The following is a 53,790-nucleotide window of genomic DNA, read 5'->3' on the forward strand; positions in this document are numbered from 1 at the left end:
TGATGACCAACATCCGCAACGGCGACGAGTCGACCGCGAATGTTGAGAAATGGGATCCCTCGACCTGGCCCTCCGAGGCCAAGGGCGTGGGCATGACCGAGGCGCCGCGCGGCGCGCTGGGGCACTGGATCAAGATCAAGGACGGGCGCATCGAGAACTACCAATGCGTCGTGCCGACCACGTGGAACGGCTCGCCCCGCGACACCGCCGGCAATATCGGCGCCTTCGAGGCCTCGCTGATGAACACCAAGGTCGAGCGCCCCGAGGAGCCGGTCGAGATCCTGCGCACGCTGCATAGTTTCGACCCGTGCCTCGCGTGTTCGACGCACGTGATGTCGCCAGACGGCGACGAGCTGGCAAACGTCAAGGTCCGCTGAGGAGGAGAGGATACATGAAAAAGGCACTCGCATTCTGGCTGGCCTCCGCCTCGGCGGCCTTCGCCCATGCCGGTCACGACGCGGCCCTGCCCGCCGACGGAGCGGCGCACTGGCTGCTCTCGCCGCTGCACGGGCTGGGCGTCCTGGCGCTGGCCGGCATCCTGTGGATGGTGCTGCGCGCCCGCCGCAAGGAGTGAGCCGATGGAGCAGAAAACCGTTCCGCCCCGCGACCCGGAGGCCGACCCGCTTTCGACCTCCCGTCTGACCGGAGACGCCACCGACCAGGACATCGAGTCGATCCGCCGGCGCACCTCGGTCTTCGTCTACGAATGGCCAGTGCGGCTGTGGCACTGGATCAACGCGGCGCTGATCATGATCCTGATCGGCACCGGCTGGCTGATCGCCTCGCCGCTGCCGTCGATGAACTTCGCCGAGGCGACGTTCCAGTTCGTCATGGGCTACAACCGTTTCATCCACTTCGCCGCCGGGCAGTTGCTGACCGTGGCCTTCGCGGCCCGGGTCTACTGGGCGCTGGTGGGCAACCATCATTCCAAGCAGCTGTTCTACGTTCCGGTGTGGAAGAAATCGTGGTGGAAAGAGGTCGTCCACGAACTGCGCTGGTATGCCTTCCTCGAGGACGTTCCGAAGAAATACGTGGGCCACAATCCGCTGGCGCAGGTGGCGATGTTCTTCTTCATGACCGTCGGCATCACCTTCATGCTTCTGACCGGCTGGGCGCTCTACGCCGAGGGCGCGGGGCAGGGCTCGCTGCCGGACCTGGCGATGGGCTGGCTCATCGCCTGGGTGCAGAACACTCAGGTGCTGCACTCGCTGCATCACCTCGGCATGTGGTTCATCATCATCTTCATGATGATCCATATCTACGCCGCGATCCGCGAGGATATCATGTCGCGCCAGTCGATGGTCTCTACGATGATCTCCGGTCACCGCACCTTCAAGGACGACCTGCCGGACTGAGGTTTCCGGTTTTGGACGACACGTGGAACGGGCCCTTGCAGGGCCCGTTTTTCTTTCTGGCATCCACCCTTGCGGATTGATCTTTTTATGGAAAGCATCCTTCCATAACGGAATCCGTTAGTCTCATCGAGTTCAGACTTTATGTGTTTATTTTCATAAGGATAGGTAAAGGTGACTGGCAGATGCAGAATCCCTGCCAGGCGCGGGCGGACACGATAATCTCGTTCGGGCCAGCAGGCGGAAACACGTCTTTCGCCGGGCAAGCAAGGGGAGGGGACGGCATGGCGCGCAAGGCGCTCATTCTCGGCATCGGCAACGTGCTCTGGGCGGACGAGGGATTCGGCGTGCGCTGCGTCGAGCATCTCGCGGATACGCTTTCCTTCGGAGACGACGTCAGGGTGCTCGACGGTGGCACGCAGGGGCTCTACCTGCTGCCCTTCCTCGAAGAGGCCGACCTGCTCGTGGTGTTCGACGCGGTGGACTACGGCCTCCAGCCCGGCACCATGAAGGTGGTCGAGGGCGACGAGGTGCCGCGCTTCATGGGCGCCAAGAAGATGTCGCTGCACCAGACCGGCTTCCAAGACGTGATCGCCACCGCCCAGCTGATGGATTACTGCCCCGCCGAGCTTCTGCTCGTCGGCTGCCAGCCCGAGGAGCTCGAGGATTACGGCGGCGGCTTGCGCCCGGTCGTCGCGGCGCGCATCCCCGAGGCGGTGCAGATCGCCCGCGACTGGCTGGCGGCGCGCGGCTTTCACGCCACCGATGGCCGCACCGAGACCGACGCGCTGGCCGACAGCGCCATCCGGCATCAGGCCTACGAGGCCGGTCGCCCGACCGAGGAAGAGGCCTGCCGCACCGGCGATGCCCGCTTCTTCCCGGCGGCGGAGTAGGCCCGATGTGCGTCGGCATCCCGATGAAGATCCTCTCGGTCGACGGCATCGCCGGCCACGCCACCGGCGACGAGGGCGAGGCGCTGATCGACCTGTCGCTGGTCGGCGACGTGGCGCCCGGCACCTGGGTGCTGACCCATCTCGGCCATGCCCGCGAGGTGATCTCCGAGCAGGAGGCCGAGTTGATCGCCCGGGCCCTGCGCGGCCTGCGCAGCATCATGCAAGGGGCAGGGGCGGGTGACGCCTTTGCCGATCTCGACAACCGCAGTCCCGCCCTGCCGCCGCATCTCGAAGCGGCGCGGCTGGCGGGTAAGACAACCGCCTGAACAAGACGGCCCGAGCAAACCGGCCCGCGTACACGGCCTGAGCCGCGCCCGAGGAGGACACATGTCACACCCCCTGATCGACCGGCTGGTGAGCGAGCTCGGCTGGCCCCGTCTGAGCACGATGGCCGATGTCGCGGCCTTCACCGAGGCGCCGGGCGCCCATTGCCTCTTCGTGCCGGGCGATCCCAGGCGCAATCTCGAGAGTGCCGACGTGGCGGTGATCCTGCCCGAGCTGCGCATCGCCTTCCAGCGCGCCTTCGACTGCGCCGTGGTCGATGACGCCATCGAGACCCAGCTGCGCGAGGCCACCGGGGTGCTGAAGACGCCGTCGCTGATCTTCTTCCGCGACGGGGCCTGCCTCGGCGGCATCCCCAAGGTGCGCGACTGGGACGACTACATGGCACGCATCCCGCAGATCCTGAACGCAATCCCGGCCCCGGCGGCCTGACGGAGGACACGATGGTCAACAATTTCCACATGCCGCCGGTGGGCTATGGCCCCGGCTCGCAGCCCGAGGACGAGGCCGAGCTGGAATACATGCCGCTGCCGCAGGACATGCGCACCTTCTCGGCCCATATCCCCGATGTCGAGGATACCGGCGGGCTGGCGCCGGCGATGGCGCTCTTGGCGCAGGTTGCCGAGGCCGCAGACCGGGTCGCGGCCCAGGGCGGTTCGGTGACCTTCGACCTCGTCGGGCTCGATGTGCCCAACCGCCGCCTGATCGCCGAGACCATGGGCGAGGGCGAGGTGGCGATGAAAATCCGCGGGCTGCCCTCGGTGCGGGCACAGGAATCGGTCTTTGCCGGCATCTGGGTGCTGCACGGCGCAGGGCTCGACGCCATCGAGGTCGCGAGCGTGCCCTCCGATGCCCGCGCCCGCGCCTTCGAGCCGTTCCGCCCGGGCGATGCCAACGCCCCCGGCACCGGTGTGGTCAACGCCCCCGCGCTGCTGGTCGAGCTGCAGGACAAGAGCGCCGGCTACACGGCGCGCGGCGAGCTGCACGTGGTCAACCTCACCCTGCTGCCCCACACCGAGGGCGATCTCGCCTGGCTCGACGCGCGGCTGGGCATCGGCTCCACCGACATCCTGTCGCGCGGCTATGGCAATTGCCGGGTCACGGCGACGGCGCTGCCGCATGTCTGGCGGGTGCAATTCTACAACTCGATGGACCAGCTCATCCTCGACACGTTCGAGGTTACCGACATGCCCGAGGTCGCCATCGCCGCGGCCGAGGACCTGAGCGACAGCGCCGAGCGCCTGCGTGAAGTGCTGGAGGCGATCACATGAGCTTCGAGGGCAGCTATCTCGGCGCCAATGACCGGATCTCGGATCAGGCGATCATGGAATGCAAGATCTGCTGGACGCCCTACGATCCGGCCGAGGGCGACGACACGCGGCAGGTCGAGCCCGGCACGCCGTTCCACGCCCTGCCCGAGGACTGGTCCTGCCCGAACTGCTCGGGCCCCAAGGAGCAGTTCATGGTGCTCGAAGATCCCGGCGCGGCGGACCTGCTCGAGGCTACCCGCATCCGCGAGGTCACCGACCGGTTGGTGGCGGATTTCCGGGAGGTCTACAACGCCAAGATGCGCGACGTGCCGATCGTCAACAAGGCGCTGCAGGTCGAGGCGATCGATTTCCGCAAGCACGGCGACTGGCTGCTCGGCGTGCTGGTCAGCCCGTGGTTCATGAACCTCGTGGCTCTGCCTGATGCCGGGCAGGATTGGTCCGGGCTGCGTGCCGGCGACAAGGAGGTGATCTCCTTCCCGTCCGGCGACTACGAGTTCATCCACAACAGCCGCGAGCTGACGGGGGGCTACAAGGCCTGCTCCCTGTTCTCGCCGATGCACGAATTCACCCGCCAGAAGGATGCCACCGATGTCGCCCGCGCGGTGATGGTGGCGCTGTTCCAGGAGGAGCACCGCGCCGAGACCGACCGCGCCGCCGAGATCCGTGCCTCCCGCGAGGCCGAGCTGGCCGCGGCCGAAGAGGGCGCGCAAGAGGCTGTGCAGGAGATCGGGGAGGCGGCGCTCGACGCGGCCCCCTCGCGCCGCACGGTGATCACCGGCGGTCTTTCGCACGACGTGCAGGACACGCAGGAACAGGGCGCAGGCTGATGCTGGACACGCGCCCCGCACCCCGGCTTGTCGCCCAGCCCGCCCCCGGCCTCCCGGTCGCGCGGCTGGTGCTCGGCAAGCCGGTCGACGAGGTCGAGGCGCTTCTCCCCCGCCTCTTCAACCTCTGTCGCGGGGCGCAGGCGGCGGCGGTCTCGGCCGCTCTTGGACGGGCCGATGACGGGACCGCCGCCGCCGAAATCGCGCGGGACGTGCTGCGCGACCACCTCCTCAAGCTTCACGCCAGCTGGCCGGCGCTGCTGGGCCTTGCGCCACGGGCGCTGCCCGACGACTGGCGCGCCGGGGGCCACGGGCTTCTCGCGGCGCTCTTCGGTCCTGACGCCGAAGCGCCCGCGACCCCGGCAGCGTTCGACCTCTTTCTCGCGAGCAACCGCCCTGCAGCGGTGCCGCTGGCCTGCATTGCGCAGCGCTTTGCCCCCGGCGAGGCGGTGTCCGAGGGCCTGCCCGCGCCGGATGGCCAGACGCTCTGGCGGCGCGGGGCCTGCGAGAACTCGGTCGCAGCGCGCCACCTTTCGCACCCGGTGATGCGGGCGCTCGAGGCCAGCCACGGGCGCGGCCCGCTCTGGCGCGCCGCGGCCCGGCTCTACGATATCGAGGCGGCGGCGCTCGGCCGGCTGCCGGCGCTCGAGGTCGCGAAGGGCCGGGCGCTTGTGCCGGCGGCGCGCGGGACCTATGCCATTCACATGCAAGTGGAAAACGGCCACGTCACCGGGTTCGACCGGGTCACGCCCACCGATGCGCTGCTGGCGCAGGGCGGCATTCTCGCGCGCAGCCTCGCCAGCCTGCCGGCGGAGAAATCCGGCCTCGGCGCGCTGCTGCTCGACATTCTCGACCCGTGCAGCCCGGTGCGGCTGCGGGAGGTGATCGATGCATGAGATGTCGCTCTGCGAGGGCATCCGCCGGGTTGTCGACCAGGCCGCCGCCGCGCCCGAGATCAATCGCGTCACCCGCGTGCGGCTCGAGATCGGCCGTTTCGCCGGGGTCGAGAAGCCGGCGCTGGAGTTCGCCTGGGAGGTCGTGATGCGCGGCTCCAAGGCCGAGGGCGCGGCGCTCGAGATGATCGACCTGCCGGGCCGCGCGCTCTGCTATGACTGCATGGAGACGGTGGAGATCGACCACCGGCTCGATCCCTGCCCGACCTGCGGCGGCGGAAAGCTGATGCCCGACGGGGGCGACGAGATGAGAATTAAGGATATGGAGGTCATCTGATGTGCACGGTTTGCGGCTGCAGCGGCAGCACGGTCGAAGGGCATTCGCACGATCACGGCGCGGGGCATACGCATGACCACGCGCATGATCATGCCCATGGCGATGGCCACCACCATCACCACCATGACCACGGCCATCACCATCATCACGGCGCCCATGGCGACATTCATTTCGGCACCGGCGCCGCCGGCGTGGCAGTTGGCAACATGAGCCAGGAACGGCTGATCGAGATCGAGACCGGCATCCTGTCGGAAAACGACCGCTACGCCGCGGCCAATCGCGCCCGGCTCGCGGGGCAGGGCGTCTTTGCCGTCAACCTCGTCTCCTCGCCGGGCTCGGGCAAGACCACGCTGCTCTGCGCCACCATCCGCGCGATGGGGGGCGATGTCGCGGTCATCGAGGGCGACCAGCAGACCAGCAACGATGCCGACCGCATCCGCGAGACCGGGGCGCCTGCGGTTCAGGTCAACACAGGCAAGGGCTGCCATCTCGACGGCCACATGGTCGGCCACGCGCTCGACCACCTGCATCTGCATGACGATGCGACGCTGTTCATCGAGAACGTCGGCAACCTCGTCTGCCCCGCCGCCTTCGACCTTGGCGAAGATGCCAAGGTGGCGATCCTGTCGGTCACCGAGGGCGAGGACAAGCCACTGAAATACCCCGACATGTTCACCGCGGCGCGCATCGCGCTGCTGAACAAGGTCGATCTTGCGCCGCATTGCGATGTCGATCTCGATCTTTACGAGGCCAATCTGCGCCGGGTGAACCCCACCATCGAGGTGATCCGGATCTCGGCCCGCACCGGCGAGGGGCTCGAGCAGTGGATCGGCTGGCTGCGCAGCGAGGCGGCGGCCAAGCGTCTCGCGCAGGCGGCGGAGTAACGCGGATGTCCGGCGGCACGCTTCCCACCGTTCTGGTCGTCGATGACGAGCCGTTCTCGGTCGCCTCCATGCGCATGGCGCTGGAGGACGATTTCAACGTGCTTGAGGCCACCGACGCGGAGGCGGCGTGGCGCCTGCTCGAGGAGAACTGGGTGCAGGTGGTGGTCTCGGACCAGCGCATGCCGGGGCGCACCGGGGTCGAGCTGCTCTCGGACGTGCGCGACCGCTGGCCCGAGACGGTGCGCATCATCGTCACCGGTTATACCGAGAGCTCGGACATGATCGACGCCATCAACAAGGCGGGGATCTACCAGTTCATCACCAAGCCATGGCATCCCGAGCAGTTCCTGATGGCAGTGCGCAACGCCGCGCGCCTCTTCGAGCTGAGCCGCGAGCACGAGCGCATGAGCCTCGAGATGCGCTACCTCGGCAACACCGCGACGCAGAAGATGCAGGCCCGGCGTCAGCAGGCGCAGGAGGCCGCGGGGTTCGACAAGGTGTTGCGCGGCACCGGCAGCCCTCTGAACCCGACCATCGCGCTGGCGCGGCAATATGCCAGCTTCGAGGTGCCGGTGCTGATCACCGGCGAGGCGGGCACCGGCAAGGGTGATCTGGCCCGCGCCATGCATTACGGCTCGCTGCGCGCCGACCGCCCGTTCTACAAACTCAACTGCGCCGGCATGTCCGACGAGGTGCTGGCCGCCGAGCTCTTCGGGGCCAAGCGCGGCGCGGTTCCGGGCGCGGTGCAGGCCCGCGCCGGGCTGTTGCAGAAGGCCGACCGCGGCACGCTGTTCCTCAACGGTGTCGATGCGCTCAGCCCGGCGATGCAGCTGCAGCTCCTGCACCTCGTGACCGAGGGCAGCTTTCAGCCGGTGGGCGGGCACGAGACCCTGCAAAGCGGCGCGCGGCTGCTCTTCGGCACCCATCGCGACCTGCGCGCGATGATCCAGCGCGGCCAGTTCCGCAGCGACCTGTTCTTCGAGATGGCGGTGACCGAGCTGGCGATCCCGGCGCTGCGCAGCCGCGTCCCCGACATCCCGCTGCTGGCCGAGCGCATGTTGCACGAGGCGGCCGAGCTGCACGGCAAGCCGGTGCGCGGCATCGCCCGCCCGGCGCTGGCCTTCCTCGAGAGCTATGACTGGCCGGGCAACCTGCCCGAGCTGCGCAACGAGGTGACCCGGATGCTGATCCTCGCGCAGGACATGACGCTGGGGCCGGAGCTGATCTCGCGCCACATCCTGCAGGCGGGCAATCACGGCGAGCGCGCCGAGGGGGCCGAGCTGCCGGCGAGCGGCACCGATCTGTGCACCCTGGAAGGCACGCTGAAGGAGCGCGTCGAGCTGATGGAGATGCGCATCCTCGGCGAGACGCTGACCCGGCTGAAATGGAACAAGTCGAAGGCGGCGGCAGAGCTCGGTCTCAGCCGCGTCGGGCTTCGGGCAAAGCTGGACCGCTACGGCATCGAGCCGCACGCGTCCGTATCGGAGGAGGACTGAGCCATGTGTCTGGGCATTCCCGGCCAGATCACCGAGATCACCGACCCATCCCGCCTGATGGCGATGGCCGATGTCTCCGGGGTCAAGCGAGAGGTGAGCCTCGCCCCGGTCGCCGACCGCCCGCTCGAGGCGCTGGTAGGCGAGTGGGTGCTGATCCACGTGGGCTTCGCCATGGCGGTGATCGACGAACACGAGGCCGCCGAGACGCTCGAGGCGCTGCGCGGCCTCGGCGAGGCGCAGGAGGCGCTCGAAGCGATGGAAGAGGGTGCGCGGGCCTTTGATGAGCCCGCCAAGGTGGAGGCGGCGCAATGAGATATGTCGAGGAATTCCGCGATCCCAAGGCCGCCAAGGGCGTGTTGGCGGCCATCGCCCGCGTCGCGGACGAGATCGGCGCCACCCGCGACGCGCCAGTGCGCATCATGGAGATCTGCGGCGGGCACACCCACGCGATCTTCCGCTACGGGCTCGACAAGCTGGTGCATGAGGGCATCGAGTTCATCCACGGCCCGGGCTGCCCGGTCTGCGTTCTGCCGATGAGCCGGGTGGATGAATGCGTCGAGATCGCCGAGCGTCCGGGCGTCATCTTCACCACCTTCGGCGATGCCATGCGGGTGCCGGGCTCGCGCAAGTCGCTGATGCAGGCCAAGGCCGATGGCTGCGACATCCGCATGGTCTATTCGCCGCTCGACGCGCTCGAGCTGGCGCGGCGCAACCCCGACCGCGAGGTGGTGTTCTTCGGTCTCGGCTTCGAGACCACGACCCCCTCGACCGCGCTGACCCTGCAGCAGGCGGCGCGCGAGGAGATCGGGAATTTCAGCGTGTTCTGCAACCACATCACCGTGCCGCCGCCGATCAAGGCGCTGCTCGATGATCCGCACATGCAGCTCGACGGCTTCGTCGGGCCGGGCCATGTCTCGATGGTGATCGGCATCCACCCCTATGACTTCATCGCCCGCGATTACGGCAAGCCCATCGCCGTGGCCGGGTTCGAGCCGCTCGACCTGCTGCAATCGGTGCTCATGGTGCTCGAGCAGATCCGCGACGGACGGGCGGAGGTGGAAAACCAGTATGCCCGCGTTGTGCCAGAGCATGGCAACCCGGTCTCGCTCGCCGCGATTGCCGATGTCTACGAGGAGCGCCCGTCCTTCGAGTGGCGGGGCTTGGGCGAGATCGACGCCTCCGGCCTGCGCATCCGCGAGGCCTATCGCGACTGGGATGCGGAGGAGAAATTCGGCATCGGCTACGCGGTTGGGCGGAAAAAGGTCGAGGAGCCCGAGGGCTGCGCCTGCGGCGCGGTGATGACGGGCCGGATCAAGCCGACCGCCTGCCCGCAATTCGGCCGCGGCTGCACGCCAGACATGCCTCTGGGTGCGTTGATGGTGTCGTCCGAGGGGGCTTGCGCCGCCTACTGGACCTATGGCGGCGCGCGCGTGGTGGAGCCGGCGGAATGAACATGGCCTCCAAACCCTCCCGCCTGCGTGGCGACCGCGTGACGCTGGCCCATGGCGGCGGCGGGCGTGCCATGCGCGACCTGATCGAAGAGGTCTTTACGCAGGTCTTCCAGCCCGAAAGCGGCGAGGATCAGGCCCGGCTGATGCATGACGCGCTGCAGGTCAAGGGCGCGCGGCTGGCCTTCACCACCGACAGCTACGTGGTCACCCCGGTGGAGTTCCCCGGCGGCGATATCGGTAAGCTCGCCGTCTGCGGCACGGTCAATGATCTTGCGGTGGGCGGGGCGGAGCCGCTCTGGCTCTCGGCCTCTTTCATCATCGAGGAGGGCTGCGAGATCGCGCTCCTGCGTCGGATCGTCGCCAGCATGGCGCGCGAGGCCGAGGCGGCTGGGGTGCGGATCGTCACCGGAGACACCAAGGTGGTCGAGAAGGGCTCTTGCGACACGGTGTTCATCACCACGTCGGGCGTCGGCGTGATCCCGGCGGGGCGCGATCTGGGGGCGGCGCATATCCGGCCCGGCGACGTGGCCATCGTCAACGGCGTGCTGGGCGATCACGGCGCGACCATCCTCGCGGCGCGGGGCGATCTGGCGCTCTCGGCGCCCCTGCAGTCCGACTGTCAGGCGCTCGGCCACCTGATGGCGGCGGTGGCCCAGGCCTGCCCTGACCTGCGCGCGGCGCGGGATGCCACGCGCGGCGGGCTGGCCTCGGCACTGAACGAGATGGCCGAGGCGGCGGGTGTGTCGGTGGAGCTCGACGAGGCAGCGCTGCCACTGCGCCCGGAGGTCAAGGGAATGTGCGAGATACTCGGTCTCGATCCGCTCTACCTCGCCAACGAGGGCGCGCTGGTGCTTTTCGTACCCGAGGCCGAGGCCGAGGCAGCACTGGCGGCGATGCGCTCGGTCGAGGCGGGGCGGGAGGCGGTGGTCGTCGGGCGCGCGGTGGAGAAGGGCAGCGTGCCGGTGCGGATGCGCTCGGCCTTCGGCGGCACGCGGATCGTCGACATGCTGGTCGGAGAGCAGTTGCCGCGGATCTGTTGAGGGAGCGTATCAACCGTTTTCGACATGGCTTGTCCTGCATCCGACCCATGCCTGCGCGGAACAGGGACCGCCGAGCATCGGTCATGCTGGGAGCGTCCCAATCGCTTGATGCTCTGAGCGTTGCCGGCGCGGAATCAAGGCCGAAGGCAGCCGCGCATCGGTCATGCCGAAGGCATGCCTTCGGCATGACCCGCCCCCCCCGGGGCCGGCGATTTGGCTGGGCTGGGCGCACAGCTTCGAGGTCCTTCGGACTTGGTCGGGATAAATCAAGGGATTCCAAACTGAGTTCGCCGCCCCGCGGACCGGCGATGCGCGGCGGCGTCCCGGCGTAGAGTCAATTGAGGATGCCCTAGCAGGCGAGTCGAGGCTGCGTCCAGCGCGCCTACCGTGCCACCACCACGGGCCGCCCCTTGTGCTGCAAGAGCTCGAACGGCGTGTCGAACACGTCGCGCAGGGTCTCTTCGGTCAGAACCGTCGCACTCTCGTCCTGCGCCACGATCCGACCGTCCTTCATCGCCACGATGTGATCCGCCCAACCGGCGGCGGCGTTGATGTCGTGCAGCACGATGACGATGCTCCGGGACCCGTCCCGCGACAGACCGTGCAGCCGCGCCATCAGGTCGCGGGCGTGGCGCGGGTCGAGGGCGTTCAGCGGCTCGTCCAGAAGCATCCACGGCGTGTCCTGCGCGTAGGTCATCGCGATGAAGGCGCGCTGGCGCTGGCCACCCGACAGCGTGTCTATGGTGCGCTCGGCCAGATCGGTCAGCGCGAAGGCCACAAGCGCGCGGTCCACGGCCTCTTCGTCATCGCGGCGCGGTCGGCCCTGATGGTGCGGCCAGCGCCCGAAGCTGACCAGTTCACGCACCCGCAGCCGGCTGACCAGCGCCGGCGATTGCTGCAGCAGTGCCACCGTCCGGGCCCGCTGCCGGTGCGGCACGGAGAACGGGTCGATGCCGTTGATGCGCACGCTGCCCGAAGAGGGCTTTTCCAGCCCCGAGAGACAGTGCAGCAGCGTCGACTTGCCGGCGCCGTTGGGGCCGATCAGCGCGGTGATGCCGCCGCTCTCGATCCGGGTCGAGACGTCGTGCAGGATCGGGGTCGGGCCGGCATGGTAGCTCAGCGAGGAAATCTCGATCATCGACGTCTCCGTTTCAGCACGAGGAAGAGGAACACCAGCCCGCCGAAGAACTCGACGATCACCGCCAGCGCCGACTGGCTGCCGAGCAGGCGTTCGAACAGGAACTGGCCGGCGACGAGGATCAGCGCACCGAGGATTGCGGCCGCTGGCAGCAGGACCGCGTGACGGTGGCTGCCGGTCACCTGCCGCGCAAGGCTGGCGGTGAGCAGGCCGAGGAAGGTGATCGGCCCGACCAGCGCGGTCGAGACCGAGACCATCGCGGCCATCAGCAGCAGCGCCGTCATCACCACGCGGTCGTGGTTGAGCCCGAGCCCGCGCGCGGTGTCGCGCCCGAGCCCGGCGACGTCGAGCGCCGGGGCCATTCGCAGCGCCACCGCCATCGCGGCGAGCAGCACCACGGCGGAGAAGGTCAGCTGCTGCGGATCGACCCGGCCGAAGCTGGCGAACATCGCCTGTTGCACGACGGCGAAATCCGACGGGTCCATCAACCGCTGCACCATGCTCGACAGTCCACGCAGCAGTACGCCGAGGATGATGCCCGTGAGGATCATCCGGGTGATGTCTCGCGCATCGCGGCGCAGCAGGAGGCCGAAGAGCGCCACCGAGGCGACGCCGAGGGCGGCGACCTCCATCAGGAAGCGCGGCCCGGCGGGGATCGCGGCGGCACCGACGCCGCCCAGCAGCAGCACCAGCAGCGTCTGCATCAGCACGAAAAGCGCGTCGAAGCCCACGAGCCCCGGGGTCAGCAGCCGGTTGCCGGCGACGGTCTGGAACAGCACTGTCGCGGCTCCGGTGGCGGCGCCGACGCAGACCAGCGCCCCGAGCTTGGCGGCGCGCAGCCCGAGGATGAAGCCCACCGGCTGGCGCAGTTGCCACGCCAGAAAGGCGCCGCAGAGCACCAGCAGGGCGAGACCGAGCCAGAGGACGCGACGCTCAGCCATGACGGCGCGCCGGGGCCGCGTGCAGCAGCCAGAGGAAGACGCCGGCGCCGAACACCGCAACGACGGTGGCGGCGGGGATCTCGAACGGGTAGCGAATGGCGCGGCCGATGATGTCGGCGGTCAGCAACAGGATGCCGCCGCCCACGGCAATCAGCGGCAGGTTGGCGCGCAGGTTGTCGCCGCGCCAGCGCGCGATCAGGTTCGGCGCCACGAGCCCGACAAAGGGAAACCCGCCCACGGTGACCAGCACCAGCGCGGTGATCACCGACACCACCACCAGTCCCAGCGCCCGGGTCTGCGCATAGTCGAGGCCGAGGCTGCGGGCCTGCGCCTCGCCGAGCCCGAGGATGGTGATGCGGTCGGCGATGACATAGAGCAGCACCGCCAGCGCCGCGATCGCCCAGAGCCATTCGTAGCGCCCGATCATAACGCCCGAGAACTCGCCGAGCTGCCAGGCGCCGAGGAACTGCATCAGGTCGGTGGCCCAGGCGATGTAGACGCAGATCGCGCCGATGATGCCGCCATAGACGATGCCCACGATGGGCAGCAGCATCGGATCCTCGCGGGGCAGCCGCGTCGCCAGCGCGAGGTAGCCCGCCATGCCGGCCAGAGCCGAGGCCGCGGCGATCAGCATCTTGCCGGCCACCGCCAGTCCGGGGGCGATCAGCGTCACGGCAAGCAGACCCAGCATCGAGGCCTCGGGCGCGCCGGTCAGCGACGGCTCGACCAGCCGGTTCTGCACCACCTGCTGGACCACCACCCCCGCCAGCGCGAGGCCGGCGCCGGCAAGCAGCGCCGCGGCGGTGCGCGGGATGCGGCTCACCATCAGCAGCCAGCCGGCGTCATCGCCGAACGAGGCCGCCCCGAGCGACAGGCTGACCAAGACGAGCGCGGCCAGCAGGGCGAAGGTGAGGGTCCAGAGGCGCAACTTGGTTCAGCTCTCGCTTGCGCCGCCGAAGGCCGAGATGATCTCGTCGAGCGTGTGCATCATCGAGCTGGCACCGCCGCCCGAGACATACATCGGCGCGGCGTCGAGATAGACGATCTGGCCTTCCTGCGCGGCGGTGCTGCGCGCCACGAGCGGGTTGTCGAGGGTCGAGGCGGCGGCCTCGCCATCGGCGCCGATGGCGGCGGCGCGGTCGATCACCAGCAGCCAGTCCGGGTCGGTCTCGGCGATGAACTCGAACGAGATCGCCTGGCCGTGGGTGTCGTCCGAGAGGCCCGGATGCGCTTCGGGCAGGTCGAGCGCGCCGTGCAGCCAGCCGAAGCGGCTGTTGGCGCCATAGGCCGAGATCTTGCCGCCATTGGTCAGGATGATGAGACCGTCGCCCTTGCCCTCGACGGCGGCACGCGCCTCCTCGATCTTGGCGTCTAGGGTCTCGGTCAGCGTTGTGGCCTCGTCCTGCTTGTCGAACAGCGTGCCGAAGGCGGCGATCCGGTCGCGCGCCTGCGCCACCATGTTCTCGCCCCAGATCGTCATGTCGATGGTGGGGGCGATCTGGCTCAGCGGCTCGCGCTGCGCCGAAGAACGCCCGCCGACCACGATCAGGTCGGGCTGCATCACCGCGAGCGCCTCGAAGTCGGGCTCGAACAGCGTGCCGACCACCTCGGCCGAGGTCTTCACCTCATCGATGCCGTCGAGGTAGAGCGGGCTGGGCAGGCCGGCAATCGGCTGTCCGAGGGATGCGATGGTGTCGATCGCGGCCGGATCGAAGACGACGACGCTTTCGGGCGCATGGGGCACTTCGGTCGAGCCCGCAGCGGTCTCGACGGTCACGTCATGGGCAAGGGCGGAGGCGGCAGACGTGCAGGCAAACAGCCCTGCAAGCAGCAGAGGACGCATGGGGAGGCTCCCGGTCGTTGATGGGCGCGTGGCGTGGCGTCAGCCGGCTTCGCAAGGATGTTGGTCTGATAACGGATTGTTCTTCCTGCCTGCAATGCGTTAACTGACATAAACAATCAACTTTTGGAGTGCAGCCATGGCTCTGCAGCAATCCGGCACGTTCCAGACGCCCAATGCCTCGAAGTACCTTCAGCAGCTCTGCAAACATTTCGAGCACAAGGTCGCGGTCGTCTTCGACGAGTCCGAAGGCCGCGCCGCGCTCCCGCCGGGGCCGGCGCTTCTGAGCGCCAGCGCCGAGGCGCTTCTGGTCGAGATCAGCGCCCGGACCGAGGCCGATCTCGAACGCGCGCGCTTCATCATCGACGACCACCTCAAGCGCTTTGCCTTCCGCGAGGGCTGCGAGGGGATGACCTGGGCCTGACCCGCTGACCGGTTCGTGACAGGCAGAAAGGGGCGGGCCTTGCGGTCCGCCCCTTTTGCGTCTGGTCTCGCCTCCGAGGATCAGAAGCGCATCTTGGCGGTCACGAGGAAGGTGCGGCCCGGCTCGGTGAGCGGGACGACGGCACCGGTCGCGTCGAGGCCATCCGAGCTGCGGCTTGCATAGGTCGCATCGAACACGTTGCGCACATCGAGGCGCAGTTCGAGCTGGTCGAAGGCAGCGGGCGTGTAGCTGGTGTAGAGGTTGAGCACCTCGTAGCCGGGCAGGTCCGGATCGGTGGCGTCGTTCTCGAACGCCACTTCGGCGGTGCCGCCGACGCGCCAGTTGTCCTGGATGTCGTAGCCGCCTTCGAGCGTCAGGATGCTGCCGACCGGGCGCCCGAGATAGTAGGACGTGGTGCCGACGGTATCGTCATCCAGTTCGACATTGGCATGGGTGTAGTTCAGCTTGGCGAAGGCGCTTTCGCCGGTATAGCTGACCGAGCCGTCGAAGCCGCGCGAGGTCAGGTCCGCCTGCGCGCCACGGTCGCCGCCCGAGGGCAGCACCGCGGTGATGTCGTTGATCTCGGTGTGGAACACCGCGCCACTGACCGCCCAGGGGCCATTTTCGTAGCGCAGGCCGATGCGGGCCGAGTTGGAGCGCGACGGGGTGAAGTCGTCATAGGTCCAGTCGTTGCGGAAGTTGACCAGCGCCGCCTCGCCAAGCGCGAAGCCGCCCCAGGTGGAGGCGATGCCGGCGTTGAGCGAGAGCGTGTCGGTCAGCACGTAGTCGAGCGCGGCATTGCCGCTGAAGCCGCCCTCCTCGAACTTCCGGCCATCGGCGCCTTCGAACCACTGGTAATCGTAGCGCGCGCCGTAGCTCACCGAGAGCCGGTCGGTCAGGTCCTGGCGGGCCTGCGCGAAGATGCCGAAATTGGTGTTGGTCTCCTCGCCCGAGGTACCCTCGGTGGCCTCGGCGCTTTCGTCGAAGAAGTCGAACCCCGCGGTCAGCGTGCCGTTGTCCAGCAGGAACTCGTTCTTGGCGGTGCCGGACAGGCTGGTGTTGATGCCCGAGTTGTTGCCCACGTCGACTTCCTGCTCGTTGTAGGTAAGCTGAAGGTCGGGCGCGAGCCAGCCCTGCGGCTGCTCGTCGGTGTAGGACAGCGTGTAGGAGCTGCGGCGGGCATACCCGTCGATGATCTCGGTGGGGCGGGCGGCGCTGGTAAGCCCGGCGAAGTCGGCCCGGATGAAGCCCCCCTGCGAGGCACGCGGACCGGTGTCTTCGGTCTCGGAGGCCGAGAAGGCCAGCCGCTTGCCGGTCTCGGTGGTGTAGGCGAGCTTGAGCATGTAGTCGGACAGCTCCGCCGCGGTGCCGTCGATGGTGTCGCCGTCGCCGTCCTTGTACTCGTCGCCCTCCTGATGCGTGGTGCTCAGCAGCCACTCGAAGCCGCCCTGCGCGCCGAACAGCGTCGCGGTGCCGCGCAGGCCGGAACCGTTGCTGCCGCCGGTCACGGTGGCGAGGCCGCCGAAGTTGTCACCGGGCTCGAGCAGGTCGCGGGCATCCTTGGTGGTGTAGGCGAGCACGCCGCCAAGACCGCCGGGGCCGGCATCCGCCGGGGCGAGGCCTTCGCTGACCTCGACCGACTTGAGCAGCGACGGGTCGAGCAGCACGTTGCCGGTGTGGTGGAACGCGCCCTTGTTCTGGCGCGCGCCGTCGATGGTGACCGAGAGCAGCGACTCCTCGATGCCGTTCACCATGACCTTCTGGGCCATCGCGGCGCCGCCGCTGACGGTGACCGAGGATTCGCCGGCGAAGACGTCTTTCACCGTGGCCGGGTTGCGGCTCTCGATCTCTTCCTCGGTGATCTGGGTGTTGCCGAGCAGGCTCTGCGCCGCGGCGCCTTCGATCCGAAGCGTGCCGAGAAACAGCGAGTCGGCGTCCTGAGCCGAGGCGGTTCCGGCGCAGAATGCCGTGGTCAGGAGCAGCAGCCCCTTGCTTTTGCTAAACATTGTTGGGTCCCTCACGTAACAGGCGCAGCCGTCGCTGGATTGCACGGGCGAGGGACCCCCGCGCTGTCTGGCTGGCCATATTGCTGAGCGGAAGTAATTGACCGTTTTTGTCGGATCAATCTCCGGGGCGCGCGCACAGCGTGTCGGGCACGACGTTGTGCTCTTTTTGTCTCGCTAGCGCGCCAGCGCGAGCAGGCCCGTCACGTCGAGATGGGCTTCCATGTGATCGGCCAGCCCGTCGAGCACGGCCTCGACCGTGCTGTCGTAGCGGCCGGCGCTCTGCACCCCGAAACCGTCGAGCCATGCGGCGCGGAAGGCATCGTCGCGGAACATGCCGTGCAGGTAGCTGCCCGCGATACGGCCATCGGGGGTCGCCGCGCCCTCCGGCTCTCCCGCGACATGGGCGAAGGGGCGGGCGCGGTCTGGGCCGTCGCTGCGGCCGATATGGATCTCGTAGCCTCGGAATGCCCGGCCTGTCGCCGCATGGGTGGCGCGGGTCTCGGTAAGGCGCTTGTCGCCGGTCATCACCGTGTCGATCTCGAGCAGGCCGAGGCCCGGCGTGGTGCCGGGCGGCCCCTCGATGCCGTCGGGATCGGCGACGCTGCGGCCCAGCATCTGGTAGCCGCCGCAGATCCCCAGCACATGCCCGCCGCGTCGCACATGCGCGGCAAGGTCCACGTCCCAGCCCTGCGCGCGCAGGAAGGCGAGGTCGCCGCGGGTCGACTTGCTGCCGGGCAGGATCACCAGATCCGCGTCGCCGGGGATGGCGCGTCCGGGTCCCAGCATGGTGAGCCGCACGCCGGTCTCCTGCGCCAGCGGGTCGAGATCGTCGAAATTGGCGATCCGTGACAGCGCGAGGCAGACCACGTGCAACCCCTTGGTGCGGCGCGGGGTGTGGATGTCGACCGCGTCTTCGGCGGGCAGCTTCCACGCGTCCGGAAACCAAGGCAGGGTGCCGAAACCGGGCCAGCCGGTGTGGGCCTCGATCATCCGGTAGCCATCGTCGAAGAGCCGGAGGTCGCCACGGAAGCGGTTGATCAGGAAGCCTTTCACCATCGCCGCGTCGCCCGGGTCGAGCACCGCCTGCGTGCCGACGATCTGCGCGATGACGCCGCCCCGATCAATGTCGCCAGCGAGCACCACCGGCACTTGCGCGGCGCAGGCAAAGCCCATGTTGGCGATGTCGCGCGGGCGGAGATTGATCTCGGCCGGGCTGCCCGCGCCCTCGACGATCACCAGATCGTGCCGGGCGCTGAGCCGGGCGAAACTGTCGAGCACCGCGTCGAGAAGGCGGGGCTTCAGCGTGCCATAGTCGCGCGCCTCGCTGGTCGCGACCCGCTTGCCCTGCACCACCACCTGCGCGCCGGTGTCGGTCTGGGGCTTCAGCAAAACCGGATTCATGTCGCTGTGCGGCGCCAGCCCGCAGGCCAGCGCCTGCAGCGCCTGGGCGCGGCCGATCTCGCCGCCATCGGCGGTCACGGCGGCGTTGTTCGACATGTTCTGAGGCTTGAACGGCGCCACGTCGATGCCGCGCTTTCGGGCGGCGCGGCAGAGCCCCGCGACCAGCAGCGACTTGCCCACGTTGGAGCCGGTTCCCTGGATCATCAGCGCGGTCATCGACGAGGGTCCGGCTCAGGCGTCGGGCTTGCGGCGGGCGCGGATCAGCGTGTGCTGGCTGACGATCTCGTAGCCCAGCCGCGCCACCAACTCGGCGCGCAGGCGGTTGATCTCGTCGCTGGTGATCTCGATCACCTCGCCGGTGTCGATATCCACCAAGTGGTCGTGATCGGCGGAGGGCATGACCTCGAAGCGCGCCGGCTCGTTCTCGAAGCTCAGGCGCTGGATCAGGCCGGCCTCCTCGAGCGCCGAGAGCGTGCGGTAGACCGTGGCGAAGGAGACGGAGCCGTCGATCTCGCGGGCGCGGGTAAAGACCTCGTCGGCATTGGGATGGTCCTGCGCCTGCATCAGGATCGACAGCACGCGCAGGCGCTGCTGCGTCACGCGCAGCCCCGCGGCGCGCAGCGCCTCGGCGAAGTCGGTTGTTTCCGCAGTCATGCGACCTGTCCGTTGCCCTGAATGGCCCTCTTGGTATCGTCGCCGCGCGGGGCTTGCAAGAAAAGGCCGGGGCCGTGCGGTGATTCGCGGTCTCAGCCCGTGGCCAGGGCCGCCCCGGACGGGCCGGGCGTGCGGCATTGGCATAAAATCGCATGTCGCAAAGCTGCGTCGATGCGCCGGTTTCGAGCCCGTGCCGCGACCCGCGATTTCCTTCAGGAAACGCCTGTTTCGCATGGGCGGCGGCGGTTTCCCGGGCGGCGCATTCGGCGCTGAAGCCGGGGCCGCCGCCATGAAATCTCACGCAATCGGCAGAAAGATTCGCTTGCTTTGTCGGATCTGGGGGCGTAGCTCCAGCGGCGGGACACCCCTCCCCAACGAGGGGCATCTATCTGGAAGGTTAGGCAGATATGGCTACCAAGCACCCGTCCACGCGGCCGGCAAACCCGCGTTTTTCTTCTGGCCCCTGTGCCAAGATCCCCCAGTATTCCCTGGATATGCTCGCCGACGCTCCGCTCGGCCGCTCGCACCGTGCCAAGGTCGGCAAGGACAAGCTGAAAGCGGCCATCGAGGGCACCCGCGAGATCCTGGGCATCCCCGCAGACTACAAGATCGGCATCGTGCCGGCCTCCGACACCGGCGCCGTTGAAATGGCGATGTGGTCGATGCTCGGCGCCCGCAAGGCCACCATGGTGGCGTGGGAAAGCTTCGGCGCGGGCTGGGTCACCGACGTGGTCAAGCAGCTCAAGATCGACGCCGACGTGAAGACCGCCGAGTATGGCGAGATCGTCGACTTCGCCGAGATCGACTTCGACACCGACGTCGTCTTCACCTGGAACGGCACCACCTCCGGCGTGCGCGTGCCGAACGGCGACGCGATCCCCGCCGATCGCGAGGGCCTGACGATCTGCGACGCCACCTCGGCGGCCTTCGCGCAGGACCTGCCCTGGGACAAGCTCGACGTGACCACCTTCTCCTGGCAGAAGGTGATGGGCGGCGAAGCGGCTCATGGCATGCTGATCCTCAGCCCGCGCGCCGTCGAGCGTCTGGAAAGCTACACCCCCGCCTGGCCGCTGCCGAAGATCTTCCGCCTGACCAAGGGCGGCAAGCTGATCGACGGCATCTTCACCGGCGCGACGATCAACACGCCCTCCATGCTGGCGGTCGAGGACTACCTCGTGGCGCTCGAGTGGGCCCGCAAGGTTGGTGGCCTGCCGGAGCTGATGAAGCGCGCCGACACCAACGCCAAGGTGCTTTGGGATTTCTGCGACCGCAACGACTGGATTGCCAACCTGGCAGAGGACCCGGCGACGCGCTCGAACACCAGCGTGTGCCTCAAGTTCACCGATGACCGCATCCAGGACGGCGCGGCCTTCGCCAAGGCGGTGGCCAAGAAGCTCGAGGATTACAACGCCGCCTACGATGTCGGCGCGTATCGCGATGCGCCTGCCGGCCTCCGCGTGTGGTGCGGTGCCACCGTCGAGGCGTCGGATGTCGAGGCGCTGACCCTCTGGCTCAAGTGGGCTTTCGAGGACGTGCTCGAAGCGCAGACCGCGACCGCGTGATCCGCAAGGGTGGGCGATGCGCCCACCCGACCCCCAAAAGAATACCTGAATGACAGTGCGGAGCGGGCCCGAGCGTCCACCGCTTTCTCTCATCATATCCAAAGGACAAGCCCAATGGCCCCCAAGGTTCTCGTTTCCGACAAGCTTTCCGAAACCGCCGTCCAGATCTTCCGCGACCGCGGCATCGACGTTGATTTCATGCCCGATCTCGGCAAGGACAAGGACAAGCTCGCCGAGGTGATCGGCCAGTATGACGGCCTCGCCATTCGCTCGGCCACCAAGGTGACCCCGACCATCCTCGAGCACGCCACCAACCTCAAGGTCGTGGGCCGCGCCGGCATCGGCACCGACAATGTCGACAAGGACGCCGCGTCCAAGAAGGGCGTGATCGTGATGAACACGCCGTTCGGCAACATGATCACCACCGCCGAGCACGCCATCGCGATGATGTTCGCCGTGGCCCGCCAGATCCCCGCTGCCGACGCCTCGACCCAGGCTGGCAAGTGGGAGAAATCCAAGTTCATGGGCACCGAGCTTACCGCCAAGACCCTCGGCGTGATCGGCGCCGGCAATATCGGCGGCATCGTCTGCGACCGCGCCCGCGGCCTGAAGATGAAGGTCGTGGCCTACGATCCGTTCCTGTCGGAAGAGAAGGCCGCCCAGATGCAGGTCGAGAAGGTCGAGCTCGATGAGCTGCTGCGCCGCGCCGACTTCATCACCCTGCACGTGCCGCTGACCGATGGCACCCGCAACATCCTCTCGAAGGAGAACCTCGAGAAGACCAAGAAGGGCGTGCGCATCATCAACTGTGCCCGCGGCGGTCTCGTCGACGAAGCCGCTCTGGCCGAGCTGATCAAGTCGGGCCACGTGGCCGGCGCCGCCTTCGACGTGTTCGCCGAGGAACCGGCCAAGGAGAACCCGCTCTTCGGTCTGCCGAACGTGGTCTGCACGCCGCACCTCGGAGCCTCGACCACCGAGGCGCAGGAGAACGTCGCCCTGCAGGTGGCCGAGCAGATGTCGGACTACCTGCTCACCGGCGCCGTCAGCAACGCGCTCAACATGCCCTCGGTGACTGCCGAGGAAGCCAAGGTCATGGGCCCGTGGATCAAGGTGGCCGAGCATCTCGGTGGCTTCATCGGCCAGATGACCGAAGAGGCGGTGAAGGCGATCAACATCACCTATGACGGCGAGGCCGCCACGATGAACCTCGAGGCGCTGAACTGCGCGCTGATCGCGGGCATCATGAAGGCCAGCAGCCCCGAGGTGAACATGGTCTCCGCGCCGGTCATCGCCAAGGAGCGCGGCATTCAGATCGCCACCACCCGTCAGGAACAGTCCGGCGTGTTCGAGGGCTACATCAAGGTCGCCGTGACCACCGAGAAGCGCGAGCGCTCGATTGCCGGCACCGTGTTCTCGGACGGCAAGCCGCGCTTCATCCAGATCAAGGGCATCAACATCGATGCCGAGGTCGGCGAGCACATGCTCTACACCACCAACGAGGACGTGCCGGGCATCATCGGCAAGCTCGGCACCATGCTGGGCGAGCACAAGGTCAACCTCGCCAACTTCACCCTCGGCCGTTCGGCGCAGGGCGGCGAGGCGATCGCCATCGCCTATCTTGACGAGGCCATGGACGCGTCGGTGGTCGATGCGCTCAAGGCGACCGGCCTGTTCCGCCAGGTGAAGCCGCTCGAGTTCGACGTGGTCTGATCCCCGGATTGCCAAGGGAACCATCGCGACGCCGCCCCTCGGGGCGGCGTTTTGCGTTATGGGGCAGCGGGGGGCGGCCGCGAACGGCGCTAACATTTTCCGGAGGCCCGGTTGCGCTGCGCTGCGGCAGACGGCATCTAGATGGGGACGAAAAGGACTGACATCATGCAACCCATCTTCGCGATCGGCGACATTCACGGCCAGATCGATGAGCTTATCAAGGCGCTGGAACTGACCCTCAAGGACGAGGCCGCCGGCGCGCCCATCGTGTTTCTCGGAGATTTCGTTGATCGTGGCCCGGACAGCCGGGGCGTGATCGACTTCCTCATGGAGGGGCAGGCCGAGGGCCAGCCCTGGACCTGCATCATGGGCAACCATGACCGTTTCCTGTTGCGCTATCTCGAGAACCCCGCCTACCAGGATCCGCAGGTCAGCCGGCCGCTGCTCTATACCGATCCGCCGATCGGTGGCGACAAGACGCTGGCCTCCTACGGGGTCGACATGGACGAGCGCCGCAAGGCCGAGGAGATTCATGCCGACGCGCTCGAGGCGGTTCCGCAGGCGCATCGCGACTGGATCGCCGCGCTGCCGCGGATGCACGAGACCGAGGAGCAGATCTTTGTCCATGCCGGCCTGCGCCCGGGCGTGGCGCTCGACGAGCAGGTCGAGGACGACCTGCTCTGGATCCGCAAGCCGTTCCTCGAGCACACGGGCGATTTCGGCCGGCTCGTGGTGCACGGCCATACCGCGCTCGACCTGCCGCAGCTCTATCCGAACCGGCTCAACATGGATGGCGGTGCGGGCTATGGTCGCCCGCTCTACCCGGCGGCGCTACTGGGCCGCGACGCCTTCCTTCTCGGTCCCTTCGGGCGCGTCCGGCTTTAGGGCGCACCACGCGTCATACTGCGACAGGAACACCCGGCCCGAGAGATCGTGCAGGAAGTGCGAGCGTTGCAGCCGGTCCATCACCGGACCCTTCACCTCGGTGAGGTGCAGGGTGATGTTCTGCTCGGCGAGGCGGCGGTTCAGCTCCTCCAGCGTCTCTAGCGCGCTGTGGTCGACCTCGTTCACGGCGGGGAACATCAGCACCACGTGGTCGAGCTTTTCGCATTCCGCCACCCGCTCGAGCACGTAGTCTTCGAGGAAACGGGCGTTGACGAAGTAGAGGCTCTCGTCCACGCGCAGGGTCAGCACGCCAGGCAGGGTCTCGACCTTGTGGCGCAACACGTTGCGGAAGTGCTGCGTGCCCGGCACCAGCCCGACCTCGGCCACGTGCGGCTTCGAGGTCTTGTAGAGGTGCAGGAAGATCGACAGCAGCACCCCCGCCGAGACGCCGACCTCGACGCCGACCAGCAGGGTCAGCACGATGGTGGCGGTGACGGCGGTAAAGTCGACCTTGGAATAGCCCCAGGTCTTCTTCAGGATCGAGAAGTCGACAAGGCTCAGCACGGCGACGATGATGGTGGCGGCCAGCGTCGCCTTGGGCAGGAAGAACAGCAGCGGCGTGAGCACCAGAGTCGCGATGCCGATGCCGACGGCGGTATAAGCGCCCGCGGCGGGGGTCTCGGCACCGGCGTCGAAATTCACCACCGAGCGCGAGAAGCCGCCGGTGACCGGGAAGCCGCCCGAGATCGCAGAGGCGATATTCGAGGTGCCGAGGCCGATCAGCTCCTGGTCCGGGTCGATGCGCTGGCGGCGCTTGGCGGCCAGCGTCTGGGCGACCGAGACCGACTCGACGAAGCCGATGATCGAGATCAGCACCGCGGGCAGCAGCAGCGTCTGCCACATCGAAAGGTCGAAGGACGGGGCCGAGAGCGGCGGCAAGCCGGTGGGCACCTCGCCCACCAGCCTCACACCGTGATCACCGAGGCCGAAGGCCCAGGCGACAAGCGTGGTCACAACCACCGCCGCGACCGGGCCGGCCTTGGCGAAGATGTCGGCCATGCGCGGTCCGAGGCCCGCCTTGCGCAGCAGCGGCTTCAGGCCCTTGCGGACCCAGAACAGGAAGGCGGTGGCCGAGACGCCGATCACCAGCGTGATCAGGTTGGTCTCGCCGATATGCTCGAAGATCGAGATCACCAGCTCGACCAGCGTGTGGCCGCCCGCGTCGATGCCGAAGATATGCTTGAGCTGCGAGGCGGCAATCAGCACGCCCGAGGCGGTGATGAAGCCCGCGATCACCGGGTGCGACAGGAAATTGGCAAGAAAGCCCAGCTTCAGCATGCCGAGCAGTGTCAGGAACACGCCCGAGATGAAGGCGAGCGTGATCGCTGCAAGCGCGATGTCGCCGGGCGTGGACAGCCCGAGCTGTCCGATGGCCGCCGCGGTCATCAGCGAGACCACCGCCACCGGGCCCACCGCCAGCGCCCGCGAGGTGCCGAAGATGGCATAGGCCACCAGCGGCAGGATCGAGGCGTAGAGCCCCATCTCGGCGGGCAGGCCGGCGAGCAGCGCGTAGGCCAGCGATTGCGGGATCAGCATGATCGTCACGATCACCGCCGCGACGAGATCGGAGGTCGCGGTGTCGCGGTTGTAGACCCGCGCCCAGGTCAGGATCGGGAGATAGCGGAAGAGCGTCTCGCGGGTGGGGCGGGGCATGGTCATGAAAGCTGTCCTGCGGATCGGTGGCAGAAAAGGCGCCCGGGGAGAGTCGCCCTGTTGGCGCTAGATATATTCAATAGATAGAATTTGTGAAGGGGGGAATGGAATAACAGGGTCACGGTTCCTCGATAGGAGGGAAATCGGCCCCGGATCAAGTCCAGAGCCGGAAAGGTGTTCTTTGGGCGTCCGGCGCGGCTCAGCCAGCGGTGACCTTCTCGGGCCGCGCCATCCATTCCTTGCCGCGCAGCATCGCCTTCCAGTAGACCGGCGGCAGGATCTGTTCCTTGAGGAGCCACGCGGCGCGGGTCGGCTTGGTGCCATCGAGCAGCCATTTGGGGAAGCTCGGCAGCAGCGCGCCGCCATAGCCGAACTCGGCCAGCACGATCTTGCCGCGCTCGACGGTAAGCGGGCACGAGCCGTAGCCGTTGTAGACCGCGTGAGGCGACAGCCCGTCGATATCTGCAGCGACGTTCTCGGCCACGATCGGGGCCTGCATCCGCGCGGCGGCGGCGGTCTTGGCGTTGGGCGCGTTCATCACGTCGCCAAGGCTCCAGACATTGTCGTAGCTCTTGTGGCGGAGGGTGTTCTGGTCGACATCGACCCAGCCGGCGGCATCAGCCAGCGGCGAGACGCGGATGAAGTCGGGCGCGGTCTGCGGCGGGCAGACATGCATCATGTCGAACTCCACATCGATGGTGAACGGCTCGCTGTCGGGCGTATTGACCGCGAAGGTGGCTTTCTTCGCCGGGCCATCCACCGCCACGAGGTTGTGGAAGAAGTTCAGCGAGGCGTCGTAGCGCTTCACGTAATCCATCAGCGCGGGAACGTAATCCTTCACCCCGAAGAGCACGCCGCCGGCATTCATGAACTGGATGTCGATGCGCGGCAGGATGCCGGTGCGGTACCAGTGATCGCCCGAGAGATACATCGCCTTCTGCGGCGCGCCGGCGCATTTGATCGGCATCGGCGGCTGGGTGAACAGCGCCGTGCCGCCCTTCAGCCCCTTCACCAGCTCCCAGGTATAGGGCGCAAGATCGTAGCGGTAGTTGGAGGTGACGCCGTTCTTGCCCAGCGTCTCGACCAGCCCTTCGACCTTGGCCCAGTCGAGCTTGAGGCCCGGGCACACGATCAGGCGCTGGTACTTCACCACCCGGCAGCCATCGAGGATCACCGCGTTGTTTTGCGGCTCGAAGGCGGCGACGGCGGACTTGATCCAGTGCACCCCCTTGGGGATCAGGCTGCCCATGGTGCGGGCGGTGGTCTCGGGCTCGAAAATGCCGCCGCCGACCATGGTCCAGCCGGGTTGGTAGTAGTGCACGTCGGCCGGGTCGAGCAGGGCGATCTCGAGATCGGGCTTGCGCGCCTTGAGGCTGGCCGAGACGGCAATGCCCGCGGCGCCACCGCCGACCACCACCACGTCGAAACTGGCGTCGCCGGTGTCGGTCGGGGTCTTGCCGCCGTTGACGATGCGCCGCACCACGCCAGCCATGTCGTAGCCGGCCTGCTTGGTGGCCATCAGGATGCGTGCCGGCGCCATCTGCCCGGCCTGGCTCAGCGACCACAGCGTTGCCGAGCGTGTGCCTGTGCGGCAATAGGCAAAGACCGGGCCGGGCAGCTCGCGCAGGGCACGGCCAAAGGCCTCGGCGTCGGTGTCCTGAACCTTGCCCGAGATCACCGGCAGGTAGCGTGTCTCGAGGCCCGCCGCCTTGGCTGCCGCCTCGATCTCTTCAAAGCCCGGCTGATCGGCACCTTCGCCGTCGGGGCGGTTGCAGATGATCGAGCGGTAGCCGGCCGCCGCGATCTCGGACAGGTCCGACGCCGCGATCTGCGGCGAAACCGTGAGGTCGTCGTTGATTTTGCGGAATTCCAAGGCGCGTCTCCTCCAGCACGGGAATCAGGGCAGTGGGGTCTTTTACATTCATTGTTGTGAATTTGTCATGCGTTGTCACGTCGCATGGCCTCCCGTGCTGGTGAGGGCGCCGTCCAGGCGGCTGAATAGGCGCGCGCGTGCGGCCCCAGAAACGAAAAACGCCGCCCCGAGGGGCGGCGTTTCGCGATACCGAAAGGCGTGGGCTCAGAAGCCGAGGCCTTCGTATTTCTTCTTGAACTTCGACACGCGGCCGCCGGTGTCCATGAGGCGCGAGGTGCCGCCGTTCCATGCCGGGTGCACGGTCGGGTCTACGTCGAGCGACAGGGTGTCACCTTCTTTGCCCCAGGTGGTGCGGGTCTGGTAGATGGTGCCGTCGGTCATCTTGACGTCGATGACGTGGTACTCGGGGTGGATGCCCTTTTTCATGACGTCGCTCCTTATGCGCCGGCGCCGGCGAGCGGCTTGTAGTTGGTGTCTTCCGCGATACGGGCGGATTTGCCGCGACGCGAGCGGAGGTAGTAGAGCTTGGCGCGACGGACACGGCCGCGGCGCACGACGGTGATCGACTCGATGTTGGTCGAGTACAGCGGGAACACACGCTCCACGCCTTCACCGAAGGAAATCTTGCGAACGGTGAACGAACCCGCGATGCCCGAGCCGTTCTTGCGGCTGATGCAGACGCCTTCGTAGTTCTGCACACGGGTACGGGTGCCTTCGGTCACCTTGTAGCCGACGCGCACGGTGTCGCCGGGCTTGAAGTCGGGGATATCTTTCCCCAGGGCGGCAATCTGTTCCGCCTCGAGCTGTGCGATCAGATCCATCTGACCTTCTCCTTATTCTTCACGGTTTTCCCGCGGGTGATGTCCTGAGCAGAGCTGTGCAGGCACAGATGCGTCGGCTGTTCTTTGTTTTGTGGCGGCGCTCTGCGGCAGGTCTGCCGGCAGCTCGGTCACCAATATCCAACGGCCCCGAGTCGCCCCGAAGCCGTGAATGCGCCCTGTTAAGCCGCCTTGGCCCGCAAATCAAGGGGTTTCAGTGGGGGGCGGGCCGGCTCAGCGCTTGCCTTTCGGGGCCTCGGCCAGCGCCCGTTCATGCGCCTCCCAGAGGTCAGGGCGCCGGGCCCGGGTGATCTCTTCCGACTGCTGGCGGCGCCATTTCTCGATCTCGCCGTGATGGCCCGAAAGCAGCACCGGCGGGATCTCGTGGCCCTGCCACTCGGCGGGGCGGGTATATTGCGGATGCTCGAGCAGCCCGTGCGAGAAGCTCTCCTCCTCGATCGAGTCTGCATTGCCGAGTACGCCGGGCAGCAGGCGCACGGTGGCGTCGAGCATCGCCTGCGCGGCCAGCTCCCCGCCGGTGAGCACGTAGTCTCCGAGCGAGACCTCCATGACGCCGTAATGGTCGAGCACCCGCTGGTCGAGCCCCTCGAACCGGCCGCAAATCAGCGTCACGCCCGGCGCCTGCGCCAACCGGCGCGCCATCGGCTGGTCGAAGCGTCGTCCCCGCGGGGACAGGTAGATGATCGGCGCAGCGCCCGAGATCTTGCGGCGCGCGGTCTCGAGGGCCCGGCCCATCACGTCGGGGCGCAGCACCATGCCGGCACCGCCACCGGCTGGGGTGTCGTCGACATTGCGGTGCTTGCCCTCGCCGAAATCGCGCAGGTTCACCGGGTCGAGCTGCCAGATCCCGTCCTGCAGCGCCTTGCCGGTCAGCGACAGGCCGAGCACGCCCGGAAAGGCCTCGGGGAAGAGGGTGATGACTTGTGCCGTCCAGGCGCGGGCGAGCGCCGGGCGATCGGTCATCAGCTCACGCGGCTTGAGGCTCGGGCGGATGGTTTTGCGACCATGGGATTTGGGTGTCTCGCTCATGCGCCTCCTGTAGCCGCACCGGCGGGACGGCTCAAGCGGCGTGCTGTGGCGCAATCTCGATATAGTGCTCGAGGCGCGGCGGTGCGATCATCCGGCCAGCGCGAAGATCCCAGTTGTCGCGGGGGCGCGGGGCCTCTCCGTGGGACGTGGCGAAGATATCGGTCGGGTCGGGCCAGCGCGGCTGCCCGGTCTGCTCTGCAAGCGTGTCGAGCTGGGACGAGAGCGCCGATGCCGCCCGGCTTGCTTCATCCGCATCCTTCGGCACAAATCCAAGCGCCTGCCCGGTGTAGCGCCCGGCATTCCAGCCCCGGATCACGCTGCACAGCCCGCCGAGCCACTCGGTCTCCCCGTTGCGCAGTGCGATCGTGATGCGGCCCGCCTCGGCGATGCGGCTGAGATAGAGCGCGACGCTGGCGCGCTCGCATCCCGGTTGGCGCGCACACCAGAGCGCGGCGCGGGCCTGCTCGGGGTCGGCGAGGTCATGTTCGGCAATCACCTTGTGCCATAGGTCGGGGTCGGGGGCAGTCAGTGCGCGCAGCGCGTCGACAAGCGTGTGTCCTTTGCCCGGGGCGGTCTGCTTCCAGGCCATCCTCGTGGCGCGGAAGGCGGCCCTCTGACGTTCGAAACGTTGGCGGCGTGCGTCGATCTCGAGCACCCGGTCGCGGATCGCGAGAACCACGTCGGGCTTGCGAAAGCGCTGCGCCAGCTCGCCTGCACGGCAGGGGTCGGCGGCGATCAGTTCGCGCAATTGCCACAGGGCCTGGAGTTGCCTGTCATCCAGCTGTTCGACGGTCTCTGCCCGCCAGGTGTGCAGGATGCGCCCGAACACCCTGCTACGCACCGCCGCGCGGGTTTCGGGCTCATGCAGTGCCGTGGGATCCCGCCGCCCGTCGGCTGCCCGAAGGAGGACGCCGAGCTCCTTGCGCATCGTGGCAGGGGGCGGGATGTCGCGCGGCAGGCGCCGATACGCCCGCGCCGTCAGAAGGCTGGGCGCTGCCGCCGCTGCCGCGCGCCTATCGAGGCGCGGCAGCCTTGCTGCGGACAGGCCAAGTGCCGTCACCACACCGATGCTCGAGAGGATCGTGACCTGCATCATCACCGGCAGATCGGCCCGCTGATGCAGGATCAGAAATAGCAGCGCCGACGTTGTCGCGACGCCATACCAAAGCACACGTTGAATCGCCGGGACCATGAGCGCCCCCTTTTTGTCAAAATCCAGTCTCAAATTGATTTTGATTATGGCGAATTATTGCCGTTACGGGGAAGTTTTCTTGATCTGTTTACCAATTCGTAACGATTAGGGGCTCTTGACTCTGTTTGTTTGCGATTCGACGCAGATTTTTCTTCGCGTCGCGCAGGTTTTCCTCGCTGAGCGCGCTGCGGTTGAGCGCCAAGAAGACCTCGTCGAGCCCGGAAACCGGCTGGGCATTCACCGGCGGGAGAATCGCCAGAGCGTCTCGAATCTCAGGAACTAGGGCGAAAAGGTCGAGCAGAGGCGCAAGCGGCCCCTCCCTTCGGTCTCGGCTGAGATCGAGCGATTCTGACATCACACGTGCCGGAGCCACCGCTTTGGCCACGGCCTCGACGGTCCCGGTCAGATCCGTGGCCACCTCTGGTCGGGTGGCGTAGAGGTCGAGATCATCGGTCAGCCGTGTGCTGCGCAGGTTTTGCCACCATGTCGAGCGCAGCCAAGTATCGCTGTCCCGGGTCGAGAAGAAAAATATGAGATCGAGATTGTCTCCGAAGCGGTGGCGCGCGTTCTCGGCAATCACCGACATGATCCGTGGCGCCGCGTGATAGCCGGGACGGCGGCGGCGGCCGGGCAGATGACCCGACAGATCCTCGGAGGACATCAGAATCGGGCGCGGGTCGTCGCGCTCGATCCGGCGAAAGAAACGCATGGCGTAGCGCCCCACGGCGTTCAGCGCGGCGTCGTCTTCCGGGGCGGCGCAAAACGCCCGCGTGGCCTCGGTCAGGGCGTCGAAATCCGCCTTGAGATAGACGCGCAGATGCGGCTCGAGCAGCGCCCGGTTGGCACGGAGTGTGCTTTGGACGCTGGTGGTCCCTGTCTTGTGAAATCCTGCGTGAATGACCACGCGGGTCATTCGAGCAGGCCCTCCGGCGGATCGGCGACGATGCGCCCCGAGGCCAGATCCACCGTCGGCACCGCCTCGCGGGTGAACGGCAGCAGGACGGTCTTGGACTGGCCCGGCGCCGTCAGTTCGAGCAGGTCGGTGGCGCCATGGTTGAGCACCGCCTTGACGCGGCCAAGCTCGGCGCCGCCGGTATCAAAGACCGCAAGGCCGATCAGGTCGGTGTGATAGAACTCGTCATCGGGCAGGGTGGGCAGCCTGTCGCGCGGGGCATAGAGCCCGGTGCCACGCAGGGCGTCGGCCTCTTCCTTGCTGCGCACGCCCGAGAGCCGCGCCGCGAAGCCGCCCTTCACGGGGCGGGTGATCTGCACTTCGAAGCTGCGGCTGCCATCCTCGGTGGTCAGCGGTGCATACTCGACCAAAGCCTCGGGCTCGGCGGTGAAGCTCTTGAGGCGTACCTCGCCGTTCACCCCGAAGGCGCCCGCAATCGTTCCGACACAGATGGTTTCGCTCACACTGGCCTCGCTCATGCCCGGTTTACCGCGCTACTGGATAGACCAGAGCCGCAGCGCTTGGCAATCGACGCCAACTCAGAAGTTCAGGCGGATCACCCGGATGACGCCGAAGCGCACGCTCCACTGGTCCTGGGCGCCATCGTCGACGATCGGGCTGTCGGCGGCATCGTTGAGCAGCGAGCGATAGGTCACGCCCCCCTCGAGGCCCCAGTCGCGGTTGATCTGATAGCGCGCGACGAACTCGGCCCCGGCGCCCAGCAGGCCGCCGTCGGCATCATAGGCCGGGCGGTCCGAGGTGGCCTCAGAGGCGGAGACGCCGAAATAGGTGTCTGCGACCTCGTCATTGCCCCAGTAGAGCCGGGGGCCCATGCTCAGGCGCCAGTCGCTCGTGGGTCGGGTGATGAAATCGAACCCGGCCTCGCCGACCCAGCCTTCGTGGCCGCCGAAACCGCGGCGCACATCGGCATAGGTGCGGTAGTTCTCGGCGGTGTAGCCCACGCCGATTCCCAGCTCGACCGCCGCGTCGATATCGTCCATGCCGCGCAGGCCGTCGTATTCCGAGGAGTCGCGCTCGCCGATGTAATCGAACGAGCCATGCACGTCGAAGCCGCGGAAGTCGTTCCAGGCGTCGCTGTCGCCGAAATCGAGCCCGTCCGAAAGGCGCAGGCTGTGGAAGCGGAAGCCGAGATCGGGCACAACGCTATACTCGTCCGAGCCCAGGTATTCCGGTGCCATGCCGATGCCGCCGCGCAGGCTGAAGACAAAGCCACGCTGCCGCGTGCCCTGGCTCGACAGCGCCGGGGAGGCGGTCGTGTCAGACGCGTTGTCGAGCAGCGATGTCACCTCCTGAGCGCTGACCATGGCGGGCGCGGCAAGCAGGGCAAGCGCAACAGCGGTTGCGGTGCGGAAGGTTGTCATCGGGCGGCTCCTGTCTGGGGCGATGCGATTCGTAGTCTAGCGCCTTTGAATCTGTTTCCTACTGTTGGGGAACAAAAAAAGCGCAGCGGGCCGAACCCGCTGCGCCTGTGTTGCCGAAAGGCAGACGAATTACTCGGCTGCGGCCTCTTCCGATGCCTCTGCGGCTTCGGCGGCCTTGGCGGCGCGAGCTTCGGCACGCTCCTGAGCGGCCTTGCCCGGCTTCGCCTTCTTCGGGTTGTTGCGGGCTTTCTTCTCGGCGACGCCGGCGGACTCGAGGAAGCGCGCGACGCGGTCGGTGGGCTGGGCGCCCTGGCCGAGCCAGTACTGCACGCGCTCGAGGTCCATCACCACGCGGCGCTCGTCATCCTTGGCGAGCAGCGGGTTGTAGGTGCCGAGCTTCTCGACGAAGCGGCCGTCGCGCGGCATGCGCGAGTCGGATGCGACGATGGCGTAGTGGGGGCGCTTCTTGGAACCGCCGCGGGCGAGACGAATCTTGATGGCCATTTCAGTTTCTCCTTATCGAATGGCGTTGGGTCGTGCCGGTTGAGCCGGCCTTACGATTGGTGTTGTTCGTGGTGCTTGATGACTTCCTGAATGACGAAATTCAGGAACTTCTTGGCGAAGTCGGGGTCGAGGTCGGCCTTCTCCGCCAGATCCTGCAGCCGCGCGATCTGCTTTTCCTCTCGCGCGGGGTCGGAAGGGGGCAGGTCGTGATGCGCCTTGAGGACGCCCACGGCCTGGGTGTGCTTGAACCGCTCGGCCAGCGTGAAGACGAGGATCGCATCCAGCCGGTCGATGCTTTCGCGGTGTTCCTTGAGCAGCGCCGCGGCGCGTGCCACCGGATCATGGGTCTCAGTCAATGGCCCAGCCTTTCGGTTTGAACAGGGGATCCTGGAAATTCGCGATTTCCATGTCGATGCCGTGGGCGAGCTGCGTGCCGCGCAGCGCCGCCGGGGCGGGATGGCGATAGACCGCGTCGGAGCCGTCGATCGAGGGGGCCTCGGCGTCCTTCGTTGCGCCGAGCCGTTCCGCGAGGCGGATCGAGTCGAGGTTCTTCGGGTCGATATAGCTGACCGCGGTGTCCCAGCCCTTCTCGTCGTAGAAGTGCGTGCGCACGCGATGGGTGGCTTCGAGCGCAAAGCCCTTGCCGCCCTTGTCGGGCCAGATGATCCAGGCGATCTCGCGCTCGGGCCATTTCGCCGGGCACCAGCCGCCGGCCATGCCGACGGTCTCGCCGGTGTCGCGCAGGTGGACCATCCACATGCCGAAGCCGCGGATCTCCCAGTGGCCGATCTCGGCGGCGTAGAGCATCCATGCCTCGTACGCGTTGAGCGGCCCGCCCATGAAGCGCGAGCGATACGAGGCGAAGGTGGCCTTGAAATCCGGGTAGTCCTGCGGTTCGGGCGCGCGCAGCACCAGGCGGGCAGTTTCGAGCACGGGAATGTCGTGATGCGCCATCACACGCCCTCCCGCTGCTCGGGGTGGCGGTAGACGTGGCAGGTCTGACCGAAGAGGGTGTCTTCGCCCTCGTAATGCGCGCCAAGCCGCAGCGCCAGCGCCCGCGACCGGTCGTTGGTCGGGTCGATCATGCTGATCAGCCGGGTCAGGCCGAAATGGCGGGCGGCGGCAGAGCGCGCCGCCTCGACAGCCTCGTGGGCATAGCCCTTGCCCTCGTAGGCGGCGAAGATGCCATAAGCCAGTTCCGGCTCGGGCCATTCGATATGGTGCAGCACGCCGGCATGGCCGATCATCTCGCCGCTGTCGCGCACGGTGATGTGCCAAAGGCCATAGCCACGCAGCTGCCATTGCCCGGCGCTGCGCAGGAGCATGCGCCAGACCTCGCCGCGCTCGGACGGGCCCCCGACATATTTCGAGCGCTCGTCGGCGAAGAAGCCGCAGAGCGGGTCGAGATCCTCGAAGCGCGGGGCGCGCAGCACGAGGCGGTCGGTTTCGATCACGGGCACCTTGACGCTCATCCCAGAACCTCCTCGGGTCCGGGATGGCGATAGAGCATGTCTTCGCCCATGCTGTAATTCATGTAGGTGCGCTCGTACGTGGCACCCATGCGCTCGGCCAGCGCCACCGAGCGAGTGTTGCCCGGCACGATGTTCGAGGTCAGCGTGGTCAGGCCGAGATCCTCGTAGGCGTAGCGACGCACGCGCTCGGCGGCCTCGCGGGCGATGCCGCGGCCCTCGAAACCCTCGAAGACCACCCAGCCGATTTCCGGCTCGGGCCAGCCCTCGGGGTTCCAGATGCCGGAGATGCCGGCGGGCGTGCGGGTCTCTTTCATCTCGATGGTGAAGTAGCCGTAGCCGCGCAACTGCCAGTGACCGATATTGAGCGCGAACCAGCGCCACGCGTCGCCGCGATGGTCGTAGCCGCCGAAGCCGTCGGCGCGCTCGCGGTCGAGCAGGAAGGCGATCATCGGCTCGGCATCGGCTGCTTCCGGGCCGCGCAGGATCAGGCGCTTGGTCTCGAGGCGGGGGGCGTTGGGCACGATCATGCGTAGGCCTCCGGGCTGCCATCCGCATCGGCGCGGTGACGGTAGACCACGGTCTCCGCCGGGGTCTCGCCCGCGGGCAGCGGCGCGTCCTCGTCATGCTTGGCGCCAAGCCGCTCGGCCAGCGCGATGGAACGGTCGTTGCCGGGGGTGATATAGGAGACCAGCGTCTCGAAGCCGGTTTCCCACGCCCAGTGCAACGCCGCCTGCGCCGCCTCGGCGGCATAGCCTTTGCCCTCGGCGCCCTCGAGCAGGGTCCAGCCGATCTCGGCCTCGGGGAAATGCGGCGGCTGCGACAGGCCGACCTGCCCGACGAAGCTGCCGTCCCTGGTTTCGATGCCCCAGTAGCCGAAGCCCCGCAGGTCCCACATGCCCACCTCGGACGCAATCCAGCGCCACGCTTCCTTGCGCGGAAGCGGGCCACCCATGAAGCGCGCGCGGTCGGTCTCGAACAGGTCGCAAAGCGCCTCGAGATCGGCCAGCACGTGGCCTCGCAGGGTCAGCCGCGGGGTATGGAGGACGGGGGCGGGCACGGGCTTACTTCTTCTTCCCCATGCCGCTCAGGCCGGGCGGCAGGCCACCGCCGCCACCCATGCCGGGCAGGCCGCCGGGCATCCGGCCGCCCATCGCCTTGGCCGCCTGTTCCAGCGCCTTGGGGTCCATCTGGTTCGGGTCCATGCCCTCGGGCATGCCGCCTTTGCCGAACATGCCCTTCATGGCCTGTTTCAGCATGCCGCCTTTGCCCATCTTGCCCATCTTCTTCATCATGTCGGACATCTGGCGCTGCATCTTCAGCAGCTTGTTGAGATCCGACACTTCCATGCCAGCACCCTTGGCGATGCGCTTCTTGCGCGACGCCTGCAGGAGCTGCGGGTTGGCGCGCTCCTTCTTGGTCATGGAGTTGATCAGGGCGATCTGCTGCTTGAGGATCTTGTCGTCGATCCCCGCGCCGTCCATCTGCTTGGCCATCTTGGCGGCGCCGGGCAGCATCTGCATCATGCCTTCCATGCCGCCCATCTTGATCATCTGCTCGAGCTGCATCTTCAGGTCGTTCATGTTGAACTGACCCTTGGAGAAGCGCTTCATCATGCGCTCGGCCTGCTCGGCCTCGAGCGTCTGCTGCGCCTTCTCGACCAGCGCGACGATGTCGCCCATGCCGAGGATGCGGCCCGCGACACGGTCCGGCTCGAAGGTCTCGAGCGCGTCCATCTTCTCGCCAAGGCCGACGAACTTGATCGGCTTGCCGGTGACCGCGCGCATCGAAAGCGCCGCACCGCCGCGGCCGTCGCCGTCCATCCGGGTCAGCACCACGCCGGTGATGCCGATGCGGGTGTCGAAGTTCTCGGCGGTGTGCACCGCGTCCTGGCCGGTAAGGCCGTCGACCACTAGCAGCGTCTCGCGCGGGTTGGCGACGTCGCGCACTGCCTCGACCTGCGCCATCAGCTCTTCGTCGATCGACAGGCGACCGGCGGTGTCTAGCATGTAGACATCGTAGCCGCCGAGGCCCGCCTGGGTCTTGGCGCGCTTGGCGATCGCGACCGGGTCCTCGCCCTTGACGATCGGCAGCGTGTCGACCCCGATCTGGGTGCCGAGGATGGCGAGCTGTTCCATGGCGGCGGGGCGGTTGACGTCGAGCGAGGCCATCAGGACCTTCTTGCCGTCGCGCTCCTTCAGTCGCCGGGCGAGCTTGGCTGTGGTGGTGGTCTTGCCGCCGCCTTGCAGGCCGACCATCAGGATCGGCGCGGGCGGGCTGTCGACGCGCAGCGAGCCGGGCTCGCCTTCGCCGGCGAGCACGGCGATGAGCTCGTCATGGACGATCTTGACGACTTGCTGGCCCGGCGTGACCGACTTGGTGACCGCGGCGCCGGTCGCCTTTTTCTCGACCGCCTTGATGAACTGGCGCGCCACCGGCAGCGAGACGTCGGCCTCGAGCAGGGCGACACGCACCTCGCGCAGCGCGGTGCGGACGTCGTCCTCGGACAGCGCGCCCTGTTTCGTCAGCCGGTCGAAGACGCCGCCAAGGCGCTCTGATAGATTCTCGAACATGGGGCCGCTGGCCTCCCGTCTGTTGTCCTTGTGCCCTCCCGAGATAGGGACGGCGGCGCGATGAGTCATCGGGGCAATGCAGAATGGCCCCCGTGGGCGCAACGCGCTGACGGAGGGCGATCCCGGGCAGACCCCAAGGGACCGGAGGCGCAATAAGGCTTCCGGAGTCGCCACGCGGATACGGCGCGCGGGCCTGCGAGTCAAGCTTTACGGGCTTTGCAGGTGCAGCAATCGTTGGTCCCACATGTTGCCGCGGCACACGTGATGCGCTAGCTGGACTCCGCAGCGGCATCGGCTGGCGGGAGACTGCTCCGAGGTTGGGCTTTGGCTGCGGCAGACTGCGCAAAAATAGCACAGGTGGTTATTTTGCGCGCGGAATGCTGCCGGTGCGAGAATTCAGGCTGGTCGATTCGGCCTTTTGCCGCTAAGGAAAGTACGAGAAACGCTCATTTTTGAGGTGAAGAATGAAACTGAAGTCTCTTATGACCTCCGCAGCCATCCTCGGCATGGTTGCTTCCTCCGCAGCATACGCAGCTGGCCCGACCGAAGTCGTGGTGGAAGACGATCCCTACGCGCTGGCCGCTCCGGCAAGCTCGTCGTCGGACGCAGGCACCATCGCGGCCGTCGTCGGTGGCGCCGCGCTGATCGCTCTGATCGCGTCGTCGTCGGACGGCTCGTCCAGCAGCAGCAGCAGCAGCTCGACCAGCGACTGAGCTCATTGCTGAGCACGTCGGGGTCGTACCGTCCCGTCGCAGAGAATTTGAGATGCGCCCCCGCTTGCGAGGGCGCATTTTTCTTGGGCATCGACGGTCTTTCCGGTGTCGCGGCCTTCCGCCCGGCCTGCCGGCATGCTGCCCGGAGAATCTCTTTTCCCGTCGCGTGCTTGCAACGCGGTGATGGTTCGTACCATACCGGGTTGAGTGTGATCCGAAGCGTGGACCTAGAATGACCAACTGGGATGAGATCCGCACCGCCTACCAGGTGGCGCGACTGGGAACCGTCAGCGGCGCGGCCGAGGTTCTCGGAGTTCACCACGCCACGGTGATCCGGCATATCGACGCGCTCGAGGCGCGCATGGGCGTGAAACTCTTCCAGCGCCACGCCCGCGGCTATACCCCCACCGAGGCCGGGCAGGATCTGGCCCGGGTGGCGCAGGCCACAGATGACCAGTTCCAGCAACTCGCCGGTCGCATCAAGGGGCAGGGCGAGGGGGTCTCGGGCGAACTTCTCGTCACGTCGCTGATCAACTTCTCGCCGTTGATGGTCGGGGCGCTGGAGTCCTTCCGCGAGGCTTATCCCGAAATCGTGGTGCGCTACCTGACCGGCACGCGTCTGTTCCGGCTTGAATACGGCGAGGCGCACGTGGCGCTCCGGGCGGGCTCTGCCCCGCAGGAGCCGGACAACGTGGTGCAGCCCTTCGCGCGGCAGGCGGTGGCGCTCTTCGGGGCGCGCAGCTACATTGAGCGGCGCGGCAAGCCCGACAGTGTCGAGGCGCTGCAGAGCCATGATTTCGTGGGCTATGACGATCCCGATTCCCGCGCGCCCTACGCTATCTGGATGAAGAAGAACGTCCCGTTCGACCGAGTGGTGTTCCGCGCCGAGGACGGTCGTGTGCAGCAGGAGGCGGTGCGTGCCGGCGCCGGGCTCGGCTTCATGGCCGAGCAGGAGGGCCGCGCCGACCCCGATCTGGTCCAGATCCTGCCCGCGCAGGAAGACTGGTCCTCGCCGCTGTGGCTGGTGACCCATGTCGACCTGCACCGGACCCCCAAGGTTCAGGCCTTCCTGAAACATCTCAAGGATTACGCGACGGAGCGCGACAAGGCGTGAGCCCGGCAAGTCAGGGCCACCTCGCGATGCTGAGCTTCTCGGCGCTGGTCGCGGGCTCTTTCGCCATGGGATCGCTCGCGGCGCCGCATATCGCGCCGACGGCGTTGAACGCGGTGCGCTTCGTGCTTGCGGGGCTGATCCTGTCGGGCGTGGCGGCTGCCAGCGGGAAGGTGACACGCGCCTCGCTCGAGGCGCCGTGGCGCTACCTCGTGCTTGGCGGGCTGATGATCGCGTATTTCGTGCTGATGTTCGAAGGCCTCAAGACCGCGGCCCCGGTGAGCATGTCGGCGGTCTTCACCCTGACGCCGCTGATGGCGGCGGGTTTCGGCTGGCTGCTGATGCGCCAGCGCATGACCGGGCGAATGGCTCTGGCCCTCGCGGTGGGCGCCGTCGGCGCGCTGTGGGTCATCTTCGACGGCAGCCTTCAGGCGGCGCTGCGCTTTGGTGTCGGGCGCGGCGAGGCGGTCTACTTCGTCGGCTGTGCCGCCCACGCCGTCTATGCGCCGCTCGTGCGCAAGCTGAACCGTGGTGAGCCGGCGCTGGTCTTCACGCTTTGGACCAACCTCGCGGGTACGGCAATGCTGCTGATCTGGGGGTGGCCCGCGCTGATGGCGACGGACTGGGCAGCGCTGCCGCCGATCGTCTGGATCACCATCGCCTACACTGCCATCGCCGCCACCGCGGCCACTTTCGTGCTCCTGCAGTTCGCGGCGCTGCGCCTGCCCTCGGCCAAGGTCATGGCCTATACCTACCTCACCCCGTCCTGGGTCATCCTCTGGACGCTGGTGCTGGGGCAGGGGGTGCCGCCGGCGGTGATCCTCGTTGGTGTGGCGCTGACCGTGGTGGCGCTGCTGCTGCTGCTCAAGAACGAGTGACGGTCAGACGCGGTCCTGGTCCTGGATCGCAGGCCCGGTGCCGAGCTCCTCGGCGAGGAAGCGCTCGAAGGCGTCGAGATTGACCGGCTCGACAAGCCCGAATCCCACCATCCAGACCGAGGCCTCGCGCAGCGCATCCGGCTCGAGCTTGCACCATTTCACGCGGCCACGCTTTTCCTGGCTGATCAGTCCGGCCGCGGCGAGGATGGCGAGGTGCTTGGAGACCGCCGCAAGCGACATCTCGAAGGGGTCGGCCACGTCGGTCACTGCCATGTCGTCCTCGAGCAGCATCGCGAGGATGCGGCGGCGGGTCGGGTCTGCGAGGGCGGCAAAAACGGCGGAGAGCGTGTCGGTCATGTCGCCATAAGCCGTGCCGCCGATGGCATCGTCAAGCCGGTCTCGGTCATGCTCAACCGCGCAGTTGAATAAGGAATAGTGCCTCCGTTGGCGCTAACCTGGCGCTGGGGGCTTTGATGTGAGAGAGGGTGTGAATTTAAAAACATTAGATATCAAAGTCTTAAGGTGTCTTGATCGTCTGTTCACCGGTTCTTGACTCGGGGCGCTCCGCCGCATAGCAACATCGCGAAACTCCTTTTGGACTGAACAGTGAGCGACCCCGATCCGAAGCAGCAACTCGATGCGCTGGAGGCGAAGATCGCGGCGGCCAAGGCCGCCCGGGAAAGCGACAAGGTCCATCAGGAGGAACACTATTCCCAGGCACAGCTCGCCTGGCGGATGGTCACGGAGATGGTTGCCGGTCTCGGGATCGGCTTTGGCATCGGATACGGGCTCGACGTGCTGTTTGGCACCACCCCGTTCCTCATGGTGCTGTTCACATTGCTGGGGATCGTGGCGGGTATCCGGGTGATGCTGCGCAGCGCCGCCGAAATCCAGCAGGCGCAACTGGCCAAGCAGGCCGGAGAAGACGAGAAGAGGGATCGCAATGGCGACTGAAGCAACGCACGGTGCTGAGATGGCCGGACACGGCGCAGAGAACGCCGCCGAAACGGGTGGTCTCGTCTTCCACCCGATGGACCAGTTCATCGTCAAGCCGCTGTTCGGCGACGGTGCGGTTGGCATGTTCACCATCACCAACGTCACCCTGTGGATGCTGATCGCGATCCTCGTAATCGTCGCGCTGATGGTGTTCGGCACCTCGCGCCGCGCTGTCGTTCCCTCGCGCAGCCAGTCGGTGGCCGAGCTTGCCTACGGCTTCATTCACAAGATGGTCGAGGACGTGGCCGGCAAGGACGGGCTCGTCTACTTCCCCTACATCATGACGCTGTTCATGTTCATCGTGATCGCCAACTTCCTCGGCCTGATCCCGATGAGCTTCACCACCACCTCGCACTTCGCGGTGACCGTGGTGCTGGCGCTCTGCGTGTTCCTCGGCGTGACCATCCTCGGCTTCGTCAAGAACGGCGCCTCCTTCCTGAGCCTGTTCTGGGTGTCGTCGGCGCCGATGGCGCTGCGCCCGGTCCTGGCGATCATCGAGATCATCTCGTACTTCGTGCGCCCGGTCAGCCACTCCATTCGTCTTGCCGGCAACGTCATGGCGGGCCACGCGGTTCTCAAGGTGTTCGCAGGCTTCGCTGCCGTCGCCGCGATCTCGCCGCTGACCATCGTCGCGATCACCGCGATCTACGGTCTCGAGGTTCTGGTGGCCTTCATTCAGGCCTACGTCTTCACGATCCTCACCTGCGTCTACCTCAAGGACGCACTGCATCCGCACCACTGACGTAGCGGCGGGGCCCGCGCCCCGCTCTACCCCGCAGAACACCCCTATCGATCACTTCCACACGTAAGGAGATACCACCATGGAAGGTCAACTCGCACACATCGGCGCAGGTCTCGCAGGTCTCGGCACCGGTCTCGCCGCACTTGGTGTGGGCAACGTCGCCGCGAACTTCCTCGCCGGCGCGCTGCGCAACCCCTCGGCTGCTGCTTCGCAGACCGCGACCCTGTTCATCGGCATCGCATTCGCCGAAGCACTGGGCATCTTCTCCTTCCTCGTTGCTCTGCTGCTGATGTTCGCCGTCTAATCGACGGAACGAAAATCCTTACGCGCGGGCGGTCCCGTCCCTGACGGGCCGCCCGATGTAGAGACAACGTTCCGACGGAGGACGACATGGCGACAGAACCCATCGCCGGAGAATTCGCGAGCGCCTGCGTGGACAGCCATGGCTCTGCCATCGGCATGCCCCAGCTGTGCGCTGAGTGGATCCCGAACCAGGTCTTCTGGCTTGTCATCACGCTTGTGGTGATTTTCTTCGTGCTGTCGCGCATCGCTCTGCCGCGGATCGCATCCGTCCTGGCCGAGCGCCAGGGCACGATCACGAATGACATCGCCGCCGCAGAGGAGCTGAAGCGCCAATCCGCCGACGCCGAAGCGGCGTACGACAAGGCGCTCGCGGATGCCCGTGCCGAGGCCCAGGCCATCGGTCAGCAGACCCGCGACGAGATCAAGGCGCAACTCGACGAGGCGACCCGCGAAGCGGACGCCCAGATCGCGGAAAAGACCGCCGAGTCGGAAGCGGCCATCGCCGAAATCCGTGCCTCGGCCCTCGCGAATGTCGAGATCGTCGCAAAGGACACCGCGGCAGCCATCGTGGCGGCCCTTGGTGGCAAGGCGGATCAGGCAGCCATCTCTTCGGCTGTCGACAACCGGATGAAAGGGTGAGCCGATGCGTAAGCTGATCATCACCAGCGCCCTTGGCGCAAGCCTTGCCAGCCCCGCGCTGGCGGCGTCCGGCCCGTTCTTCTCGCTGCGCAACACCGACTTCGTGGTGCTGCTCGGTTTCCTGCTCTTCCTTGCTGTCCTGGCCTACTTCAAGGTCCCGGGCATGCTGGGCAAGCTGCTGGACAAGCGCGCCGACGACATCCGCAACGAGCTCGACGAAGCGCGCGCGCTGCGTGAAGAGGCCCAGACGCTTCTTGCCTCCTACGAGCGCAAGCAGCATGAGGTCTCTGCACAGGCGGACCGCATCGTTGCGAACGCCAAGGAAGAGGCCGAGATCGCCGCCGAACAGGCCCGCAAGGACCTCAAGGATGCTATCGCACGCCGTCTCGCTGCCGCAGACGACCACATCGCTTCGGCTCAGGCATCGGCCGTGAAGGAAGTGCGCGACCGTGCCGCAATCGTGGCCGTGGCGGCTGCCCGCGATGTCATCGCGCAGCAGACCAGCGCTGCAGACAAGGACCGGATGATCGACGAGTCGATCGCCGAAGTCGGTGCCAAGCTGCACTGACCCGCAAGGTCCCCGAGAATTCCAAGAAGCCCGGCCACTGGTCGGGCTTTTTTCTGTCCCGCGGTCGGATTTGCGGCACGTGGAACACGGTCGGGGCTTGCCTTGCCGTTGCGCCATCGGCAAGACTTTGCTTGTTGGCTCCCACCAGATACGGTAGCCCGACCAGGTCCACAGCGGTACATGTGGTCATCAGGACAAGAGGGTAGCGTGGCACATATCATCGTCGTCGGGAACGAGAAGGGCGGGGCGGGCAAATCCACCGTCTCGATGCATGTGGCCACCGCGCTTGCCCGGCTGGGCTACAGGGTCGGGGCGCTCGACCTCGACCTGCGTCAGCAGACCACCGGCCGCTACTGCGACAACCGCCGCCGCTTCCTCGAGAGCGAGGGGCTCGAGCTGCCCAGCCCGCATTACATGGAGCTGCCGCAGGTCGATCCCTCCGAGCTGGCGCCCGGCGAGAACGCCTATGATCACCGGCTGAGCAAGGCGGTTTCGATGCTCGAGGCTGACAGCGATTTCATCCTGATCGACTGCCCCGGCTCGCACACCCGCCTGAGCCAGGTGGCGCACACGCTTGCCGACACGCTGATCACCCCGCTCAACGACAGCTTCATCGATTTCGACCTGCTGGCCCGCATCGACGGCGACGGCGAGAAGATCCTTGGCCCGTCGGTCTATTCCGAGATGGTCTGGAATGCCCGGCAGCTGCGCGCACAGGCCGGGCTCAAGCCGATCGACTGGATCGTCCTGCGCAACCGCCTCGGCGCCCAGCAGATGATCAACAAGATGAAGATGGAGAAAGCGCTCGAGCGTCTTTCCAAGCGCATCGGTTTCCGCATCGCGCCGGGGTTCTCCGAGCGGGTGATCTTCCGCGAACTGTTCCCGCGTGGCCTGACGCTGCTCGATCTCAAGGATATCGGCGTCAAGCAGCTCAACATCTCGAACGTGGCGGCGCGCCAAGAGCTGCGCGACCTGATGAGCACGCTCGATCTGCCCGAGGTCGAGATCCGCTTCTGAGGCGGCGCTAGCGCAGCCGCCAGGCCAGCGCCGCAACGCCGATGCCGGAGGTCAGCAGTTCGATACCGAGAAAGATCCCGAGGATGCCGCCACCGGCTTCCGGGATGGCGAAGATGATCCAGAGGCCGAGGGCCACGGAGATCGCCCCGGCCAACGCCAGCCACCCCCAGCCGCGCCGCTCGCGCAGGTGAAAGGCGAGCAGGACGCGCAGCAGCCCGACGGCGATGAAGAACCCGGCGATGATCAGCGTGAGCGAGACGATTCCGGCGAGGGGGTTGGCCAGCAGCGCGACGCCGAAGGCGAGCACAATGAAGCCCAGCAGCCCCGAGACAAGCCGGGCAGAGCCGGGCCCGTCATCCTGAAACGCGATCCACAGCTGAAGGACTCCACCAAGCAAGAGGATGCTGCCAGCGATGGCCACTGCGGTCAGCGATGCGGCAAAGGGGTTCAGGAAGGCGACGACCCCGCCGACGATGAGCAGCGCGCCGAGGACCAGCAGCCAGCGCCAGTCGGGCCCGAGCGGGCGGCGGGGTCGGGTCTCGCGTCGGGGCATGGGATCGGACATGGGGCACTCCTCTGGGCTGCAGGGAGAACCACGCTGGAGCGTCCCCGTTCCATCACCATGCCGCGACACGGGATTGCGCGAAAGGCAGGACTCGGGGTTTCTCGTGTGTCACGACAGAGGGCCGAAGGTGTCCCTCCGGCCCTGCCTGTTGTGGCCTCGGTGACTGGCCGGGTCACTCCGCCGCCACGGCGATCTCCTCGCGGCGCCCGAAGTGCTGGCGGTTGAGCCGCAGCACCAGCCAGACGGCGAGCGCCTGCGCGATCAGCGCCACGGCGGTCAGACCCCAGAAGGCGAGGCTGAACTTGTCGACCATGCCGGCGGCCACCAGCCCCTTGTTGATGAAGAACTGCAGCATCACCGACAGCGCCACCGCCGGGCAGACCAGCGCGTAGGAGCCGGGCGAGGTCTTGGGACCGAGCACGAAGTCGCGGAAATAGCCCTGCGCTCGCAGCACCGTCATCCCCAGCAGCAGGAACGCCACCTGCACCGAGAGCATCCGGGCCAGGAAGACCAGCGTCTCGCCGGCATTGCCATGTGCGTCGAAGGTGGTGTGCAGCCCGTGCGCCTGGCGCAGGAACATGATGCCGAGCACGGTCATGATCGGCACGATGATCAGCAGGGTCGGGCCGGCCTCGCGCGCGGTGCCGTAATGCAGCATCGAGCTCAGAGCGGTGATCGCGGCCATCACGGTGTAGATCATCGTGGTCACGCCGAGGAAGGTCGACAGCACCAGTGCGGTGCCGACGGTCACCGGGTTGGCGCTCATGGCGGCGGGGGCGGCGAAGCCCACGGCGACCATGGCGATGGCGAAGGCGGGCAGCAGCTGGGCAAAGGAGTTGTGCGCGGTGACATCGAAGATGCCCCCCTTCGACAGCACCCGGCCGAGAAAGCCGCCAAGCTGTCGGAAGGCCAGCACGCCGATCAGCGCGAAGGCCACCATGGCGAAGGGGAAGAGATACTCGACCACGGACCACAGGCCGGGCACGAAGACCAGCCCGAGGATGAAGCCCACGTTCACCGTCATGGCAAGCGCCAGCGGCATCGCGAGCACCGAGCTCTCGGTGTTGGACTGCTTCATCTCTTGCCATGCGGCGGTCTGTTTGAAGGCGCTGAAGCTGCGCAGGTTCCAGATCAGCGACTTGATGTTGAGCACCGCGAAGACGGCGATTCCCAGCATCGCGACCACGATCGCCACCTGTTGCGGCAGCAGCCCCCCGGCCCAGGCGGAGGCGATGTCCTCGAAGACGGGGACGGCCTGCCCGGGGTGGGGCACCCAGAACATCAGGTACATGAAGAACGAGACCGCCGTACCGCCCGCGCCCAGCGACGCGAGGAAATAGGTCGGCGAGTAGGTGTCTGCGGGGCGTGCAAGCGTGCGTGCCATGACGGCCTCCCATAAATTCGCTGTACGGAATGTATTATACATTCATAAATGGGAATGTTAAGGCGGTCAGACCCGCGACAAGTGCGCACACCGATTGCCGGGCTCATCGTGGTTAGGGGCCGGTTAACCAATCCCTGCCTATGCTGCGGGATGAGAAGGGTGCTGCTCACGGTTTTCTTGCTGACCGCCGCCTGCAACACGGGCGGGCCGGGGTTTCGCGGCGTTCCGGCGCAGCGGGTGGAGGTCGAGGGCTCGCGCTTTCTCCTGCGGGTAAACGGCGCAATGGCCGAGGCGACCCGCATCAGCCCGGAATTCCCGGCCCGGTTCGAACCGATTGCCGAGCGGGCGCAGAAGGCCGCCTTCCTTCAGACCGGCTGCGAACCGGACTGGGTCATCGGCGATCCCGCAGTGCTGGTGATGGGCCTGTCATGCGATGGCGCGCCCGCCCCGAAGAAGCCCCGCCGGGGCCGCATCTCCTGCGCGATCTTCAGCGGCTATGCCAGCGCCGGGCTCGGCGGCAGCGCAGAGCTTGAGTGTCGGGGGTACTGAGGCGCGGTGCAGGGGCGCAGAGGGAAAAAGGGCCGGATCAGCCGCGCGCGGGCTCGGCCACGGACTTCTCGTAGAAAATGCTCGAAGGGCTGTCCTCGTAGGCCCCGAAGGGCGGGCGCCGGGTAAAGCCCGAGTCCTCGTAGAGCGAAACCGCGGCGGCCAGCTTGTCGCCGGTTTCGAGCCGCAGCATCGGCAGCCCCTCGGCCAGTGCCGCGTGCTCGATATGGCACAGCAGCCGCCGGGCCACGCCGATCCCGCGCGCCACCGGCGCGACGAACATCGACTTCACCTCGCCATAGCCGTCGCGCCGGGCCAGCGCCGCACAGCCGAGCAGTTCCCCGCCCTCTTCCTCTTCGGCGCCATAGAAGGTAATGCCCTCGGCACAAAGCGCGTCGATGTCGAGATAGTGGTTCTCTTCCGGCGGAAACAACGCGTTCATCAGGGCGTGGCTTTCGCTCAGCAGGGCCCGCGCGCGCGGGTCGCGGGGCGAGATCGGTCGAATGGCTAGAGGCATGGGGCAGCTCCTCGCAGGCTCAGCGATGAAAAGCGCTAACACGCGTTTCGTCAAGAACTCGTTTTCACGGTGTGTGCGCAATATCTTGTGGATAATAAGCGGCCTTCCGCGATATGCAGCGCAAAGCGTTTGACTCGCCCCCGAGCGGACAGCGAAAATACCCGACAATCAGGAATCAGGGCAGCCAGACTTGCGATTTTCCCGCCTCAGACTCACGGGCTTCAAGAGCTTCGTCGACCCCACTGATCTCGTCATTTCCGAGGGGCTGACCGGCGTTGTCGGGCCGAATGGCTGTGGCAAGTCCAACCTGCTCGAGGCGCTACGCTGGGTGATGGGCGAAACCCGGGCCAAGGCGATGCGTGGCTCCGGCATGGAAGACGTGATCTTCGCCGGCGCCTCGTCACGCCCGGCGCGGAATTTCGCCGAAGTCTGCCTGACGATGGACAATTCCGACCGTCTGGCGCCCGCCGGTTTCAACGACAGCGACCAGCTCGAAATCGTGCGCCGCATCACCCGCGACGTGGGCTCGGCCTACAAGACCAACGGCAAGGACGTACGTGCCCGCGACGTGCAGATGCTGTTCGCGGACGCCTCCACCGGCGCCCATTCGCCGGCGCTGGTCCGGCAGGGGCAGATCTCGGAGCTGATCAACGCCAAGCCGAAGAACCGCCGCCGCATCCTCGAGGAAGCCGCCGGCATCTCGGGCCTCTACCAGCGCCGCCACGAGGCCGAGCTTAAGCTCAATGGCACCGAGGCCAACCTGCTGCGCGTCGATGACGTGATCGAACAGCTGGCCGCGCAGCTGTCGCAGCTCGAGCGGCAGGCCAAGCAGGCAGCGCGCTATCGCGCCATCGGCACCGACCTGCGCCGCGCCGAAGGGTTGCTGCTCTACCGCCGCTGGAAGGAGGCCGACGAGGCTCGGCTCAAGGCCGAGGCCGAGCATCGTGAGCGCGTCACCGCCGCGGCGCAGGCCGAGGGCACCGCCCGCGCCGCCGCCAAGCTGCGGGCCGAGCGCGAAGAAGCGCTGCCCTCCCTGCGCGAGGAAGAGGCCATCGCGGTGGCGATCCTGCAGCGCCTTGGCGTGCAGCGCGACGCGCTGGCGGATCAGGAAATGCAGGCCGCCGAGACCATCGCCGCGCTGACCCGCCGCATCGACCAGATGGCGCGCGACATGGAGCGCGAGGCCGGGCTCAACCGTGACGCGGGCGAGACCATCGAGCGGCTCGAGCAAGAGGCGCAGGACCTCGAGACCGCCGGTGCCGGCCATGATGCGCGGGTTTCCGAGGCCGCGGAAGCGGCCAGCGAGGCCTCCGCCATGCTGCAGGAGCGCGAGGCCGACCTGACGCAATACACCGAGGATGTCGCCCGGCTTGCCGCCCGCCACCAGTCGGCGCAACGTTTCCTGTCCGATGCCCGTCGCATGCTCGATCGTCACGAGGGCGAGGCCGCCCGCGCCCGCGAGGCCGTGGCCGCCGCCAAGGAGACGCTGGAAGAATCGACCGATCGCGTCAGCGAGGCTCGCGCCCATGCCGAGGAGGCGCAGGACATGGCCGAGCGCTGCGAGACCCTGCTGGCCGATGCCGACGAGGCGCGCTCTGACGCGCAGTCGCGCGAGGCCGAGGCGCGGGCCGAGCGTTCGGAGGCGGAGGGCGAGTTCAATGCCCTGCGCGCCGAGGTCACCGCGCTGGCCCGTCTGCTGGAGCGCGACACCGCCGAGGGCGGCCAGATCCTTGATCGCCTGCAGGTGCAGCAGGGCTTCGAGAAGGCGCTCGGCGCGGCTCTGGCGGACGACCTGCGGGCGCCCGAGGTCGATGCCGACGGCCCCTCCGGCTGGACCGTGCTGCCGCCCTACGATGGCGATCAGCCGTTGCCTCCCGGTATCACCGCGCTGACCAACCACGTCTCGGTGCCCGAGGTGCTCGAGCGTCGCATGAGCCAGATCGGCCTCGTGGAGGCCGATGACGGGCCGCGCCTGCAACAGCTTCTGAAACCCGGCCAGCGCCTCGTCAGCCCCGAGGGTGATCTTTGGCGCTGGGACGGCTACCGCGCCTGGGCCGAGGATGCGCCCTCGGCGGCGGCGCTGCGGCTCGAGCAGCTCAACCGGCTCGAGGAGCTCAAGCAGGAGATGGCGGCCGCCGAGGCCCGCGTCGAGGGCATGCGCACTGCCCACGAGGCGCTGGTGATGCGGCTGGCCGAGCTGACCCGCGCCGACAAGGCGGCGCGCGAGGCGCGGCGCGAGGCCGACCAGCAGCTCAACGAAAGCACCCGCGCGATGAACCGCGCCGAGGCCGACCGCAACCTCGCCGAGGGCAAGCTCGAGAGCCTCGCGATGACCGTGACCCGTCACGAGGACGAGGCCACCGGCGCGCGCAAGCAGCTGCTCGAGGCCGAACGCGCGCTTGAGGAGCTCGACGATCTCGAAACCGCCCGCGCCGAGGCCGAGGACATCAAGATGACCGTCGAGGCGGCGCGCATGACCATGATGACCAAGCGCTCGGCCCATGACGAATTGCGCCGCGAAGGCGATGCCCGCAAGGCGCGCAGCCAGCAGGTCACCAAGGACCTCTCGGGCTGGCGCCACCGGCTCGAGACCGCGCGCACCCGCTCCGACGAGCTCGAGGAGCGCAAGGCGGCGGCGGAGACGGAACTGGAGCGCGCCTCTGCGGCCCCGGCGGAGCTTGCCACAAAGCGCGAAGAGATGAGCCAGTCGATCGCCGAGGCGGAGGAGCGCAAGGCGGTGGCGGGCGACGCGCTGGCCCAGGCCGAGGCGCAGCTGCGTGAGGCCATCGGCGCCGAGCGTGACGCCGAGCGCAGCGCCTCCGAGGCGCGCGAGGCCCGTGCCCGGGCCGAGGCCCGGGTCGAGGCGGCGCGCGAGACGGTGGATGCCGCCGCCGAGCGCATCGAGGATGAGCAGGAGACCACGCCGTCGAAGCTGCTCGACCGGCTCGAGGCCAACCCGGACGAGATGCCGCCGTCGGACCAGATCGAGGCCGAGGTCAACCGGCTCAAGCGTCAGCGCGACAGCCTTGGCGCGGTGAACCTGCGCGCCGAGGAAGACGCTCGGGAGGTGCGCGAGGAGCACGACCAGCTGGTCTCCGAGAAGCAGGATCTCGAGGAGGCGATCAAGACGCTGCGCGCCGGCATCGCCTCGCTGAACCGCGAGGGGCGCGAGCGCCTGCTGACCGCCTTCGAGCAGGTGAACAGCAACTTCTCGATGCTGTTCAGGCACCTGTTCAACGGTGGCGAGGCCAATCTCGTGATGGTCGAGAGCGACGACCCGCTCGAGGCCGGGCTCGAGATCATGTGCCAGCCGCCGGGCAAGAAGCTCTCGACTCTGTCGCTGCTTTCGGGCGGCGAGCAGACGCTGACCGCGCTGGCGCTGATCTTCGCGGTGTTCCTTGCCAACCCGGCGCCGATCTGCGTGCTCGACGAGGTCGACGCGCCGCTCGACGACGCCAACGTGACCCGTTTCTGCGACCTGCTCGACGAGATGTGCCGCCGCACGGACACGCGTTTCCTGATCATCACCCACCACGCGGTGACGATGGCGCGCATGGACCGGCTGTTCGGCGTCACCATGCAGGAACAGGGCGTCTCTCAGCTGGTCTCGGTCGATCTCAAGAAGGCGGAGCGCATGGTCGCCTGACCGCGCCCTTGCCAATGATCACCTCTGCCCTACGGGACGGCCTGCCTCCGGCGGGAGTATTTTTGACGAAGAGAAGCCAGGGGCGCAGCGCTCCTGGCTTCTTTGGTTCAAAAATACCTCGGGGGTGAATTGGCGCACAGCGCCAAGAGGGGGCTGGCCCCCTCTCTTCTTTTGAAGGCGCGCCTCCGGTGCGACAGGGTGCAGCGCTTCCGTCCGCCCCTGCCACCAGGCGCTAGCCGTCGGAGATCTTGTGCCGGCGCCGTACGCTGTCCGGCCGGCCCGGAAGCGCGAGGCGGGCATCGTTGCGGGCCTGGCGCGACACCACCTTGCCCTTCGAGATCACGCAAAGCCGGTCCGGCCTGAGCCGCAGGGCCTCGATGCTGCTGCCCGCGTCGAGCACCACCAGCGAGGCGGTGTCGCCCGGTGCCAGCCCGTAGCCGTCGAGATGCATGATCTTCGCGTTCTCTTCGGTCACCATGGTGAAGCAGCGCGCCATCTCCTGCGGAGAGGTCATCTGCGCCACGTGCAGGCCCATGAAGGCCACGTCGAGCATGTCGGCGGTGCCGAGCGAATACCACGGATCGCGCACGCAATCCTGCCCCCAGCCGACGGTGATGCCCTGTGCCTGCATCTCCTTCACCCGGGTCAGGCCGCGGCGCTTGGGGAAGGTGTCGTGCCGCCCCTGCAGGGTGATGTTGATCAGCGGGTTGGGAATCGCCGCGATCTCGGCCTCGGCGATGAGTGGCAGCAGTTTCGAGACATAGTAGTTGTCCATCGAGTGCATCGAGGTCAGGTGCGAGCCCGCCACCCGCCCCTGCAGCCCGAGCCGCTGGGTCTCATAGGCCAGCGCCTCGATGTGGCGCGACATCGGGTCGTCGGTCTCGTCGCAATGCAGGTCGACCAGAAGCCCGCGCTCGGCGGCGATCTCGCAGAGCTCGCGGACCGAGGCGGCGCCATCGGCCATGGTGCGCTCGAAATGCGGGATGCCGCCCACCACGTCGACCCCCATGTCGAGCGCGCGCAGCGTGTTGGCGCGCGCCGTCGGGTCGCGGTAGAAGCCGTCCTGCGGGAAGGCCACGAGCTGCAGGTCGAGATAGGGCTTGACCACATCGCGCACATGCAGCAGCGCCTCGACCCCCTTGAGATCGTCGTCGCAGGTGTCGACATGGCTGCGCACCGCCAGGAGCCCCATGCTCACCGCCCAGTCGCAATAGGCCAGCGCCCGCTCGACCATCTCGTCGACGGTGGCGATCTGCTTGAGCTCGCCCCAGAGCGAGATGCCCTCGAGCAGCGTGCCCGAGGCGTTGATCCGCGGCGTGCCGTAGCTCAGCGTCGCATCCATGTGGAAATGCGGGTCGACGAAGGGGGGCGACACCAGATCGCCGGACGCGTCGATCACCTCGCCGGCCTGGGCGCCGGTCAGGTCGCCGATGGCGGCGATGCGGTCGCCGGTGATGCCGATGTCCTTGACGGTGCCGTCGGGCAGGGTGCCGCCGGTCACGAGAATGTCGAAGCTGGCCATTTCAGCGTTCTCCGCGGTTGAAGGGGGTCATCAGGGCGGCGGGCACCTGCGCGCGCCGCGACATCAGGATCAGCGCGAGGATCGACAGCAGGTAGGGGATCATCAGGAACACCTGATAGGGCACCACCTGCCCCATGCCGGTCTGCTGGAGCCGCACCTGTAGCGCGTCGAACCCGGCAAAGAGCAGCGCGCCCAGCAGCGCTTTGCCGGGCTTCCAGGCGCCGAACACCACCAGCGCGATGCAGATCCAGCCGCGCCCGTTGACCATCTCGAAGAAGAACGACGAGAAGGCCGACATGGTCAGGAAGGCGCCGCCCACCGCCATCAGGCCAGAGCCCACGATCACCGCGCCCATGCGGATCGCACCGACCGACAGGCCCTGCGCCTCGACCGCGTGCGGGTTCTCTCCGGCGGCGCGCAGCGCGAGGCCGAGCGGGGTGCGATAGAGCACCAGCGAGACGACGGCCACGCAGGCGAAGGCGGCCCAGGTGAGCGCGGTCTGGGAGAACAGCGCCTCGCCGAGCCAGGGCAGGTCCGACAGGCCCGGGATGTGCAGGGGCTGGAACGGCTCGATCCGCGGTGGGTTGGTGACCTCGGGCAGGGCAAGCCGGTAGGCGTAGTAGGCCGAGGCTGTGGCCAGGAGCGTGATGCCAAGGCCGACCACGTGTTGCGACAGGCCGAAGGGCACGGTCAGCACCCCGTGCAGGGCGCCGAAGGCCATGCCGGCGAGCATCGCCACGGCGACGCCGGTCCAGAGGCCTCCGCCGGCATAGACCGTCATCCAGCCGGCGAAGGCGCCGATCACCATGATGCCCTCGATGCCGAGGTTGAGCACCCCGGCGCGCTCGCAGATCAGCTCGCCCATGGTGGCGAAGATCAGCGGCGAGGCGATGCGCAGCACTGCCGCCCAGAAGCTGGCAGAGATCAGGATATCGACGATCTCGGTCATCCGCGCACCACCCGGTAGCGTGTGAGAAGGATTGCCAGCACCATGAAAAGCAGCGCCGCGGCGAGCAGGATGTCGGCGATGTAGGTTGGCACGTCGGCGGCGCGCGACATGCTGTCGGCGCCGACGAAGATGCCCGCGACGAAGAGCGCCGAGACCACCACGCCAAGCGGGTGCAGCAGCGCCAGCATGGCGACGATGATGCCGGTATAACCGAAATCAGGGCTGAGGTCGGAGGTCAGGTTGCCCTTGAGCCCCGCGACCTCGGAGAAGCCCGCCAGTGCCGCGAGCCCGCCGGAGATCAGCGCGGTCTTGATCAGCACCCGGCCCACCGGGATGCCGGCGAAGCGCGCCGCCTGCTGGTTCTGGCCCACGGCGCGGATCTCGTAGCCCAGCGTGGTGCGGGTCTGCATCACCCAGACGCCGGCGGCGCAGATCAGTGCCAGCGCGAAGCCCCAGTGCAGCCGAAGCCCCTCGACGATGCGCGGCAGGCGGGCATCGCGGGGCAGGGCGGGGGATTTCGGCCAACCCATGCCCATCGGGTCCTTGAGCGGGCCCTCGAGCAGGTAGGAGATGAACAGCGCCATGATGAAATTGAGCAGCAGAGTGGTGACCACCTCGTCGACCCCGAGCCGGGTCTTGAGAAGCACCGGGCCAAGCAGCACCAGCGCGCCCGCGACGATGGCGCCGAGCGCCATCAGCGGGATTGCCAGCGGGCCGGGAAGGCCCAGCTGGGTGCCGATCACCACGGTCATCAGCGCGCCGGCATAGAGCTGCGCCTCGGCGCCGATGTTCCACAGCCGGGCGCGGAAGGCCACGGCTACGGC

At 67.4% G+C, this 53,790-nt stretch carries 60 protein-coding genes (2 of these 60 cut by a window edge); 30 read left to right on the plus strand and 30 right to left on the minus strand.

The window, feature by feature from the left end; genetic code table 11:
• The 15 genes from JF542_RS13430 to hypE all read left to right on the plus strand — a co-directional run.
• Positions 1 to 377, plus strand: partial view of a nickel-dependent hydrogenase large subunit gene (locus JF542_RS13430; RefSeq protein WP_007796504.1) — the 3' portion only. 1,417 nt of this gene lie to the left of the window's left edge; the window shows 377 of its 1,794 coding nt (coding positions 1,418-1,794); its start codon lies beyond the left edge, outside the window; the stop codon is at positions 375 to 377.
• A gap of 14 nt (positions 378 to 391) precedes the next feature.
• Positions 392 to 574 (plus strand): hypothetical protein, encoded by a 183-nt coding sequence (locus tag JF542_RS13435; RefSeq protein ID WP_007796507.1) that lies wholly within the window; start codon positions 392 to 394, stop codon positions 572 to 574.
• Positions 575 to 578: 4 nt separating this feature from the next.
• Positions 579 to 1,355: a Ni/Fe-hydrogenase, b-type cytochrome subunit gene (cybH, locus tag JF542_RS13440; RefSeq protein WP_007796510.1), complete on the plus strand. Its 777-nt coding sequence runs from the start codon at positions 579 to 581 to the stop codon at positions 1,353 to 1,355.
• 281 nt (positions 1,356 to 1,636) lie between these two features.
• Positions 1,637 to 2,245: a HyaD/HybD family hydrogenase maturation endopeptidase gene (locus tag JF542_RS13445; protein ID WP_007796513.1), complete on the plus strand. Its 609-nt coding sequence runs from the start codon at positions 1,637 to 1,639 to the stop codon at positions 2,243 to 2,245.
• A 5-nt stretch (positions 2,246 to 2,250) separates the two neighbouring features.
• Positions 2,251 to 2,571: a HypC/HybG/HupF family hydrogenase formation chaperone gene (locus tag JF542_RS13450; RefSeq protein ID WP_207076218.1), complete on the plus strand. Its 321-nt coding sequence runs from the start codon at positions 2,251 to 2,253 to the stop codon at positions 2,569 to 2,571.
• A gap of 61 nt (positions 2,572 to 2,632) precedes the next feature.
• Positions 2,633 to 3,019, plus strand: a complete 387-nt coding sequence (locus tag JF542_RS13455; protein WP_207076219.1) for a thioredoxin domain-containing protein — start codon at positions 2,633 to 2,635, stop codon at positions 3,017 to 3,019.
• Between the two features lie 11 nt (positions 3,020 to 3,030).
• A complete protein-coding gene (locus tag JF542_RS13460) occupies positions 3,031 to 3,858 on the plus strand; it encodes a hydrogenase expression/formation protein (RefSeq protein WP_207076220.1) in 828 nt (275 codons plus the stop codon).
• Positions 3,855 to 4,685 (plus strand): [NiFe]-hydrogenase assembly chaperone HybE, encoded by an 831-nt coding sequence (gene hybE / locus JF542_RS13465; RefSeq protein WP_007796527.1) that lies wholly within the window; start codon positions 3,855 to 3,857, stop codon positions 4,683 to 4,685. Before JF542_RS13460 ends, hybE begins: the two co-directional genes overlap by 4 nt.
• Complete coding sequence (locus JF542_RS13470) at positions 4,685 to 5,578, plus strand: hydrogenase expression/formation protein HupK (protein WP_207076221.1); 894 nt, start codon at positions 4,685 to 4,687, stop codon at positions 5,576 to 5,578. Before hybE ends, JF542_RS13470 begins: the two co-directional genes overlap by 1 nt.
• On the plus strand, positions 5,571 to 5,912 hold the full coding sequence (hypA, locus tag JF542_RS13475; protein WP_007796534.1) for a hydrogenase maturation nickel metallochaperone HypA: 342 nt from the start codon (positions 5,571 to 5,573) through the stop codon (positions 5,910 to 5,912). The genes JF542_RS13470 and hypA overlap by 8 nt, the downstream gene beginning before the upstream one ends.
• The gene (gene hypB / locus JF542_RS13480) at positions 5,912 to 6,796 is read left to right on the plus strand and encodes a hydrogenase nickel incorporation protein HypB (protein ID WP_207076222.1); all 885 of its coding nucleotides are present in this window, start codon (positions 5,912 to 5,914) and stop codon (positions 6,794 to 6,796) included. The genes hypA and hypB overlap by 1 nt, the downstream gene beginning before the upstream one ends.
• Before the next feature lie 5 nt (positions 6,797 to 6,801).
• Positions 6,802 to 8,292 (plus strand): sigma-54-dependent transcriptional regulator, encoded by a 1,491-nt coding sequence (locus tag JF542_RS13485; protein ID WP_207076223.1) that lies wholly within the window; start codon positions 6,802 to 6,804, stop codon positions 8,290 to 8,292.
• 3 nt (positions 8,293 to 8,295) lie between these two features.
• Positions 8,296 to 8,604, plus strand: coding sequence for a HypC/HybG/HupF family hydrogenase formation chaperone (locus tag JF542_RS13490; protein WP_007796544.1), 309 nt, complete (start codon positions 8,296 to 8,298; stop codon positions 8,602 to 8,604).
• Positions 8,601 to 9,743, plus strand: a complete 1,143-nt coding sequence (gene hypD / locus JF542_RS13495; protein WP_207076224.1) for a hydrogenase formation protein HypD — start codon at positions 8,601 to 8,603, stop codon at positions 9,741 to 9,743. The genes JF542_RS13490 and hypD overlap by 4 nt, the downstream gene beginning before the upstream one ends.
• Positions 9,740 to 10,783, plus strand: a complete 1,044-nt coding sequence (hypE, locus tag JF542_RS13500; RefSeq protein ID WP_207076225.1) for a hydrogenase expression/formation protein HypE — start codon at positions 9,740 to 9,742, stop codon at positions 10,781 to 10,783. The genes hypD and hypE overlap by 4 nt, the downstream gene beginning before the upstream one ends.
• A 382-nt stretch (positions 10,784 to 11,165) precedes the next feature.
• Here hypE and JF542_RS13505 read toward each other — a convergent pair whose 3' ends face one another.
• From JF542_RS13505 to JF542_RS13520, 4 genes are read right to left on the minus strand one after another with little or no spacing between them, the layout of a single operon-like run.
• Positions 11,166 to 11,921 carry an iron ABC transporter ATP-binding protein gene (locus JF542_RS13505; protein WP_207076226.1) on the minus strand — a complete coding sequence of 252 codons (756 nt, stop codon included), beginning with the start codon at positions 11,919 to 11,921 and terminating at the stop codon, positions 11,166 to 11,168.
• Complete coding sequence (locus JF542_RS13510; RefSeq protein ID WP_007796556.1) at positions 11,918 to 12,862, minus strand: iron chelate uptake ABC transporter family permease subunit; 945 nt, start codon at positions 12,860 to 12,862, stop codon at positions 11,918 to 11,920. Before JF542_RS13510 ends, JF542_RS13505 begins: the two co-directional genes overlap by 4 nt.
• Positions 12,855 to 13,790, minus strand: a complete 936-nt coding sequence (locus JF542_RS13515; protein ID WP_207076227.1) for an iron chelate uptake ABC transporter family permease subunit — start codon at positions 13,788 to 13,790, stop codon at positions 12,855 to 12,857. The genes JF542_RS13510 and JF542_RS13515 overlap by 8 nt, the downstream gene beginning before the upstream one ends.
• A 6-nt stretch (positions 13,791 to 13,796) precedes the next feature.
• Complete coding sequence (locus JF542_RS13520; protein WP_207076228.1) at positions 13,797 to 14,705, minus strand: siderophore ABC transporter substrate-binding protein; 909 nt, start codon at positions 14,703 to 14,705, stop codon at positions 13,797 to 13,799.
• 136 nt (positions 14,706 to 14,841) lie between these two features.
• Here JF542_RS13520 and JF542_RS13525 point away from each other — a divergent pair, with 136 nt between their 5' ends.
• Positions 14,842 to 15,126 (plus strand): DUF2218 domain-containing protein, encoded by a 285-nt coding sequence (locus JF542_RS13525; RefSeq protein WP_207076229.1) that lies wholly within the window; start codon positions 14,842 to 14,844, stop codon positions 15,124 to 15,126.
• 80 nt (positions 15,127 to 15,206) lie between these two features.
• Here JF542_RS13525 and JF542_RS13530 read toward each other — a convergent pair whose 3' ends face one another.
• The 3 genes from JF542_RS13530 to JF542_RS13540 form a co-directional block, all read right to left on the minus strand.
• Positions 15,207 to 17,132, minus strand: coding sequence for a TonB-dependent receptor domain-containing protein (locus JF542_RS13530; protein ID WP_207076230.1), 1,926 nt, complete (start codon positions 17,130 to 17,132; stop codon positions 15,207 to 15,209).
• A 174-nt stretch (positions 17,133 to 17,306) separates the two neighbouring features.
• Entirely contained in the window at positions 17,307 to 18,749 is a 1,443-nt protein-coding gene (locus JF542_RS13535) for a cobyric acid synthase (protein ID WP_207076231.1), read from the minus strand.
• A gap of 15 nt (positions 18,750 to 18,764) precedes the next feature.
• Positions 18,765 to 19,187, minus strand: a complete 423-nt coding sequence (locus JF542_RS13540) for a Fur family transcriptional regulator (RefSeq protein WP_007796574.1) — start codon at positions 19,185 to 19,187, stop codon at positions 18,765 to 18,767.
• 407 nt (positions 19,188 to 19,594) lie between these two features.
• On the opposite strand from JF542_RS13540, the gene JF542_RS13545 reads away from it, so the two are divergent.
• From JF542_RS13545 to JF542_RS13555, 3 genes are all read left to right on the plus strand, one after another.
• Positions 19,595 to 20,749, plus strand: coding sequence for a phosphoserine transaminase (locus tag JF542_RS13545; RefSeq protein ID WP_207076232.1), 1,155 nt, complete (start codon positions 19,595 to 19,597; stop codon positions 20,747 to 20,749).
• Between the two features lie 114 nt (positions 20,750 to 20,863).
• On the plus strand, positions 20,864 to 22,459 hold the full coding sequence (gene serA / locus JF542_RS13550) for a phosphoglycerate dehydrogenase (RefSeq protein ID WP_207076233.1): 1,596 nt from the start codon (positions 20,864 to 20,866) through the stop codon (positions 22,457 to 22,459).
• A gap of 165 nt (positions 22,460 to 22,624) precedes the next feature.
• Complete coding sequence (locus JF542_RS13555; protein ID WP_207076234.1) at positions 22,625 to 23,344, plus strand: metallophosphoesterase family protein; 720 nt, start codon at positions 22,625 to 22,627, stop codon at positions 23,342 to 23,344.
• Here the strand turns inward: JF542_RS13555 and JF542_RS13560 are convergent.
• The 16 genes from JF542_RS13560 to ffh form a co-directional block, all read right to left on the minus strand.
• Positions 23,291 to 25,063 (minus strand): SulP family inorganic anion transporter, encoded by a 1,773-nt coding sequence (locus JF542_RS13560; RefSeq protein ID WP_007796589.1) that lies wholly within the window; start codon positions 25,061 to 25,063, stop codon positions 23,291 to 23,293. The two genes, JF542_RS13555 and JF542_RS13560, sit on opposite strands and share 54 nt — an antisense overlap.
• Positions 25,064 to 25,256: 193 nt before the next feature.
• The gene (locus tag JF542_RS13565) at positions 25,257 to 26,930 is read right to left on the minus strand and encodes a bifunctional protein tyrosine phosphatase family protein/NAD(P)/FAD-dependent oxidoreductase (RefSeq protein WP_207076235.1); all 1,674 of its coding nucleotides are present in this window, start codon (positions 26,928 to 26,930) and stop codon (positions 25,257 to 25,259) included.
• A 204-nt stretch (positions 26,931 to 27,134) separates the two neighbouring features.
• Positions 27,135 to 27,356, minus strand: a complete 222-nt coding sequence (rpmE, locus tag JF542_RS13570; RefSeq protein WP_007796595.1) for a 50S ribosomal protein L31 — start codon at positions 27,354 to 27,356, stop codon at positions 27,135 to 27,137.
• 11 nt (positions 27,357 to 27,367) lie between these two features.
• Positions 27,368 to 27,751 (minus strand): 50S ribosomal protein L19, encoded by a 384-nt coding sequence (gene rplS / locus JF542_RS13575; protein WP_007796597.1) that lies wholly within the window; start codon positions 27,749 to 27,751, stop codon positions 27,368 to 27,370.
• Between the two features lie 231 nt (positions 27,752 to 27,982).
• The gene (trmD, locus tag JF542_RS13580) at positions 27,983 to 28,798 is read right to left on the minus strand and encodes a tRNA (guanosine(37)-N1)-methyltransferase TrmD (RefSeq protein WP_007796599.1); all 816 of its coding nucleotides are present in this window, start codon (positions 28,796 to 28,798) and stop codon (positions 27,983 to 27,985) included.
• A 31-nt stretch (positions 28,799 to 28,829) separates the two neighbouring features.
• Positions 28,830 to 29,990: a hypothetical protein gene (locus JF542_RS13585; RefSeq protein WP_207076236.1), complete on the minus strand. Its 1,161-nt coding sequence runs from the start codon at positions 29,988 to 29,990 to the stop codon at positions 28,830 to 28,832.
• 88 nt (positions 29,991 to 30,078) lie between these two features.
• Complete coding sequence (locus JF542_RS13590) at positions 30,079 to 30,903, minus strand: hypothetical protein (RefSeq protein WP_207076237.1); 825 nt, start codon at positions 30,901 to 30,903, stop codon at positions 30,079 to 30,081.
• Positions 30,900 to 31,421 carry a ribosome maturation factor RimM gene (gene rimM, locus JF542_RS13595; RefSeq protein WP_207076238.1) on the minus strand — a complete coding sequence of 174 codons (522 nt, stop codon included), beginning with the start codon at positions 31,419 to 31,421 and terminating at the stop codon, positions 30,900 to 30,902. The genes JF542_RS13590 and rimM overlap by 4 nt, the downstream gene beginning before the upstream one ends.
• A gap of 60 nt (positions 31,422 to 31,481) precedes the next feature.
• Positions 31,482 to 32,324, minus strand: coding sequence for a MipA/OmpV family protein (locus JF542_RS13600; protein WP_007796610.1), 843 nt, complete (start codon positions 32,322 to 32,324; stop codon positions 31,482 to 31,484).
• 129 nt (positions 32,325 to 32,453) lie between these two features.
• On the minus strand, positions 32,454 to 32,828 hold the full coding sequence (gene rpsP, locus JF542_RS13605) for a 30S ribosomal protein S16 (protein ID WP_207076239.1): 375 nt from the start codon (positions 32,826 to 32,828) through the stop codon (positions 32,454 to 32,456).
• 50 nt (positions 32,829 to 32,878) lie between these two features.
• A complete protein-coding gene (locus JF542_RS13610; RefSeq protein WP_007796617.1) occupies positions 32,879 to 33,184 on the minus strand; it encodes a chorismate mutase in 306 nt (101 codons plus the stop codon).
• Positions 33,177 to 33,782, minus strand: coding sequence for a GNAT family N-acetyltransferase (locus JF542_RS13615; protein ID WP_207076240.1), 606 nt, complete (start codon positions 33,780 to 33,782; stop codon positions 33,177 to 33,179). The genes JF542_RS13610 and JF542_RS13615 overlap by 8 nt, the downstream gene beginning before the upstream one ends.
• Positions 33,782 to 34,300, minus strand: a complete 519-nt coding sequence (locus JF542_RS13620; RefSeq protein ID WP_207076241.1) for a GNAT family N-acetyltransferase — start codon at positions 34,298 to 34,300, stop codon at positions 33,782 to 33,784. Before JF542_RS13620 ends, JF542_RS13615 begins: the two co-directional genes overlap by 1 nt.
• The gene (locus JF542_RS13625; protein WP_207076242.1) at positions 34,297 to 34,827 is read right to left on the minus strand and encodes a GNAT family N-acetyltransferase; all 531 of its coding nucleotides are present in this window, start codon (positions 34,825 to 34,827) and stop codon (positions 34,297 to 34,299) included. Before JF542_RS13625 ends, JF542_RS13620 begins: the two co-directional genes overlap by 4 nt.
• Positions 34,824 to 35,357 (minus strand): GNAT family N-acetyltransferase, encoded by a 534-nt coding sequence (locus tag JF542_RS13630; RefSeq protein ID WP_207076243.1) that lies wholly within the window; start codon positions 35,355 to 35,357, stop codon positions 34,824 to 34,826. The genes JF542_RS13625 and JF542_RS13630 overlap by 4 nt, the downstream gene beginning before the upstream one ends.
• A 4-nt stretch (positions 35,358 to 35,361) precedes the next feature.
• Positions 35,362 to 36,870, minus strand: coding sequence for a signal recognition particle protein (ffh, locus tag JF542_RS13635; RefSeq protein ID WP_007796631.1), 1,509 nt, complete (start codon positions 36,868 to 36,870; stop codon positions 35,362 to 35,364).
• A gap of 464 nt (positions 36,871 to 37,334) precedes the next feature.
• Between ffh and JF542_RS13640 the strand changes: the two genes are divergently transcribed.
• From JF542_RS13640 to JF542_RS13650, 3 genes are all read left to right on the plus strand, one after another.
• Positions 37,335 to 37,583 (plus strand): hypothetical protein, encoded by a 249-nt coding sequence (locus tag JF542_RS13640; protein ID WP_242533749.1) that lies wholly within the window; start codon positions 37,335 to 37,337, stop codon positions 37,581 to 37,583.
• Positions 37,584 to 37,815: 232 nt separating this feature from the next.
• Entirely contained in the window at positions 37,816 to 38,697 is an 882-nt protein-coding gene (locus JF542_RS13645; protein ID WP_207076244.1) for a LysR family transcriptional regulator, read from the plus strand.
• 26 nt (positions 38,698 to 38,723) lie between these two features.
• Complete coding sequence (locus tag JF542_RS13650; RefSeq protein ID WP_207076326.1) at positions 38,724 to 39,572, plus strand: DMT family transporter; 849 nt, start codon at positions 38,724 to 38,726, stop codon at positions 39,570 to 39,572.
• 3 nt (positions 39,573 to 39,575) lie between these two features.
• Here JF542_RS13650 and JF542_RS13655 read toward each other — a convergent pair whose 3' ends face one another.
• A complete protein-coding gene (locus JF542_RS13655; RefSeq protein WP_007796643.1) occupies positions 39,576 to 39,929 on the minus strand; it encodes an ArsR/SmtB family transcription factor in 354 nt (117 codons plus the stop codon).
• Between the two features lie 249 nt (positions 39,930 to 40,178).
• Here JF542_RS13655 and JF542_RS13660 point away from each other — a divergent pair, with 249 nt between their 5' ends.
• The 6 genes from JF542_RS13660 (at position 40,179) to JF542_RS13685 (ending at position 43,837) form a co-directional block, all read left to right on the plus strand.
• Complete coding sequence (locus JF542_RS13660; RefSeq protein ID WP_207076245.1) at positions 40,179 to 40,526, plus strand: AtpZ/AtpI family protein; 348 nt, start codon at positions 40,179 to 40,181, stop codon at positions 40,524 to 40,526.
• Positions 40,516 to 41,310 carry a F0F1 ATP synthase subunit A gene (locus tag JF542_RS13665; RefSeq protein WP_195903843.1) on the plus strand — a complete coding sequence of 265 codons (795 nt, stop codon included), beginning with the start codon at positions 40,516 to 40,518 and terminating at the stop codon, positions 41,308 to 41,310. Before JF542_RS13660 ends, JF542_RS13665 begins: the two co-directional genes overlap by 11 nt.
• Positions 41,311 to 41,389: 79 nt before the next feature.
• Positions 41,390 to 41,614: a F0F1 ATP synthase subunit C gene (locus JF542_RS13670; protein WP_007796655.1), complete on the plus strand. Its 225-nt coding sequence runs from the start codon at positions 41,390 to 41,392 to the stop codon at positions 41,612 to 41,614.
• Positions 41,615 to 41,700: 86 nt separating this feature from the next.
• Positions 41,701 to 42,252: a F0F1 ATP synthase subunit B' gene (locus JF542_RS13675; protein WP_007796658.1), complete on the plus strand. Its 552-nt coding sequence runs from the start codon at positions 41,701 to 41,703 to the stop codon at positions 42,250 to 42,252.
• Between the two features lie 4 nt (positions 42,253 to 42,256).
• Complete coding sequence (locus tag JF542_RS13680; RefSeq protein WP_207076246.1) at positions 42,257 to 42,820, plus strand: F0F1 ATP synthase subunit B; 564 nt, start codon at positions 42,257 to 42,259, stop codon at positions 42,818 to 42,820.
• Between the two features lie 207 nt (positions 42,821 to 43,027).
• Entirely contained in the window at positions 43,028 to 43,837 is an 810-nt protein-coding gene (locus JF542_RS13685; RefSeq protein ID WP_007796664.1) for a division plane positioning ATPase MipZ, read from the plus strand.
• Positions 43,838 to 43,844: 7 nt separating this feature from the next.
• On the opposite strand, the gene JF542_RS13690 is transcribed toward JF542_RS13685, so the two are convergent.
• Both JF542_RS13690 and JF542_RS13695 read right to left on the minus strand, forming a co-directional pair.
• Positions 43,845 to 44,402, minus strand: coding sequence for an HdeD family acid-resistance protein (locus JF542_RS13690; protein ID WP_207076247.1), 558 nt, complete (start codon positions 44,400 to 44,402; stop codon positions 43,845 to 43,847).
• A gap of 172 nt (positions 44,403 to 44,574) precedes the next feature.
• A complete protein-coding gene (locus tag JF542_RS13695) occupies positions 44,575 to 45,786 on the minus strand; it encodes a TsoY family (seleno)protein (RefSeq protein ID WP_207076248.1) in 1,212 nt (403 codons plus the stop codon).
• 150 nt (positions 45,787 to 45,936) lie between these two features.
• Here JF542_RS13695 and JF542_RS13700 point away from each other — a divergent pair, with 150 nt between their 5' ends.
• Positions 45,937 to 46,335, plus strand: a complete 399-nt coding sequence (locus JF542_RS13700; RefSeq protein WP_242533750.1) for a hypothetical protein — start codon at positions 45,937 to 45,939, stop codon at positions 46,333 to 46,335.
• 37 nt (positions 46,336 to 46,372) lie between these two features.
• Here JF542_RS13700 and JF542_RS13705 read toward each other — a convergent pair whose 3' ends face one another.
• Positions 46,373 to 46,849: a GNAT family N-acetyltransferase gene (locus JF542_RS13705; RefSeq protein WP_007796673.1), complete on the minus strand. Its 477-nt coding sequence runs from the start codon at positions 46,847 to 46,849 to the stop codon at positions 46,373 to 46,375.
• A 190-nt stretch (positions 46,850 to 47,039) separates the two neighbouring features.
• On the opposite strand from JF542_RS13705, the gene smc reads away from it, so the two are divergent.
• On the plus strand, positions 47,040 to 50,495 hold the full coding sequence (gene smc, locus JF542_RS13710; protein WP_207076250.1) for a chromosome segregation protein SMC: 3,456 nt from the start codon (positions 47,040 to 47,042) through the stop codon (positions 50,493 to 50,495).
• A gap of 232 nt (positions 50,496 to 50,727) precedes the next feature.
• On the opposite strand, the gene JF542_RS13715 is transcribed toward smc, so the two are convergent.
• The 3 genes in view from JF542_RS13715 to JF542_RS13725 are tightly spaced (at most 1 nt apart) and all read right to left on the minus strand, a layout consistent with a single transcriptional unit that may run on beyond the window.
• On the minus strand, positions 50,728 to 52,017 hold the full coding sequence (locus tag JF542_RS13715; RefSeq protein ID WP_207076251.1) for an amidohydrolase family protein: 1,290 nt from the start codon (positions 52,015 to 52,017) through the stop codon (positions 50,728 to 50,730).
• 1 nt (position 52,018) lies between these two features.
• A complete protein-coding gene (locus tag JF542_RS13720; protein WP_207076252.1) occupies positions 52,019 to 52,966 on the minus strand; it encodes an ABC transporter permease in 948 nt (315 codons plus the stop codon).
• Positions 52,963 to 53,790 carry the 3' portion of an ABC transporter permease gene (locus JF542_RS13725; RefSeq protein WP_007796683.1) on the minus strand. The gene runs 219 nt beyond the window's last position, so 828 of the gene's 1,047 nt are visible here — the last part of the coding sequence; its start codon lies off the right edge, out of view — the gene reads right to left on this strand; its stop codon occupies positions 52,963 to 52,965. Before JF542_RS13725 ends, JF542_RS13720 begins: the two co-directional genes overlap by 4 nt.

Source organism: Salipiger bermudensis (genome assembly GCF_017309175.1).
GTDB classification, from domain to species: Bacteria; Pseudomonadota; Alphaproteobacteria; order Rhodobacterales; family Rhodobacteraceae; genus Salipiger; species Salipiger bermudensis.

Excerpts from the sequence above, each read along its gene's own strand:
- JF542_RS13435 (WP_007796507.1), top strand. The coding sequence starts at position 392 with ATGAAAAAGGCACTCGCATTCTGGCTGGCCTCCGCCTCGGCGGCCTTC.
- cybH (WP_007796510.1), top strand. The coding sequence starts at position 579 with ATGGAGCAGAAAACCGTTCCGCCCCGCGACCCGGAGGCCGACCCGCTT.
- JF542_RS13445 (WP_007796513.1), top strand. The coding sequence starts at position 1,637 with ATGGCGCGCAAGGCGCTCATTCTCGGCATCGGCAACGTGCTCTGGGCG.
- JF542_RS13450 (WP_207076218.1), top strand. The coding sequence starts at position 2,251 with ATGTGCGTCGGCATCCCGATGAAGATCCTCTCGGTCGACGGCATCGCC.
- JF542_RS13455 (WP_207076219.1), top strand. The coding sequence starts at position 2,633 with ATGTCACACCCCCTGATCGACCGGCTGGTGAGCGAGCTCGGCTGGCCC.
- JF542_RS13460 (WP_207076220.1), top strand. The coding sequence starts at position 3,031 with ATGGTCAACAATTTCCACATGCCGCCGGTGGGCTATGGCCCCGGCTCG.
- hybE (WP_007796527.1), top strand. The coding sequence starts at position 3,855 with ATGAGCTTCGAGGGCAGCTATCTCGGCGCCAATGACCGGATCTCGGAT.
- JF542_RS13470 (WP_207076221.1), top strand. The coding sequence starts at position 4,685 with ATGCTGGACACGCGCCCCGCACCCCGGCTTGTCGCCCAGCCCGCCCCC.
- hypA (WP_007796534.1), top strand. The coding sequence starts at position 5,571 with ATGCATGAGATGTCGCTCTGCGAGGGCATCCGCCGGGTTGTCGACCAG.
- hypB (WP_207076222.1), top strand. The coding sequence starts at position 5,912 with ATGTGCACGGTTTGCGGCTGCAGCGGCAGCACGGTCGAAGGGCATTCG.
- JF542_RS13485 (WP_207076223.1), top strand. The coding sequence starts at position 6,802 with ATGTCCGGCGGCACGCTTCCCACCGTTCTGGTCGTCGATGACGAGCCG.
- JF542_RS13490 (WP_007796544.1), top strand. The coding sequence starts at position 8,296 with ATGTGTCTGGGCATTCCCGGCCAGATCACCGAGATCACCGACCCATCC.
- hypD (WP_207076224.1), top strand. The coding sequence starts at position 8,601 with ATGAGATATGTCGAGGAATTCCGCGATCCCAAGGCCGCCAAGGGCGTG.
- hypE (WP_207076225.1), top strand. The coding sequence starts at position 9,740 with ATGAACATGGCCTCCAAACCCTCCCGCCTGCGTGGCGACCGCGTGACG.
- JF542_RS13505 (WP_207076226.1), bottom strand. The coding sequence starts at position 11,921 with ATGATCGAGATTTCCTCGCTGAGCTACCATGCCGGCCCGACCCCGATC.
- JF542_RS13510 (WP_007796556.1), bottom strand. The coding sequence starts at position 12,862 with ATGGCTGAGCGTCGCGTCCTCTGGCTCGGTCTCGCCCTGCTGGTGCTC.
- JF542_RS13520 (WP_207076228.1), bottom strand. The coding sequence starts at position 14,705 with ATGCGTCCTCTGCTGCTTGCAGGGCTGTTTGCCTGCACGTCTGCCGCC.
- JF542_RS13525 (WP_207076229.1), top strand. The coding sequence starts at position 14,842 with ATGGCTCTGCAGCAATCCGGCACGTTCCAGACGCCCAATGCCTCGAAG.
- JF542_RS13530 (WP_207076230.1), bottom strand. The coding sequence starts at position 17,132 with ATGTTTAGCAAAAGCAAGGGGCTGCTGCTCCTGACCACGGCATTCTGC.
- JF542_RS13535 (WP_207076231.1), bottom strand. The coding sequence starts at position 18,749 with ATGACCGCGCTGATGATCCAGGGAACCGGCTCCAACGTGGGCAAGTCG.
- JF542_RS13540 (WP_007796574.1), bottom strand. The coding sequence starts at position 19,187 with ATGACTGCGGAAACAACCGACTTCGCCGAGGCGCTGCGCGCCGCGGGG.
- JF542_RS13545 (WP_207076232.1), top strand. The coding sequence starts at position 19,595 with ATGGCTACCAAGCACCCGTCCACGCGGCCGGCAAACCCGCGTTTTTCT.
- serA (WP_207076233.1), top strand. The coding sequence starts at position 20,864 with ATGGCCCCCAAGGTTCTCGTTTCCGACAAGCTTTCCGAAACCGCCGTC.
- JF542_RS13555 (WP_207076234.1), top strand. The coding sequence starts at position 22,625 with ATGCAACCCATCTTCGCGATCGGCGACATTCACGGCCAGATCGATGAG.
- JF542_RS13560 (WP_007796589.1), bottom strand. The coding sequence starts at position 25,063 with ATGACCATGCCCCGCCCCACCCGCGAGACGCTCTTCCGCTATCTCCCG.
- rpmE (WP_007796595.1), bottom strand. The coding sequence starts at position 27,356 with ATGAAAAAGGGCATCCACCCCGAGTACCACGTCATCGACGTCAAGATG.
- rplS (WP_007796597.1), bottom strand. The coding sequence starts at position 27,751 with ATGGATCTGATCGCACAGCTCGAGGCGGAACAGATTGCCGCCCTGGGG.
- trmD (WP_007796599.1), bottom strand. The coding sequence starts at position 28,798 with ATGAGCGAGACACCCAAATCCCATGGTCGCAAAACCATCCGCCCGAGC.
- JF542_RS13585 (WP_207076236.1), bottom strand. The coding sequence starts at position 29,990 with ATGGTCCCGGCGATTCAACGTGTGCTTTGGTATGGCGTCGCGACAACG.
- JF542_RS13590 (WP_207076237.1), bottom strand. The coding sequence starts at position 30,903 with ATGACCCGCGTGGTCATTCACGCAGGATTTCACAAGACAGGGACCACC.
- rimM (WP_207076238.1), bottom strand. The coding sequence starts at position 31,421 with ATGAGCGAGGCCAGTGTGAGCGAAACCATCTGTGTCGGAACGATTGCG.
- JF542_RS13600 (WP_007796610.1), bottom strand. The coding sequence starts at position 32,324 with ATGACAACCTTCCGCACCGCAACCGCTGTTGCGCTTGCCCTGCTTGCC.
- rpsP (WP_207076239.1), bottom strand. The coding sequence starts at position 32,828 with ATGGCCATCAAGATTCGTCTCGCCCGCGGCGGTTCCAAGAAGCGCCCC.
- JF542_RS13615 (WP_207076240.1), bottom strand. The coding sequence starts at position 33,782 with ATGGCGCATCACGACATTCCCGTGCTCGAAACTGCCCGCCTGGTGCTG.
- JF542_RS13620 (WP_207076241.1), bottom strand. The coding sequence starts at position 34,300 with ATGAGCGTCAAGGTGCCCGTGATCGAAACCGACCGCCTCGTGCTGCGC.
- JF542_RS13625 (WP_207076242.1), bottom strand. The coding sequence starts at position 34,827 with ATGATCGTGCCCAACGCCCCCCGCCTCGAGACCAAGCGCCTGATCCTG.
- ffh (WP_007796631.1), bottom strand. The coding sequence starts at position 36,870 with ATGTTCGAGAATCTATCAGAGCGCCTTGGCGGCGTCTTCGACCGGCTG.
- JF542_RS13640 (WP_242533749.1), top strand. The coding sequence starts at position 37,335 with ATGAAACTGAAGTCTCTTATGACCTCCGCAGCCATCCTCGGCATGGTT.
- JF542_RS13645 (WP_207076244.1), top strand. The coding sequence starts at position 37,816 with ATGACCAACTGGGATGAGATCCGCACCGCCTACCAGGTGGCGCGACTG.
- JF542_RS13650 (WP_207076326.1), top strand. The coding sequence starts at position 38,724 with ATGCTGAGCTTCTCGGCGCTGGTCGCGGGCTCTTTCGCCATGGGATCG.
- JF542_RS13655 (WP_007796643.1), bottom strand. The coding sequence starts at position 39,929 with ATGACCGACACGCTCTCCGCCGTTTTTGCCGCCCTCGCAGACCCGACC.
- JF542_RS13665 (WP_195903843.1), top strand. The coding sequence starts at position 40,516 with ATGGCGACTGAAGCAACGCACGGTGCTGAGATGGCCGGACACGGCGCA.
- JF542_RS13670 (WP_007796655.1), top strand. The coding sequence starts at position 41,390 with ATGGAAGGTCAACTCGCACACATCGGCGCAGGTCTCGCAGGTCTCGGC.
- JF542_RS13675 (WP_007796658.1), top strand. The coding sequence starts at position 41,701 with ATGGCGACAGAACCCATCGCCGGAGAATTCGCGAGCGCCTGCGTGGAC.
- JF542_RS13680 (WP_207076246.1), top strand. The coding sequence starts at position 42,257 with ATGCGTAAGCTGATCATCACCAGCGCCCTTGGCGCAAGCCTTGCCAGC.
- JF542_RS13690 (WP_207076247.1), bottom strand. The coding sequence starts at position 44,402 with ATGTCCGATCCCATGCCCCGACGCGAGACCCGACCCCGCCGCCCGCTC.
- JF542_RS13695 (WP_207076248.1), bottom strand. The coding sequence starts at position 45,786 with ATGGCACGCACGCTTGCACGCCCCGCAGACACCTACTCGCCGACCTAT.
- JF542_RS13700 (WP_242533750.1), top strand. The coding sequence starts at position 45,937 with ATGAGAAGGGTGCTGCTCACGGTTTTCTTGCTGACCGCCGCCTGCAAC.
- JF542_RS13705 (WP_007796673.1), bottom strand. The coding sequence starts at position 46,849 with ATGCCTCTAGCCATTCGACCGATCTCGCCCCGCGACCCGCGCGCGCGG.
- JF542_RS13715 (WP_207076251.1), bottom strand. The coding sequence starts at position 52,017 with ATGGCCAGCTTCGACATTCTCGTGACCGGCGGCACCCTGCCCGACGGC.
- JF542_RS13720 (WP_207076252.1), bottom strand. The coding sequence starts at position 52,966 with ATGACCGAGATCGTCGATATCCTGATCTCTGCCAGCTTCTGGGCGGCA.